Source organism: Sphingosinicella sp. (genome assembly GCF_041916975.1).
Classification (GTDB): domain Bacteria; phylum Pseudomonadota; class Alphaproteobacteria; order Sphingomonadales; family Sphingomonadaceae; genus Sphingosinicella.
On the sequence record NZ_JAYRYK010000001.1, the window covers coordinates 1,404,889 to 1,462,559 of the forward strand.

Genomic DNA, 57,671 nt, shown 5'->3' on the forward strand with positions numbered 1-57,671 from the left:
CGAGCGTTTCAGCCTCGGAAACCAGCGCGTCCTGCGGCACGACTTTCCACACAAGTCCCCACGCTTCGGCCTGACGCGCGGAGATCGGCTCATCGAGCATCGCAAGCGCCAGCGCGCGCCGCTCGCCAAGCAAACGCGGCAGGTGAAAGCTCACCCCGGAATCAGGCGCAAGCCCCAGCCGCGAGAACGCGCACATGAACGTCGCGTCTTCGGCCGCGAGGATGTAGTCGCAGGCCAGCGCCAGCCCGAACCCCGCGCCTGCAGCGACGCCATTCACTGCGCACACTGTCGGGAACGGGGCATCGGCCAGCGCCTGGATAAGCGGATTGAGCCCCTGCGCGATGGGTGCTGTGAGTTCCTCCGCCGAACGGCCATCGAACTCGAAGCCTTCCCCGAGATCCTGGCCGGCGCAGAACCCGGCACCCTCGGCACGCAGGAGCACGGCACGCACGGCGGGATCACTCGCGGCCTGTTCCAACGCTTCGCGCAGCGCGCCTTGCAACGCGGCATCAAGGGCATTGCGCTGCCGGGGTCGATTCAGCGTCAGGCGCAGATAGCCGTCGATCCGTTCGACCTGCAATGATGGCTCGGTCATCATGCGCAATCTCTCCGCAACGCGCTGAAACGCGCCGGTGACATGGCTTCAAGCGTCACGCCGAAGCACTCGACATCATCCGGCAACGCGCGCCCGAGCGCAACGGCCGCAGCACTGCGCGCGACTGCGGGAGCCGTTTGAATGCCATAGCCGCCCTGCCCGCCAAGCCAGAAGAAGCCCGCGCGAATGGTATCGAACCCCATAACGATCGTCTTGTCTGGCGCAAACGTGCGCAGCCCCGCCCAACTTCGACCCGTGCGCCTTACGGAGATGCCCGTCGCGCGCTCGAACCGATCCACGGCAATGGCGATGTCGATATCCTCCGGATAGGCGTCGCACGGCGGCGTCGGCGTCTCGTCGGCGGGCGAGAGGAGAATCTGGCCCGCGTCCGGCTTGAAATAGAATTCCTCGTCGATGTCGATCACGACCGCACCTTCGATTTCCGCAATGCCTTCGGGCCTGGGCAACATACACACGGTGCGGCGCTTGGGCGTAAGCGTAACCGGCGCGGCGCCTGCCATACGTCCGATCGTCTCCACCCACGCTCCGGCCGCGTTGACGACGACCTTGGCTTCATATGTCTGCTCGCCTGCTTTGACGCGCCACATCCCTCCATCGCGATGCAGCGTTTCAGCCCTGGCGTTCAGGACGAACCTGGCGCCGCGGCGGCGCGCGCCCTTGATGTAACCCGATAGCAGAGCCGCCGCGTCGATCTCGCGCGCGCTGGATTCCCACAGGCAAAGCGCGGCATAGTCTGGCGCAAGCAAAGGTGCCTGCGCGTGCGCGAACGCCCCGTCGCGCCGCTCCACAAGGCCGCTCGCGCGCACTTGATCGTAGAGCGTGTCGAGCGCTTCACGCTGATCTTCGCGCGCAACGTACAGCATACCGCGCGGGCTGAGCAGCGGCCCCTCGAACAGGTCTGCGGGCGGCGCTTCGAAAAACGCGCGGCTCGCCGAGGTGAGCCCGCGCATCACCGCGTTGCCATAGAGCTCCGTGAAGAACGCGGCAGAACGACCGGTGGCGTGGAAGCCGGGCTGGTCTTCCATTTCGAGCACGATCACGGACGCCTCCGCGGAAAGCTCGTAAGCCACGGACGCGCCCGCGATACCTGCGCCGATGATCAGGAAATCCTCGCGTTCAACCACGATGCCCCCGTATGCTTCAGAAGCCTGTGTAACGCTCAGCGTTTATCGCTCTGGCGCGTGAACACGGGATCGATGGCGAACCAGGGGATGTCGTCAAAGGCAACCCCGCGCAATGCGCCAATCGATCCGTCCGGCGCGAGTTCGATTTCGAAGCCCCAAACCGGTAGCGCAGGGTTGTCCCACATTACCGCATAACGCCCGCCGGAAAGATGGGTGAGCGCCCCCTCATAACCGGTACGATCGATCCGTACGCGCGCGCCGCCCGTTCCACTCGTGACGTGAAACGCGCCCAACCGATTGGCATACGCGCCCACGAGCGCCGAGGCGGGCGCGATCGCGGGCAGGCGTTCGCGCACCTCCGGCAGAGAGGGGCCTGCCGTCAGAGCTTTGCGCAGAGGTTCCATGCGCCCCAGAATATCCGCATCCGGCAGCCCGATCAGCGGCCGAACGGCTTTGAACATCATCGCAGCCGGCACCGCTATGTTGCCGCCATTGGTGAGGGCGACGAACCCGATATCGTCTTCGGGCGACCACGCCATCCACGATGTCATGCCGTCGATGCCGCCACCATGCAGGGTGTAGGTGGCGCCGTCATAGGTCATGCTTGCAAGGCCGAGCCCGTATCCGAGATTGGTGACGCGCCCGGGGTCTTCCAGTGCGCCGATCAGCCGGCGTATATCCATCATCTCGTCGTCGACGAACACATGGCGCAGTTGCTGCAGCCGCGCCGCTGTTTCCGGACGCAGAATGCGCACGCCGTCCAGCGCGCCGCCGTTCATCATCATGCGCACATAGCGCGCCATATCGCGCGCGGTAGAGTTCATCGATCCCGCGGCCGACGCACCCAGCACCGGATGGTACGGCACCGGCGTCGGCACACCGGCAACATACGCGTGGGGCGTGGCGACGTTGCCGCGCGTCGTTATATCCAGCGTTGAGCTCGAACGCGTCATCCGCAGCGGCTGCAGCAATTTCGTGCGCACCAGTTCTTCGTACGACAAACCCGTCGTCGCGGAAGCTGCGGCAGCGGCGACGGCGAACATCGTGTTGTTGTAGGCGAAACCGGCGCGGAACGTCCGTGCCGGGGGCATATGCGCAACCGAGGCGACAAGTTCGTCCACATTCGCTCCGAACATGTACCACACGCCCAATCCCGATTGCGTGGCGAGACCGCTTCGATGACCGAGCGCATCCTCGAACGTCACATTGTCGTTGGCGTAAGCATCCTGCATCCGAAAGCGCGGCAGAGAATTCACGATCGGGCTGCGCAGATCGATCGTGCCGCTGTCTTCGAGCGCACCGAGCGTCACCGATGTGAAGCTCTTGCCGTTGGAGCCGATAGCGAACACCGTATCGGCATCGACCGCGCCGCCCTTGCCCTCTTCGCGAACGCCATAGCCGCGCAAATGCAGCACGCGGTCGCGCCGAACGATGGCGATGGCCATGCCCGGCACGCGCCATGTCCGCATCGCCGCTTCGACATAGGCATCGAACGCGGCGAAGCTGGGGGTTTGCTGTGCCGCAGGCTCCCCGGCGTACGCGACCGGAGCGGCGAGCCCCAGAAGCAAAGGCAATCCGGCAAAGAGCCGTACCAACATCCGTCTATCTACCACAGTTTGCCTCCGCTACCGCTCGTATCGCGTGACTCTGTTTCCGCACGATCAGAATGAAAAGCCCAGTTCGACACCGAGCGTTCTGGGTGCGACCAACATCGTATAGTCGGTGCCGAGAAAATCGAACGACAGCTCCGAAGCGTCGTTATCGAAGATGTTCTTGCCCCAGAAGGTGAGCCGCCAGCGTCCCTCCGCGCCTTCGATACCGACCTGCGCATTCACGATCGTGCGCTTTTCGTGCAGATAGTTCGGATTGTTGAGCGAGGAAACGTAGGCACCGTCCCGATAAGAGATGTCGCCGCCCAGGAAGCCGGTCAGTTTAGCGCTGATCGGCTGCTCGTATCGGCCGGCAAGGCTCGCGGTCCAGCGCGGGGCGTTCTGCAAGCGGTTTCCGGAACAGGCCACCGGATCGCCCTCCCCGTCGACGCTGCACCCGAGATAGGTTCCATATTTCGCATCGGTATAGCCGATGCCGCCCATGATCGTGAGCTGATCCGTCGGCCGCGCGAACAGCTCGATTTCGAAGCCGTCGCTGTCCGCCGACGCCGCGTTGTTCACGATGAAGGTCGTGCCGACGAGGCTCTGCTCCTGCTTGTCGGCATAATCGATGTGGAATGCCGCGATGTTGAGACGCACGCGATCGTTCATCCACGATGTCTTGAGGCCGATTTCATAGCTGTCGACGAACTCGGCGTTGAACGATAGATCGGACGGCGTGGTGCCGATGATCGTGGCATTGAACCCACCGGCCTTGTACCCGCGCGAGTAGCTCGCATACGCGAGGATGTCTTCGGTGGGCTTGTAATTTATGTACGCGTTGCCGGACCATTCGCCTTCGTCGGTCGAATTCCTGAGCGCCGGGACTTCGATGGCGATGCCGAGTATCGGCAGCAGAAACGCACCGGGTGAAAGCGTCTGCGCAAAGTCGAGATCCTTGTTCTCCGCCGTGTAGCGCAGCCCGCCGCCGACCGCGAGACGTTCGCTCAGATCGACCTCAATATTGCCGAAAAGCGCCCATGAGTCCGAATTGACGTCCGCCGTGGTGAAGGCTGTTTCCGGCGAGCCAAGCACATCGGCGCCAAGGTTGGCCGTGGTGATCGAGTCCAGCTCCTCGTGGAAGTAGTAGGCGCCAACAACATAGGAAAACGAGGCACTGGCCGGTGATTGCAGGCGGATTTCCTGGCTGAACTGCTCCTGCTTTTCGGTGCGCCCGGTGAAGGAGATATCAGCCACGCTGAAATCCTGATCGAGCAGCCCCTTGGTTTCATGCCTGCGCAGCGCCGAGATCGACACCAGGTTCGTCCATCCAAGGTCGGCGTCCACCCGCACCATACCGCCAAGCGACTCACGGCTGCCGAACGATTCGAAATTTGTGCCGATGCGGCGCTTGGACACGGGATAAGGATCCGCCGCCGCGAGCGCGCCGCCGCGAATATCCATCATGGAATCGACGTTATCGTCCTCGTAATAATCCACGGCCGCGCGAATGCGCACGGTGTCGCTGGGCTCGAAAACAAAACTGGCGCGGGTGTTGATGGAGGATTGGCCGTTGTAGTCCGCACCCGTGGCAAAATCCTTCAGAAAGCCGTTGCGCTCCCTGACCTGGGCAGACAGGCTCGCCAGAAAGCCGTTCCCGCCGATCGGCCCGCTTATCCGGAAGCCGCCTTCGATCAGATCATATTCGCCGGCCGAAACCTGCGCCGAAGCCTGAAACGTATCGCTCGGCGCAAGCGTGGTGAGGCTGATCGCGCCGCCGATCGTATTGCGGCCGAACAGCGTGCCCTGTGGGCCGCGAAGCACTTCGACCCTTTGCAGATCGAAGATCGGGGTCACGAATGCGAACTGACGGCCGATATAGACCTCATCGATATACATGCCGATGCCGGTTTCAAATCCGGGATTGTTGGATGTGGTTGAAAGACCGCGGATAGCGAACGTATCGCCGCCCTGACCGCCGCCCGAATTCACGACGTTGGGCAGGATACCCGCGATGTCGTCGACATTGGCGAGCTTCATGTCCTTGATCTGCTGAGCGCCGATCACCGAGATCGCGATCGGAACGTCCTGCACGCTTTCCTCGCGTTTGCGCGCAGTGACGACGATCTCTTCCGAAACGGTCTGCGCCACTGCCGGCAGGGACATGGTCGCACCGGTGCAGCTTACAGCCAGAAGACAGAATTTGAGTGTACGTGACATAAGTTTTCCCCTCCCATTTTTCCCGCGAACCTCCGCGGCTATATCGCTGCGTACGCCGTGACGACGCAGGCCCCTCCCAATCCGAGATTGTGCTGAATCGCGCGCTTGGCGGCATCGACCTGACGCCGCTCCGCATTGCCGCGTAATTGCTCGACGAGTTCGAAACATTGCGCGAGGCCGGTCGCGCCGAGCGGGTGCCCCTTCGACAAAAGCCCGCCTGAAGGGTTCATTACCCAGGCGCCGCCATAGGTATTGTCTTCATCGCGCACGAGCTTTTCGGCTTCGCCTTCGCGGGCGAAACCGAGCGCTTCGTACATCACGAGTTCGTTGACGGTGAAGCAGTCGTGAAGCTCAACAACCTGCGCGTCGCGCGGGCCCCAGCCGGCCTGCTCATAAGCCTTCTGCGCGGCCGCCGCTGCCATCTTCGGGCCGATGAGCGCCAGCATACTATCCGTATCGAACACATCGTCGTGATCGGTCTCGAGCGCCTGCCCGACGATCTCGACACGGGGTGTAAGCCCATGCCTGCGCGCGAACGCCTCCGTACACAGCACCGCCGCCGCGCCGCCACAGGTGGGCGGGCACGCCTGCAGCCGCGTGATCGGCGGACTGAGCGGCGGCGCGGCCATCACCTCTTCCAAGGTGATCGGCGTGCGAAACAGCGCCTTGGGATTGTTTGCCGCGTGCCGCCGCGCCTTCACCGCGATCTGCGCGAACGTTTCTGCCGACGCGCCATAGCGCTGCTGATATTCCTTGCCCGCATAGCCGTAGAATTCGGGCAGATACGCGCCATCCGTCTGGCCACCGGCGGCGGCGAGCTTTTCAAGATGCCGACCGAGCGGCACCGGACGATCGCCATAGGCCATCAGGATCGGCCCCGCCGCCATCTGATCGAACCCCACCGCCAGCGCGCATTCCGCCTGACCCGAGAGGATCGCCTGCCGGGCCAGAAAAAGCGCTGTGGATCCCGTGGCGCAGGAATTGGTGACGTTGAAGATCGGCACGCCGATGAGGCCAAGCAGATAGATCGCGCGCTGACCCGCCACGGAGTCGCCGAACACATAGCCGGCATAGACGTGCTCAATATCCCGGTAGCCGATCCCCGCATCCGTGATCGCGGCAAGCGCGGCATCCCTGCCGAGTTCGGTGTAATCGGGACTCCTTCCGGGCTTGTAAAAGTCCGTCATGCCCACGCCTGCGACCAGCACTCTCGTCATAACGGATCTCCTTCTTCGCCCCTCTCAGAGGCCTTGTGTTTCGCCAGCCGCCCCGCTCGACCAGGGGCGCAGTGGAATATCGATGAAGCTTGCGTCGGCGCCGCCGACATCGAGGCTCCAGATCGGATCGCCCGAGGTCGGATAGCGCGCGAATGTGTCCCGATCCGCGCCCGCCAGCAGCAGCACCAGCCGATCCCCGGCTGCGATGCGCGCTGCTACCGGGAATGCATCGAAGACGACGTGCGCCATTTCTCCGGGCACCATCGGCTGGACATCCGTGCGTCGGAACGAGCGCTCCAGCGCGCCGCCCTCTTCACGCACGCGCCGATGCAGCACGCGGAGCATCCCTTCCGTGAGATAGATCAAGCGGCCGCCTGGGCGCTGAACGGCGAGATAGGCGAACACCGCCCCGTCTTCATGCGTTGAGCTCAGCGTCAAGGCGATGCGCGGTGCACCTGCGAGCTCAAAATCCTGCGTGAATGGGGCGGAGGTGAAACGTGCCAGCGATGCATCTTTGTGGGGCCAGCCCGCGTAATCGGGAATGACACCGGTGTTGGCGGTCCAGCGATTGGCCGCCCCCGTCGTCGCATTGAAATCGACTTTGTATGAAGCCGTGGTCTCCGATGCGTCGGGTTCGTCGCGCAGATCGCTCTCACCGAGATAGAAGCGACGTGGTTCGACACCGGCGGGCGGCCACACCGGGGTTTGCCGCCACGCATCGGACCCTAGGATCGCGTATCGGATCGAGCGTGTCGCCGAGCCGGCAAGCGCACGGTCTGCGAAATCCGCGAGAAGCTCGAATTGCCGCTGCACCGAGGGAACCGGCTGCTGCGGTTGCGGCTTGAACGGATCGGCGCCAGCGTAAGCACCATGCGATGCCGCGGTGATGCGCACCTCCACCGGCACGCCTTTCGAAAGCGCGAAACGCTCCAGCGCCGATTGTGCGGTGCCGGCATCGAGCCAGCTGCCCCACACCTGCGCCGGAACACCGGCAGCGCGCACAGCGTCTGCGCGCGCGACTGTCCCCATGCCGGCGATGGAGAAATTCCGTCCGGGCAGCGGATCGTCCGCGTAGGTGACACCGAGCAGATCGATATCGAGCCGCGCATTGGCAAGGTGGTCGCGCAGCGCCGTGCGCGCTTGCACGAAACGGTCATCGCCATCGACCGGTCCGATGTGGATCATACCGGCACAGGCGGCCGCGTCGGCGATGCAGGCCACGCTGCGATCTCTGCCCGCAACGGCCGAACCCCAAAGATCGCGCATCATCGCGTTGGCGACTCCGCCCGGGAAGAACAGGTGGCGATAAGGATCGCTTTCGGCGGAGCGCACGATCGCGGCGCGGATCGCAGGCTCGCCCAGCGTCGTGCCGAGATCGGCGGTATCGGCGCTGTACGAGAGCCCCATCAGCACGACCGCGCCGTTGCTCCAGCTTTGCGAAGCGGCCCAGCGGCTGATCGCGCCGACATCCGCGATCTCGGTATCGCTGAGTTCCGCCTCGCGCACGCCGCTCGACACGCCGCTGCCTGCGGAATCGAACACAACGAGCGCATAGCCGCGCTGCGTCCATTCGTTGGCGAAGTGCGCTTTCACTTCGCCGCGGCGGCCATAGCGGCTGCTCACCACCAGCGTCGGCACGCGTTCGTTCGCCGCGTGCCGGGGAAGATAGAGATCGACCGCAAGGCGGTCGCCGCCGGAGCCTTTGACGTAGAGCGATTGCGCGCGCGCAGGGAGGTCCGCCGAGGGATGATCGGCATGTCGCACAACCGGCCCGGCGACCTGCGCGCACGCAGATATGGCCGCGAGGGCAAGCGCGCTCGCCATCATGAGGGAAAGGGAGCGGACGCCGCGCATCTTCAGTTCACCAGGCGTTCGGCGCTCGCCCAATAGCGGGCGCGGAGTGCTTTCTTGTCGGGCTTGCCGAGCGGCGTCAGCGGCAACTCGGCGACGAATTCCACGCGCTTGGGCGCACACAGCGTCCCCTTGGCGTCGCGCACGCACGCGATCAGAGCGGCGGCATCGGCAAAGTCCGCGCGTCGCGGCACGACGACAGCCATCACCGCCTCGCCCCACTTCTCGTCCGGCGTCGCCACCACGGCGGCAATCGAGACTTCGGGATGGCGGTTCAGCACTTCCTCGATTTCGCGCGGAATCACATTGAAGCCGCCCGAGATGATCAGGTCCTTTTTTCGGTCCTCGATGAAGAGGAAGCCGTTCTCGTCCATCCGCCCCATATCGCCGGTGCGCAGCCAGCCGCCGCCCATCGCTTCGTCGGTCGCGTCGGGTCGATTCCAGTAGCCTTCCATCACCAGCGGACCGCGCACGCAGATCTCGCCGATTTCGCCCGGCGGCACCGGATCGAGATTGTCGTCCATCAGCGCCACCGACGTCGCGGCGCTCGGAAACCCGCACGACTTCAGCATGTGCGGGCGCGTGAGATCGTGATCGGCCTTGCCGAGCACGCTGATAATGTTCGGGCATTCGATCTGGCCGTACACCTGCACGAAAATTTGACCGAAAGCCTCGATGGCCTTGGCGAGCTTCGCCGGCGACATCGGCGAGGCGCCGTAAACCAGCGTCTGCAGCGGGCCCGCTCCGCGCTCCCAGATCTCCGGCCGATCGAGGAGCACATAGATCATCGTCGGTACAAGGAAGGTCGACGTGATGCGATGCGTGTGCAGTTCGTCCACGAACCGCACAGGATCGAACTTGGCGCGTAGCACGAGTTCACCGCCGCGCAGCAGCGTGGGAAGAATGAACAGGAACGACGCATGACTGATCGGCGTCACTGCGAGAAAGCGCATCTCCTGCGGCAATTCGCATTCGCTCGTCTGCAGCAGCAGATTGGTCACGAGCGAACGGTTCTTGTGCACGACGCCTTTCGGCCGCCCGGTGGTGCCGCCGGTATAAACGACGAACGCGGGCGTATCGCCGCCCGCCACCGCCTGCAGCGGCGCGGGTTCAGCCGTTTCCGCCGCGGCTTCGATGCTCGGCGCATAGTCCTGCCCGCCGAACGACATCGTGCGCACGCCGGGGCACTGCGCCGCCACCTCGCGGCCGTGCTGCGCGAAGTGGCGATCGTCGACCAGGAAAAGATCGATATTCGCGTCCTGAAGCGCGAACGCATGATCCTCCACATTCGCCTTGGGATGGAGCGGCGTGTAGCGCATACCGAGCATCAGCCCGGCCGCGAGCGCGACGACCGCTTCAACGCGATTGGCGGAGAGCAGAGAAAACGCGCTGCCCGGCTTCATCCCCGCGGCAAGATAGGCACCGGCGTAGCGACGCATGTGCTCGCCCATCTCGCGATAGGTCATGGCGCCGTGATCGTCGCTGAGCGCCACCCGATCGCCGAAGCGGCGCACAGCGCGCACGAACAGTTCGCCTAGCGTGTTGGAGGTGTGGATATCGTCGTTCATGAGGCTGTCCCGTCGAGGCTGCGCTCGAATGCGCCCAGGGCATCGTCGATGATGTCGACGAGCCGATCGATATCCGCGCGCGTCGAGATCAGCGGCGGGCACACCATGAACCACTCGCCGAACTGCCCCCCGCCCGTGCGCCGATGCAGCATGGCGAGCCCGCGCTCCATCATCAGATGCTCGATCCGCGCGGGCGCATTCAGTTCAAACGGATAAGATTGTCTGGTGTCCTGATCGGCGACGATTTCGATCGCGAGCTGCAACCCGCGCCCGCGAATATCGCCGAGGGATCGCCGCCGCTTCTGCACGGCCCTCAGCTGATCTTCGAGATAGACGCCTGCCGCCGCACTCTTCGTCACGAGATCGCTTTGCACCAATTCGTCCAGAACCGCGCAACCGATCGCGCAGCCCATCGGGTTGGCGACATAGGTGTGGCCGTGCGCGAAGCCGCCCATGGCGCGCAGTTCGTCCACCAGCGCCGAAGAGGTCACCAGCGCGCTGATCGGCGCATAACCGGACCCCAATCCCTTGCCCATGGTGAGTATGTCGGGCGCGGCGCCCGGGAAATAGTGCGAGGCGAGGAATTTGCCGCAGCGCCCCGCACCACTCATGATTTCGTCGTGGATCAGCAGCACGCCGTGGCGATCGCAGATTTCGCGGATGCGCCGATAATAGCGATCCGGCGAAACCAGCGCGCCGGTGGATGTGCCCCCGACGAGTTCGACGATGAAGGCCAGCACCGTCTCCGGCCCTTCGCGCCTGATCGCCTCTTCGAGCGCTTCGGCGCAATAATCGACGTAGGAATCCGCGTCGAAGCCTTCCGGCGTGCGATAGATGATCGGCGCCGGGATTTTCGGCATCGGCACCATCATCGGCCCGAACAATTTCTCCATCACCGGATCGCCGGTGACGCCGAGCGCCCCGAGCGTTGCACCGTGATAGGATGGCATCCGGCTGATGACCTTATGACGGCTTGCCTCTCCGCGCGCGATGGCGAGCTGCCGCGCGAACTTCAGCGCTGCTTCCGTTGCCTCCGAGCCGCCATTGAGGAAATAAGCGGAATCGAATTTGCCTCCGCAGAGTTCGGCCAGCCGGCGCACCAGTTCCTCATCGGGCCGGCTTTCCCAGATGCGGGCGTATGCGAACGTGATATTTTCCATCTGCGCGCGCATGGCGGTGAGCACCCGCGGATGGCTGTGGCCGAGCGCGGTCACCACGGCGCCGGACGAACCATCGAGATAGGCCTTCCCGTCCTTGTCGAAGATGTAGACGCCTTCCCCACGCACCGCGATGGGGAATGAAGGCGTGCCCGGCGGCGAGATAAATCCTTGTGCCGACAGGCGCATCAGTTCGGTTCCTTGAATGAGGAAAGATCGGCCTGGAGCTGGCGCCCGGCACGGTCTGCCAGAAAGCGCTCGATACCGATGTAGGCCATGCCAACGGCGAACCCCGTGGCGGAGTTGAGAATCAGCGGCAGCGCCATCGCGGGCTGCGCGAGCAGCGAAGTGACGATGAAGATCGCCAGGCCTTCCTGCCGGATGGCATGTTCGCACACGATGGCGGTGCGTTCGGCGCGCGCCACGGAAAAGAGGCGCGCGAACAGGAATCCGGTGGCGACCATGATCAGATTGAGCGCCAGCACGGCGGGCCAAACGAGCGCGACAGCCTCCACGAAGGTCTCGCGCTGCTGCCACATCAGCAGCAGAAAGATCGCGATAATGACGACCGCCGCGATATGGCGCAGCGGCGCCTCGATCGCATCGCGCACGCGGGGCAGATGCGCCCGCACAAGCATACCAAGCGCCACTGGCAGCAGCGAGATACGCGCCACCGAGACGATCGCCTCCAGCGGTGAAATGGAAACGTGTTCGGCGCCGCCCATGAAGATGGCGTAACCAAGGGCCAGCCACAGCGGCGCGAGTACGCCATAGGCGACCGATCCTGCCGCGGTCATCGAAATCGAGAGCGCCAGATCGCCGCGCCCCCAGAAGGTCAACAGGTTAGAGAGCGTGCCGCCGGGGCAGGTCGCGATAAGATAGATGCCGACCGCGAGCACAGGCGCCGCCCCGCTCAGGTGCGCAACGCCAACGCCGATCGCAGGCACGATCACGAGCAGACACGGCAGTGCTACGAGCAGCGCCTTGGGCTGACGCACGATACGTACGAAGTCGTCCAGCCTGAGCGCCAGCCCGAGCGAGAACATCATGGCCGCCAGAGCGATCGGCAGAACGAGGTCGTAGACTATCACCACGGGCGTAGGCCCCTCACGGTGACCACCAAGGGCCTGCCACTCCACCTCGCCCGTCTCTGGAAACGCAAGGAAAGCGGCGGAAAGTGTCGCTTGATGCTGTTCATCGCCCCCAATGCCCCTCTTGCATTTTTTATACTCATACCTCATCCTCACATTTAAGCAAATGGTATAAAGCGGGTGGGACGCTGACGTGTCGTGGGGCCAAGCACCCTGCCGTTGACCGCGCGGACGCGGCCCAAGCTGCACCCACGCGAAGCAAGGGGAGAGCTGCGATGTTTGTGCGGAATTGCTGGTATGTCGCGGCGTGGTCGCATCTGCTTCCAGTGGGGACCGTGATCGGTCGGCAGATTCTGGACGAGCCGATCGCGCTCTACCGCACCGAGTCGGGTGCCCTCGTTGCGATGGAGGATCGCTGTCCTCACCGGCTGGCGCCGCTATCGCTGGGATGCGTGCAGGGGGAGCACTTGCAATGCCGATACCATGGGCTCACCTTCGACACCGCCGGCCGCTGCATCGGCGTGCCCGGTGCAGAGAAAATTCCGCCGGGCGCCAACGCACGCACATTTCCCGCTGTCGAATGCGATGGCTGGATCTGGGTCTGGGTCGGCGCGCCCAATCTCGCCGACGAAGCATTGATCCCGCGCGGCTTCGATCTCGCTGACCAGCGCTTCACCGTGCGCTATGGCGAGATCGGCTATGCGGCCGACTACCAGCTCGTGAACGACAATCTATGCGACCTCTCGCACCTCGATTTCCTGCACAAGACAACGCTCGGCGGCGCAACGTCCGGCGGCTGGTCAGACCAGCCGCCGCGGGTGACCTCGCTTGAGCGCGGCATTCGCATCGAACGCTGGCTGCGGGACCGGCCCGTCAGCCCCGGCGGCACGGATCTCACGGACATCTGGAGCTGCTACGATTTCAGCGCGCCCGGCATTCTCGTCATGCGCACGACCTTCTACCCGCGCGGTGCGGCGGAGCGGTGCGGCTTGGCCCCACCGTCAGACGACCTTGCGCCGCTGCTGCGCCGCGTCGATCAACAGGCCGTCACACCCACCGGCGAGAAATCGTGCACCTACCTGTTCGCCGCAGGCTTCGAAGGCATGACGCCGTCGCCCGTGGCAATGGAGCGCATGTACAAGATCGTCATGGATGCGTTCGCGGAAGACCGCACGATGATCGAAGCCCAGCAACGCATCTGGGATCTGACGCCTGCCCCACACAGGAACGCGTTCCTGCCAAGCGACAAGGCCCCTCACCTGTTCCACAAGATGCTGGCGAGGCTAGTCAATCAGGAGCTGAATGCTTCAAAATAGATTTTGGGGCAACCGGCGATCGACGTTCGGCGCAGGTAGAAGAAACTGTTCAAAGAAATATGCCAGCTCTCGGTGATGACCGATCGGGAGAATCTCGGAAACATACTGGTCCGGACGCACCAACACGATGCAGCCCTGGCCACGATCGATTCCTCGCATTTCGAATACATCGAACCCACTCTTCAAGTCCGCGCAAAAGACCTTTTCGTAATCGCACAGACCATAGCGCCCCTTGTTCGGCCGCAACAGAGACGGCATCCGTTGGAACGCCAGCTCGCGAAAACCCTGTTGGAGCACCGCGCGGACATCGATCACTGAATCGATGTCTTCGCCTGATCGGGTAAATCGCCGCACCGGGGATACGTCGGATGTCGCGAGAAATTCACACAATTGGTGAACCGCTCTACCAGACTCGCCGCTATCCGCCTGTCCCCCGAAGATGAATATCCGCCACCGTCCATCTGCCTCAATGGAATGACCAAGTTGCATGGGCATGGCATCGGCGAGCCGGATGACCGGAGCGGAATGGAAGCGTTTTCCAATCGGGAATCCCGGCGCCAAATGCTGATGCTGACCCGTTCCCGTGAGGGCGGAGGGTTCGTATCGCACCGTCAGACCAGCCGTGAATTCACCGTTGGCGATGAATTCGCGTTGAACGCGCGGCATGGCGCTGTTCGTATCTTCATCCGACCGATTGCCGACCACGCGGGACCATTTGTGGTCAAAATCGACCAGGCTCTTGGCCGCGGCGCGGCGCTCGGCCGTGTAGCTGTGCAAAAGACTGGGGGCCGCTCTACCCGTCAGGACCGCTAACAGCTTCCAGCCGAGGTTGAATGCATCACCCATCGACACATTCATCCCCTGCCCCGCCTTGGGGCTATGAGTGTGACACGCATCCCCCGCCAGCATGACCCGCGGCGCGCGGGTCTTGGTCTCGTCGACCGGCACGTCGTCGAACCGATCCGTCAGCCGGTGGCCGATTTCATAGATCGACCACCAGACGACCTCTTTCACGTCGAGGCTGTGTGGCGAAAGAATCCGCTTTGCCTTGGCGATGATGTCGTCGACGGTCATGCCCCGGTCAGCGACACGCTCGCCTTCGGTCAGACGGTCGAGTTCGACGTAGAGACGCACCAGATAGCCGCCCTCGCGCGGGAGCATGAGGATGGACCCCTCCCCCGCGGACTGGATGATCGCCTTCATGCGGAAATCCGGAAAGTCCGTGACGGCCAGAATGTCCATCACGCCCCAGGCCTGATGCGCGGCGTCACCATGCAGCGCGCCGCCGATGGCCTGACGAACGCTGGAACGCGCACCGTCGCAGCCGACGACGTAGCGGGCCCGAACCGTCTGCGCTTCGCCTTCCCGCCCCGGCGAAGTCCGTTCCAGCGTCACCGTGACGGGATAATCATCCGCCGCGGTATCCACTGTCAGGCCGGCAACTTTAAGACCGTAATCAGGTTCGAGCCGGCTGGGCGCGTTCCTCATGACATCCAGGAACATGTCATGCACGCGTGCCTGATTGATCAGAACGTGGGGCATTTCGCTCAGCCCGTCCGCCACATCCTGCACGCGCCCTACACGCCGAATATATGCCGGGGTGTCGGCATCCGGCCCCCAGAAGGTCGTCTCGTTGATCCAGACGGACTCGCGCTTGATCTTCTCGGCGAAGCCGAACGCCTGAAACATTTCCATTGAGCGGACATTGATTCCGTCCGCCTGCCCCTTTTCCATCGGCCCCGATTTCGGCTCCACGATCATCGTCCGGATCGACGGCTCGCGCGCAAGTTGCGCGGCAAGGCACAAACCGGCGGGGCCGCAGCCCGCGATGAGAACGTCCACCATTTCCGGCAAAGGCATGCCCCGATCGCGCACCGTTGCGGCAGCGTGAATGTCGGGGTCCCCAGGGCGAAAGCCGTTGAGATGATACTGCATCACCACGTTTCCTGACATGTGCGAGAAGCAACGATCCGGTATTTGATATGTACACATATTATTTCTTGTCAACCGGAATGATAAGTGAACTTTCTAATTTGCTGGTGCTGCGCTATCCCGCTGAATGCGCGAGGCGGTGAATGGAAGGCGGGCGGTGCAAGTTACAGAAATGGCAGGCCACCTGATCCGCAGGTTGCATCAACACTCGACCCAGGTTTTCGCCGCCCGGACGAAAGACGCGGGGTTCGAGATCACACCGGTCCAGTTCGCGGCTCTCGATGCGATCAACGACAGCCCGGGGATCGATCAGGCCGGCGTCGCGGAACGGATCGCCTATGACCGCGCGACCATAGGCGAGGTGATCAATCGGCTGGTGGCAAAAGGCCTGGTTGAGCGCGCGATCAACGATACCGACCGGCGCGCGCGCGTCCTGCGCCTGACGGCCGATGGGGTCGAAACATTCGAGGCCTTGCTGCCGGTGGTCAGTGACCTTCAAGCCGCAATCCTGGCGAACCTTCCGGCGAGGGACCGAGCGGCTTTCCTGTCCCTTGCCAGAAGCGCGGTCGGCAATCTTTGAGATTCGCCGAACCGCGCGCGTTGTGCTGGCCCCGGAAAATGCCTTGAAAGGTGCGTCTTTCGATTGCCATGCGGGAAAGGTGCAGTATTACGTTTTGGACTGAGGGAGTTGCACGTGAACGCGAAAGAAAAAAAGCGGGACCGACCACGCGGGGAGCATCGCACGTCTGCTGCCAATCGGCAAAAGATACTCGAAGCGACGCTCCAGGTCGCGCAGGAATACGGCTATCAAGGCACGACAATCCCGCGTGTCTCGCGTCAAGCGCAGTTGCCGAGTGGAAGCGTTTACTGGCATTTCGAGAGCAAGGACATTCTCTTCGCCTCGCTGATGGAACAAAGTCAGGAGTGGCTGGCCGGGTTTCATCGCAAGCGTCGCCCGCTGCCCGGAGAAACCACCCGGCAGCATCTCGAGCGGATCTATTGCAACGCTCCGGACAGCGAAGCCTTGATCACGCAAGACTTCTGGCGGCTGGGTGTCATCCTGAGCGTCGACCAGTCCGTCCGCGAACAGGTATCCCGACAGCGTTTTCTTGATCTGCGTAAAGCAGTGTTGGAAGAATACACCTACTGGTATCGGCAGACGCTGCCCACCGAATTGCAGGAGCGCTGTCCCGACCGTGCCTACAAACTCGGCAAATTCACGCTGATTTGCACGGACGGCAACCTGATCATGAATGCTTCTGGCGACAGCCTGCCCGGCTATCTGCGGATGGCGGGCATCAGCCTCATCAGTCTGGCCGAAGCTCCGCCTGACGCATTGTAATCGGAAGCTTCAACGCGCGATCAATTTTCAAACAGGGTCGCGATGCTTTTCGCGGCTTCCCGCAGGTCCGGTAAATATTTCGCACAAGCGTCCTCCAGCGTGATCGCGGAGGTTGGGAAAGACGTGCACAGCGCGCCAACCGCGGTGGAATAGACGATCACCGGCAGCGCGATGGTCGTGGTCCGTTCCGGTTCGCCGCCGGAACGCAGTGCATAACCCTTTTTAGCCGCGATCGCGATCCGGTCACGCGCGGCGGATAGCATTTCGTCAAATCCATCATCGCGCATCTGGTGCGATTGCAGGCGCGTAAGGATGGCGTCCCGCTCCTCCTCCCCGCAGTGCGCCAGATACACGCAGCCGGATGCGGTCGACAGGATCGGCAGGCGCAGCCCCGTGCGGCCCCTGTCGAACACGAACGGGTTATGGTGCCGGGTGGTCGCCTGAATCACCATCATGTCAGCTTCGGGCGTGGCAAAGGTGTGAGGCCAGCGGATACGCTTCTGAAGCATCTGCAGGACCGGCATGGCTTGTTCGGCCATGCGGTGTTCGGGCCTGTACCCGGCGCTCAGCGCCAGAATCTGCGAGGTGAGGCGGACCGAGCTGTGTCCATCGACCCGCTCCACATAGCCGAAACTGCACAGGTTATCGACAATCCGGTGCACGGCGGGCCGCGAGATACCGGTCGCCCGGTGAAGATCGACAACCGTGCAAATCCCGAGATCGTTGATCGATTCGATCACCGTCAGTAACCGCCCGTCAATTGCCATTTTTCAGTCCTCCCCGCTGCGCCCCTGTTCAAGTCCTTTTTCCTTTTGTCGTCCTCAAACCGGAGTATGCATCATGACCGCCCGCTCAGCTATCCGGATTGTCTTCCAGGAAGCGGTGGACCATCGAGCTAAATTCCTTGGCGTGTTCCAGCTGCAGCCAGTGGCCGCAGCGGTTGACGATCAGCGCGCGGGAATTGCGGATCATGCCGGCGAGGCGGATCGCATGCGTAAAATGCGTGACGCGGTCGTCACGGCCATGCATCAGCAGGGTCGGCGCCGTGATGGACGGAATAAGCTCCTGGTTGAGCCGCACCATCGGCCCCTTCCCGTGCCCGCCGATCCAATTGTCCACATGGGCCTTCTGTGCCAGCGTATTGTTCAGGCGTTCCTGGATCAGTTCGTCCGTCACGTTCGACGTATCGAAGGTCATGATGTTGGTCAGCGCGCGGATGGTTTCCATGCTGGGTTCGAAATAAGCGCGTTCCAGCACTTTCACGCCTTCCGTCAATCCGGCCGGCTCAAACATTCCCGGAACGCCGGACGGCGAACCCATGGTGATCAGGTGCGAGACAAGGTCAGGCCGTTCGTAGGACAGACGAATCACGGAGGCCCCGCCCATCGAATTGCCCACCACTGCCGCGCGGGCGATCCCCAGCGTATCGAGCAGTTCGGCGAGCGCGCCGGAGTTGTCGCGATCTTCATAGGTGACCGGCTGTGAGCGCCCCCAGCCCGGCAGGTCCACGGCCAGAACCCGGAAGAACTGCGACAAATAGGGAATGTTGGGGTTATAGTTGCTCCAGCCCGAAGCGCCCGGTCCGCCGCCGTGAACCAGCACCAGTGGGTGCCCCGAGCCCGCCTCGTTGTAATGGATGTCCCAGTGCTCAGTACGAACGCGCTTGCTCGTGCTTTCGTAGCTCAATCCGACCATGATTCCGTCTTCCCTCCCCGCGTCCGAAAATCGGACAACTCAATGGTTTTTCGCACGAACTACCGGTTTGCACTGGCCTCCGCACCAAAATGGGGCTCCAAAAAAGGCCGGCGCGTGGTGACAAACACCTCCCGAACGTGCAAAGACGATAACAGATTCCAGAATGACGGTTCAACAAAAATTCGAAGCCGTTTGACGACGGCCGCAACTGGGGAGATGGAGCAGAGCATGACGCAACCGGCAAATCTGCCACAGGCATCGGTCATGCGCCGGCGCGCCATGTGGTCGAGCTACCTCGGCTCGGCGGTCGAGTATTATGATTTCCTGCTCTACGGCATCGCGGCGACGCTGGTCTTCCCGAAGGTCTTTTTCGCCCTTGATCCCAAAGTCGCCACGCTTGCATCGTTCGCCACGCTTGCGGTCGGCTATGTCGCGCGTCCGCTCGGCGCCATCTTCTTCGGCCATTACGGCGACCGGGTCGGCCGGAAGAAGATGCTGATGATCACGCTCTACATGATGGGCGTATCGAGCTTTCTGATGGGGCTGCTTCCCTCCTACGCGATGATCGGCGTGGCCGCGCCGCTGGCCTTGATTGCGCTTCGGTTGGTCCAGGGGTTCGCTGTCGGCGGCGAATGGGCGGGAGCGACGTTGCTGTCCATGGAGCACGCGGGCAAGAAATCCCGCGGCTTTGCCGCTTCGATCGTCGGCTCGGGCGCGCCGTCCGGCGCAGTCATGGCGACGCTCGCGTTGATGCCGTTCGCAGCGATGGAAGAAAGCCAGTTCCTGAGCTGGGGCTGGCGTATCCCGTTCCTGCTAAGTGCGGTGCTCGTGGCGCTGGCCGCTTATCTCAGGCATTCGGTGGCGGAAACGCCCGACTTTCTTGCCATGCAGGAAGCACAAAAGGCTCAGCCCCCGCAGAAGCGGGAAATTCCCTTGCTGGTTGTGCTGCGCTGTTATCCCTGGCCGCTGTTGAACGGTGTGCTCGGCAGCCTCGCATGCCTCGCCATGACCACGCTGACGGCCACGTTCATGATCAACTTCGCGATTATTGTGGGGGGGCACGCCCAATCGAAGGCGCTGGCCATGTTGACGATCGTGAATGTCATCCACATCTTCGCCATTCCCGCTTTCGCGATCCTGTCCGACAGGATCGGTCGCAAGCCGGTGATGATTGCCGGAGCGCTCGCCGGGATGACGTTGATCTTCCCGATCTTCCACCTGATCACTTCGGGCAGCACCTGGGGGCTCCTGCTGGGCCTGATGCTTGCCAACCCTGTCATTCACGCAATGATGGGCGGGCCGATAAGTGCCTGGCTGGGCGAGAAGTTCGCGGCCGACATTCGCTACAGCGGGATGGCGGTGACATTCCAGGTGGGCTCGACAATCAGTGCCGGGTTCGCCCCGCTCGTTGCCACCTGGCTGCTGATGCGCAGCGGCGGAACCGATCCCACCTATGTGGGCGTATTCTTCGTTACGCTCTGCGTGATTTCGATCATGGCGATCCTCTTCGCGCCGGAGAGCTTCCGCAAGACGCTTGACGTGACCACCAACGCACCCGGCGGTGGCGACAACGAACCTGCCGGGCAACAGAACCAGGCGAGCACGGCTACCTGAACAGACGGGCGAGCCTGTCCAGTCTACGGACGCATGAACCGCAGGCGTTTCGCCGGACAGTTCGATTGCACAAACAGTCTCCAATGCGAACGGGTGTCACCTGATTCGTGAAGGACAAATTCGAGGGGCGAGATGCACAGACTGGCGAGCAAGGTCGCGATCGTTTTCGGCGCGGGGCCGAACATCGGCGGCACGATTGCCCATTTTCTTGCCCGCGAAGGGGCCAGCGTGGTGGTCTCCGACATCCACATGGAAGCGGCTGAGGAAACCGTCGCGTTCATCCGCGGCAAGGGCTTCGTTGCCCACCCGGTGCAGGGAAATGCCACAGTCGAAGCCGACGTCCGGCGGATTGTCGCAGTCGCGCTGGAAACCTATGGCCGCGTCGATGTCGCCGTCAACATGGCTGGTCGGGTACATTGGTCGCACCTTCTCGATATGGACATGGACGACTGGAACGAAGCCGTCCTCAGCTTTCCCACCGCCGGTCTGCTGACCACGCGCTACACTGCGCAGGCAATGATCGATGCCGGGCATGGCGGATCGATCATTCACCTGCTGTCCACCGCTGCGCATTTCGGCGAAGCGGGCGGCACCGCCTATACTTCATCCAAAGCCGCCCTGCTCAGCTTCGCTCGGTCGGCGGCGATGGATCTCGCCCACCACGGCATCCGCGTGAACACTGTCACCCCTTGCGCGATGGAACATCAGCTGTGGACCCTGATGCGGGGCGAAGTGAGCGATCCCGACTGGCAGCGGCCGGACAACATGGCGTTCTACTCGCGCGACGATTACCTGAAGATGCTGCCGCTACAGCGCTTCCCGCGCGCGTCGGATCTGGCCTGGGCCACGGTGTTCCTCGCCTCGGATGAAGCCGAGATCATTACGGGAATCGACATACCGGTCGATGCAGGCCTGCGGCACAAATATCCGACATGGACGCCCGGCGCGCACACCGGAGTGAACATCAGGGACTTTGCGGAGAAAACCTACGTCACGCGCTACGGCGAACCTCAGGAGAAGCTTGTTCCAGGCTCTTTCCCCGAAGGCGTACGGCGTGATCCGAGCACTCAGGAGAAATGACGATGAGCGATGCCACCACCCCGCTTCCGATGAAGGAACGTCTGCGGCAACTGCATCTGACCGGCGCGGAAACGTCGATGGGCAAGCTCCTGCGCAAGTTCTGGCAGCCGGTCGCAATTTCCGAGGCGCTGATAGCAGGCAAGGCGAAAACGGTAAAAGTGATGGGCGAGACCCTGACCCTCTATCGCGGTGAAAGCGGCAAAGCCCATCTCGTCGGCGGCCATTGCCCCCACCGCCTGACCTTGCTCGCCAACGGCTGGGTCGACGGTGATGAAATCCGCTGCATCTATCATGGCTGGCAGTTCGACGGCACAGGCCAGTGCACGCACCGCCCGGCAGAACCGGACACACGGCAACCGAACATCCGGGTCGCCAGCTATCCGACGCACGAATATGCCGGGCTGATCTTCGCATACATGGGCGAAGGCGAAGCGCCGGAATTCGAACTGCCGCGCAAATCCGTCTTCGAGCGTCCCGGAGCGCTGCAGTTTGCCCGCCTCGAAACCTGGCCCTGCAACTGGCTGCAGCAGGTGGAAAACTCCCTCGATGCGGTTCATGTCAGCTTCGTGCATCACTGGGGCACCGTCGGCTCGTTCGGCAAGGTCGTCGCCTCGACCGTACCGGAGCTGTCCTACGAGGAAACCGACGCCGGCATCCGCCAGACCGCCGTGCGTTCTGCCGGATCGAAGCGCGTGTCCGACTGGACATTCCCCAACAACAATCACGTGTCGCACCCGACGCTCGAACCCGATGATCCGTGGGTCGACGTAGGCGTGTGGATGACGCCGGTGGACGACGAGAACACCATGCGGTTCCTGATCTATTCGATCCCGTCGACCGACCCGGCTACCGATGCGCGCATCCGCGAATATTTCGAGACATATTCGGAATACAACCCCGCCGATCACCATGATGAGCTGTTCTCCCAGAACAAGATACCGGACGACAAGCTGGTCCAGCTGACCTCCGCGCAGGACTATGTCGCGGCTGTCGGTCAGGGCGCGATCGTCGACCGTTCACAGGAAAAGCTCGGCCGTTCGGACATGGGCATCGTCACGCTGCGGCGAGTCTACTGGCGCGAGATGGAAGCCATCGAACAGGGCAAGCCCGGCAAGCCGTGGAAGCGCCTGCACCACGACGCCCATATGCCCAAGCAGGTGAACGAAACCGTTTCCTGACGGACTCTTCGCCACGGCGCGGATCAGACGCAGCTGGAGATATCAGTAACCATGTACGAAACCATGCCTGATCAGAATCTGCCGGAAGAGCTGATCCAGTTCCGCGACAATATCCGGCGCTTCGTGGACCGCGAACTGCGCCCGTTGGAAAAGCAGGTTACGATCGAAGGCAAGCTTCCCAGGGACGTGGAAGCGGCGGTCGCTGCCAAGGCACAGGCAGCCGGTTTCTGGCTGATGGACGTTCCGTCGGACTTGGGCGGCGCGGAACTGGGTCTGCTGGCGCTGGCTATCTTCTGGGAGGAAATCGCGCGGACGACTGCTGTTTCCGCGCGCGACCACGCGATCTTCGGGCCCACAATCGGACCGATCCTGCTGTCGTTGCAGGGCGACATGCGCGAACGATATCTGATGCCGGTCGTGCGCGGCGAACTGAAGGCCTGCTTCGCGCAGACCGAGCCTGATGCGGGGTCCGATCCCGGCTCGATGCGCACCCGCGCGATCCGCACCGATCGGGGCTGGAAGATCACTGGCAACAAACGCTACATCACGAAGGCCGCAACGGCCGACTTCGCGCAGGTCATGGCCGTGACCGACCCGGAAAAGGGCGCACGCGGCGGGATTTCCTGCTTCATCGTCGACATGGACACGCCCGGCGTGACGATCGGCCCCGCCGAAATGACGATGATGGGCGACACGCCCTATGAAATCATTTTCGAGGATGCGGAAATCCCCGCCGGGAATCTGATCGGTGGGGAGGGCATGGGCTTCACCCTCGCCCAGAACTACATCAACCATGGACGCATCCGGCACGGCGCCCATTCCTGCGGCGCGATGGCGCGCTGCCTTGAAATGACAGCGGCCTATGTCAAACAGCGCAAGACCTTCGGGGCCATGCTTGCGGACCGACAAGGCGTGCAATGGATGCTGGCCGACGGCTACATGGCGCTCCACGCCACACGATTGATGGTTCACGACGCGGCGGCAAAGCTGGACCTCGGCCGCGATGCCCGGGTTGAGACCTTCATGGCAAAGATCACCGGGGTTGAGAACGGCTTCAAGGTCATCGACGACTGCCTGCAACTGCACGGCGGCATGGGCCTGACCCGCGAAACGCCGCTCGAACGCTATTGGCGCGATCTCCGCAGCTTCCGCATCACCGAAGGGCCGACCGAAGTTCTGAAGACCACGATGGCGCGTTCGATCCTCAAGAATGCAGGTCAATAATGGACGATGTCCTGAAGGATGTTCTGGTCGTCGAACTCGGAACCATGGTGACCGCACCGCTCGCGGGCATGATGCTGTCCGATATGGGTGCGCGGGTCATCAAGGTCGAGCTGCCGGAGACCGGCGATCCCTTTCGCGCTCACGGCGGCGGGCGCTACAGCCCTCCATTCGTCGCCTACAATCGCGGCAAGGAGAGCATCCAGCTGGACTTGCGCTCGCCTGAAGGACTGGCCAACCTCTCCCGCCTGCTCAACCGCGCCGACATCGTTCTGGAGAATTTCCGTCCGGGCGTGATGGAAAAGCTGGGCCTCGACAACGACCGGTTGCGAGCACTGAATCCGCGCCTCATCCGCGCCTCGATCACGGGTTTCGGAAACGATGGCCCGTACAGGGACCGCCCCTCCTACGACAGTGTGCCGCTCGCGTTATCCGGCTTGTCGTCACTGATGCTGGACCCGCAGGATCCACGGATGTCGGGGCCGACCATCTCAGACAACATCACCGGAATGTATGCCGCGCAGGGAATTCTGGCCGCGCTGCTCCGCCGCACCCGCACAGGCACCGGCGGGCATGTTGAAGTCAACATGCTCGAAGCGGCAATTTCGTTCATGCCCGACGCATTCGCGCAGTTCAGCAGGGCCGGGATCGTATCAGGCCCTGAGACGCGCGTGCGCATTTCCCAGGCCTATTCACTGCGCACGCAGGATGGATTGCTGGTGACTGTCCACGTCTCGTCGGTCCAGAAATTCTGGGAAGGCTTGCTGAACGTCATTGGACGGCCTGACCTCGCGCAGAACGAACGCTTTGCGACGCCTGCCGCGCGCACGCAGAACTATTCGGCGCTCCGCCAGATCCTGATGGATATTTTCGCAACACGCAGCCGCGAAGCCTGGGTGGCAGCGCTGGCGGCGGAGGGCGTTCCCGGCGCCCCTGTCAACCGGGTAGACGAAGTGGCGGACGATCCGCAGGTCCGGCATCTCGGCACCTTCGCCCGCACGATTCATCCGACCATGGGCGAGGTCATCGGGATAAAGAGCCCAATCCGGCTCGACGGTACACGGCGCGACAATCCGCCACCACCGCCCGAACTCAACGCCGATGCCGCAGCGGTCGCGGCGGAGTTCGGCTTCGGTTCGTAGCGGCGGAGCCGATCAGATCGTGAACTGTTCGAAGGTCGCCGGGTGGAACATATCCTCCGGTGTGACCAGCCTGGATGACAGCCCCTGCCGATGATGCTGGGCGAAGAAGTGCTCTAGCACGTGACGGTTCTTTTCGATTCCGTACGTCCAGAAATCTTCCCCCATCAAGGCCATGTCGGCGTGCAGACGTTCATCAACGAACGGCATCGTGATCTTGCAGGCTGACGTTTCCCGCAGCCGCTCGAGACAAAGGTCTTTAGCCTCCGAGAATGCCTTCATTACCGCGCCGGGCAGCCACGGATGAGCATCGGCTATGCTGCGGCGCACCCCCACGATATGCATGATCGGGAAGATTTGCCGCCGCTTGTAATAGGAAATCGCCTCCAGCATCGGATCGTCGAACAGCCAGCCGACGTTCGCCCTATCTCCGGAAATATCAGGAGCGCGCGGGGCGATGTAACCGTCGATCTCGCCATCCGCGAGCAGGGCCGAGATCGTCTTGCCTTCCGGCGCGTCGATCAGGCGGATCGATGGCGGCAGGTCGAGCTTGATCTTTTCCGGCCGATCCGCATCGGAAATCCCGCCCCGTACCCAGGTGATATCCTCCGGCGAGACACCATAGTCCTGCTCGAGGAACGCGCGTATCCACACCATCGCGGTCAACTGGTACTCCGGCAAACCGACCTTCTTACCCTTCAAATCCTCCGGCCGCTTGATCCGGTCCTTGCGCACATAGAATGCGGAATGGCGGAACATCCGCGACAGGAAGGCCGGCACGCCGACATAGGGTAATGTTCCATTCGCGGTCTTTACGGTCGACGATGACAGCGACAGTTCGCAGATATCGAATTCGGCGTGGCGAAAGGCGCGGAAGAATATCTCTTCCGGCGACAATTGCATGAAGACCGGATCGACGCCGTCGATCTGCACATCTCCGTCGAACAGGGGACGGCAGCGATCATAGTTCCCCACCGCCACCGAAAGCTGCAACTTGCTCACCGCACATTCCTTGCGTCGTCATAAGCAGAATGGATAGCGACCGTCATGTCGGCGATACCGGCGATGCCGCAGGTGATGGTGTCGCCGGGCGTAACCGGCCCGACGCCTTCACAGGTGCCGGTCATGATGATGTCGCCCGGATAGAGCGTATAGAACCGCGAGGCATAAGCGATCTGCTCTGCGATGGGCATGATCATCCGCGACGTGTTCGATGCCTGACGCAGATCGCCATTGACGTGAAGCGAGAAATCGAGCGCCTGGGGATCGGCCACTTCGTCCGCCGTGACCAGCCAGGGACCAAGTACCGCATAGCTGTCACCCGACTTGCGCAGGCTGCGGTCTTCCGGCCCGCGCACCACCATGTCGAGCGCAATGGCATAGCCTGCGATGACCGGCAGCGCTTCCTCTGCCCCGATATTGCTGACCTTCCGCCCGATCACCACGCCCAGTTCCATCTCGTGATCATTGCGACGGTCGGGAAAGCGCAGCGTAATGCCCTCCCCCGGGCCGACGAGCGCACTGACCGCCTTCAGGAAAAAGCCCTGCTGTTCGATGCTGCCGCGGAACCGATCCGAAAAGGTCGCGACATCGGATTCCGCTTCGACGACGTGCTCGTGATAGTTCACTGGAACGCCGATGATCTTGGACGGGCGCTGCACCGGCGAAAGGAAGCGGGCATCGGCAACCGCCTTGGCCGATGCTCCTGGCAAGGCTGCGAGAATTGCGGGCCTCAACAGTTCGAGATGGCTGATCAGAGGATCGCCTCGCCCTCCCATCCACGGCTTCTGGGCGGCAGGCAGAACGGACAGTGCCGCACTGACGTCGTAGACCTTGTCGTCCTGGACAAGACCCAGCTTACCATCATCATACACTGCAATTCTCATCGCGCGCGCCGTTTCATTTCTCAGACTGTTTCTTCATCGAGGATGCCCAGACGGCGCATCACGTCGCGGTCGGACAGGATGAACAGGTGGGCTTCAGCACTGGTCGCCACGTGGCTGGCGACATTGCCCTGCGGGATGGTGAAGAAGTCCCTTTCCTGCCACGCGATCACCTTATCGCCGATCGTCGAACGACCAGAGCCGGCGACCACGACACAGGCGGCGCTGGCGTTGCTGCGAGAACGCGCGGTCTCCCTGCCCTGCTCCAGCGCCATCATGGTGCAATCGAGCAGCGCCTGTGCCTGGCCGCCCGTCGTCGGATTGGAATAGCGGATGGTACGCGACCCGTCGGCTGCGCACGGCGTACTCGCCAGTGCCTTTTTTGCCTCAAGATAGGGATAGCGGAACACCGGCGAGTGGTTTGCTTCCGGCAGCGCGCTCGCGGGCAGGAAACCCACCGCCGAAAGTGCGCCATCCGGCACGACGGCCGGCATATCTGTCACTGGCGGCGGCTGGAACCGGCCCGTACCCAGATAGCTGTGCAGCGGCACGTCCAACGCATCGAGCCAAAGCACCGGCGCATCGCCTTCATGGCGATGCTCGTGCCAGCACCATGCGGGCGTCAGAATCAGATCGCCGTATTCCATCGGGCACGGCTTGCCATTGACCAGCGTGGTCGCGCCGCTGCCTTCCAGAACGAAGCGGAGTGCCCCCATCGAATGCCGGTGAGGCCGCGCCGTTTCGCCCGGCAGCAAACACTGCACGCAGGCCAGCATCGTGCCGACCGTGTATTCGTCCTCCGGCGATTTCGAATACGGCGTCAGGTATTGCAGCACCCGCCGCTCGACCACGTCGGGCGACGTCGCACTGAAGGCCTTCTCCAGAAGAGGACGGGTCTTCGACCATTCCCACAGGTGCGCCTCCTGCGGAGGCGCCGGCGGCCTGTGGGCAGTCGGGCTCAGCCAAAGCGGCGCGAGATTATGGGCGCGCCACTGTTCAAGAACCTGCCCATCGATTTCATTCGACGCCATACGGCATCCTCCCGCAAGGTTCAGACGATCACACCCCGCGGCACGGGCTTGCCAAACATATAGGCAGCCTGCGCGGCATAGACCGGCTCGTCCACGTTGCAGGCGTGACACATCGCAACCGACATATCGCGATAGAAGCGCTGGATCGGACTCGATATGCGGGCTACGTTTCCGCCGACATTGGCGAACACCTTGTGCGCCGCCTCTGCCGCGCGGCGCACCGCACGGACCTGGTTGCGGCGAGCCTCATGCTGCATCGCGTTCGGAACCGTACCGCCCGACAGGGCAATGTCGTAGGCTTGTTTCAGCCCGTCGAGCAGGTGCAGGCGCGAAGCCGCGATATCCGCCAGAGCAGAGCCGAGCGCCGCCATCTGGAAGGGGTTATCGATCGACTTTATTCCACCGCGGTTGACCCGGCCTTCCGCATACTCCTGATAACGACGAACCACGCCTTCGGCGATCCCGATGGTTGATGCAGAAATCACACCCGGGAAGAGATAGTCGAACGGCACCTCATAGAGAGCTGAATGAGGTTGATTGGCGCGATGGTAGTCCCGGTTGTTGAGTTTCTGGACGTTGATAGCGCGGTAATCGGGCACGAAGACGTCTTTCGCTTCGATGTCCTTTGAACCCGTCCCGCGCAGGCCCATCGTGTCCCAGCTGTCTTCGTGGATCACATAGCTGCTGCGCGGCATGATGAAATGATGCGGTTCGGTGAACGCGCCCGAACCCGCCTCGGTCTCCGCGAGACCGCCCACGACAGCCCATTCGCAATAATCGGTGCCGGAGGAAAACGGCCAGCGTCCGGTCAATTGCCAGCCGCCTTCCACACGGCGCGCCTGACCCAGCATGGCATAAGGCGAGGCGGTCCATGTATCGACATCCTTGCCCCAGACCTCCTCCTGCAAACGCGGATCCGTCTGCGCGAATTCGAACGAGTGCAGCCCGACGACGCCGCCTACCCAGCCGGCCGACGGCGCATTTGCCGCAAGGTCCATGATCAGCCGCGCGAATTCTACCGGATCACCTTCCAGCCCGCCGTATCTGCGCGGCTGGAAGATACGGATGATCCCGCTGTCTCGCAGGATTTCGTGGGTCTTGGGCGTCAGCTTGCCAAGATCGTCGCACGCCACGGACTCCTCGACGAGGACCGGCATCGCCGCCTCGATCCGGCCCCGCACGTCTGCAATGGTGATGATTCCAGTCTCTTCCGCTACGGCGGCTTTCGAACCCTGCATTTTCCCGTCCTCTTGATTCAATGCCGATATCCGGCTGTTTTCAGGTCTTCGGATTCACTGGGATTTTCCCGGAACCGGCGGCTTCAATTTCCGACAATCATTGCAGGCGGCAGGTCGGGGCGCAGTTCCTTGTGTCCCCAGAGCGATGTGCGAGAGTAGGTTTTCGGTTCCCACAGATCGTCTATGGCGATGCCGCCGTACCCGTATTCGATCCGCAGGACCGAAGGTGAATAGAGATAGGCCGACACCATCCTGTCGTTGGTATGGCAGCCGATCGACTTGCTGACCGGTACATCTGTCTCGACGCAGCGATCCACCGCGATCCCCACATCGTGCAGGGAATTGACTTCCAGCATCAGGTGATGCGCCCCGCGCATGCCGGGCGCCGGACTGCCGATGGCCAGCGAATGGTGGCGCCCGTTGCAGTGATAGAACAGCAATTCCCGCGTGCCGTCCATGATGCAGTCCGACGCGTTGAATCCCATGACTTCGCGATAGAACAGGTCCGCCGCGCGCAGATCCGGCACCAGCAGAACGATGTGCCCCATACCCTGATCGCCGGTACGAAAGCCGCTCATCGGCCTTCCCGGAACGAACGTGCCCGGAGACACGTACTGGCCCCAGCTGAGTTCGTGGCGGAAGCCCATCGGGTCGGTGAACCAGTAATAGCCCCTGACCCGCCGCGCCGCCGCTTCATCCGCATCGGCCCTGTGCAGCTTCGCCCCCCCAGCCTCGATCACCGCTTTCAACTCCAGCGCTTCGCGTTCATCGGAGAGGCTCCAGCCGATGTAGGCGATATCGTTATGGATGCCGGGGTGAACCCAAAGGCGGCAATCCGCGTCGTCCATGCGGAACCGGGCCGCACCGTCCGCGCCGTCGTCGATCGCATGAAGTCCAAGGATATCGGACCCGAAGGTCCGCCATTCGGTCACGGCGGGAGTGTTCAGCCCAAGATAAGCCATCGACCGAATCATCTTTGTTTCCTCCCTGAATAAAGACTACTCTAGATTTTGAATTCTAGAAAATGAAAAATTGAATTCGGCACATCTGTCTTTGCCGTGCAGCGTTCAGCCGCGTCGGCAGGGGATTGCGCGAAACAGGATGTTGAAGCTGGCGGTTCAGCCCGCTGCCGGAATCGGGCCGGTCACGCCCTCAAGCGCCGGATCGCCGGGGAACGCATCGTTCAGAATCTTTTGACAGACTTTGGTCGTGGTCGACGGGTCCGCCTTGATGATCGCGCGGATATCATCGAACTCGACCCCGGCGGCCGTTTGCCGTTCGGCCGGGGCCTTGCCGAGGCCGGCATTATAATAATAGTCCCAGTACATCGCGCAGCGGTTTTCCGGTGGCAGGTCGCCTTCCTTGCAGCCGGCGAGCAGCAACGCCAGGGCGGCCGATGACAAAACGATCTTCATTGCCTACCGCCTTTCTCTTCCAGGCGATTTCGCTCCGCGCCATAGATGGAACGCCAGCCCGGCCCAGGCGATGACCAGCGAGAAGATGTCGTAGTATCGCAGCGGCCGGTAAACCGCATAACCCAGCCCGGTTGAACCGATGAACACAGCGAGGCTGAGCGCCACGCATGCGACGATTACGGCGACTTCGGGTTTGCGCATTACAGTCCCCCTTCCTCGCGGATCTTCTCCGCGTAGTTTTCCTTGTAGGCACGGCTGGAATTCCACAGCCACAACGGTTCCAACCGCGGCTTGAGCGCTGCCCCCAGGTAACCGCTGTACGCCAGCAGCAGCACGCCGTTCAGGAACAGTTCCTGCGGTCCGGTGAACAACTGGCGCGGCGTGGCGACAATGAAGGTATTCAACCAGAAAATATTGATCGTGGCCGGCATTTCCAGAATCAGCGCAAGCAGGACAAAACGGTTCGTCAGCAACATGATGCCGAATATGAATTCCATGTACTTGACCGCCTGATACAGGCCGAGCGCCGCATTGGCTGCGGCCCACTCCCCGCCGATCCCCGGAATTTCGGGAACATAGCCGGTCAAGATATAGCGCCCTCCGGAAAACAGCAGATGCGCACCGAAGAAAAAGCGGATCCACGTTATGATGTAAAACATCGTCTTGTTCTGGGCCACGTTCATTCTCCCCTAAAACCGTCGCCGGGTGCCGAGCGCAGTGAGAGCATCGGCAGGTAGTAACGCACGTAAGCCAGTGCGATGATGACGTTCATGTAGAGGCATGAAACGCCCATATAGGTCGGGTCGAACAGCCGGTCCGTGCGCAGATTGAGAAACACGGCGTTATAGAACACCACCGCCGAGACCGGCAGCAGCAGCAGGGTTGCGGCGGGCACAAACACGCCGAGGATCAGGCAGAGGCCGCCAATGATTTCGACTGTCTTCACAAAATCGAACAGACCTACTTCAACCATCGTGACCAGCAATTGGTTGGAGGCCGGCAAAGTGCCAAATGGCTGCGGAAATGCGGGCGGCAGGCCAAATTCCTGCGCCCAGTAACTGTACCCGCTGTTGAGCATCCATGCGCCAAGGAACAGGCGCATGAGCGTGATCGCCGCCCAAAAGAGCGTCCCGGCGGTGAGCGAGATCTGCACCCGGTCGCCCGATGCGGTCTGGCAAGAAATGCGGCCGTCTTCCTGATCCACTTTGACCCTCCAGCCTACTGCGCGAACGTTGTCAGATAACGGTCCCGGCGGATGATCCTGCCGTCCTTGATCTGGAACACATCGATCGCGTCCACGGCCGGTTCGCCGTGCACGGGCATCATGCGGTGCACCACGGCAACGGTCATGCCCTGCGCGATGATTTCGCGCACTTCATGGGCCACCGGGGCGCGGTCCTGCGGGGCCGCCACGTTGTCGACCGCGTCCTTCGCAAAATAGCTTCCGTGCGCCGCTGCGCCCTGCCCCCTGGCATAGGTTTCATCCATGAAGTCGCGGACGATCTGCTGCGGCAGCTTGCCGACCCCGGGCGCGGTCCAGTCCCAGCGCGGGTTGTAGTGCATGGTGTAGTAGACGGCGACGGTGAACAGGAGGCCGATCCCGATCGACAACAGCTTCAGGCTGCTCCGGCTCGCTGTTATCATTTCCCGTCCTCCCCATTCTCGGTCATCATTGCCCATGCTCCGTGCGGGCATGAACCATGTGATCCTTTATTATGGCACTGCGTAGCATCAATACGAACCGGCGATAAATGGCCGTGCCCGCTCATGTCCGAAAGTCGGACGCCGCAGCCATTCCGCTTTGCCGAGACCGGTTCATTGTCCACCCTCAAGCGCAATCAAGATGGGGAGGGAGCCGTGCGCTCGACAACGTTCCAGTGGCAGTTTGTCACGTTCTTCCGGATACTCTTCGCCAGCCACCTGCTCTACTCGGGCGGAGCCTATATCTTTTTCGGCTGGGTGCCCTCCGCTTTCCATAACCCCGCCTCCCCAGTCGGCCATTTCATGGTCGAACTGGACAAGGTCGGCCTGTATCCGCTGGTCAAATACATCGAATTCGCCCTCGGCCTCCTCGTGTTCTCCAACCGCTTTACGCCACTCGCCGCCGTGATGGAGCTGCCCATCACGATCATGATCGCCTACCTCAACATCGTCGTGGAAGGTTCGTTGGCCGCCCGGCACTATTACACGGGTATCCAGGAACTGGTGATCAACGGCATGGTCCTGCTCGGCTACGGTGCCTATTACCGATCGATGCTGAACATGCACAACCAGCCGCGCTGGCTCTGGGAGGCGCCGGAGAGCGCGCCCTCGCCCTCAGCCGCCGCGGCGCCCGGCAACGGTGCGCTACCGATCTGGCTTTTCTTCCTGGGTTTCATGGCGATCGTGATGGCCGCATCGTGGTTCATGGGCGCGCCCGACCGCCGCCTGCCGCCGCGTGACTGGCTACCGCCGCTGCTATCGTTCGCTGTAATGCTCGGACTGCAACGCTTTAACCGAGAAGGCCGCTCGTGAAGGGATCGTCGAAGCAAACAATCGTCAGCCGGCGTGAACTGGCTCTCCGCAGCCTCAGCGCAGCTGCTACGGCTGCCCTTGTCCCGGCCTCGTCGGATGCAAAACCCCGGCATGGCGAAAGCGCGCCGAGGCTTGAGGATCGTATCGCGATCGAGGATTTGTTCAGCCGCTACCTGTGGTCTTACGACTGCACCGACGAAGAAGAGTTCCTGGCACTGTTCACAGACGATGCCTTGGTCGTGGGAAAAAGCACGCGGTACCAGGACAAGCCTGAGATTCTCGACTGGTTCCGCTACCTGATCGCCATGCGCGAGCGTGAGGGCGACGATATCTGGATGCACGAAGCGGGGCAGTTCCGCTTCATCAGATCCGGCGAGAACTATCTGGTCTATGCCTATGCCACCCATTTCAACGGCAATTCGGCCAAGGCGACGCGCGGCGTGCGCAGCCTCGGCTATTTCGCATGCGAATGCGTGAAAGGGCACGGCGGCTGGCAATTCCGTCGTTTCAGCATCTCCCCATGGGACCGAACGAAACTGCCGTGGAAAAAGCCGCTTCCTTGGGAAGACGCACCACCATCCTGAACGGCGGACTCAGGCCATGGCAGCAGTCAACTGCGCGACATCGCCAAGGCCTTCCACCCCGTCCACTAACCCGCGCAGCCGTCCTCGCCGTGTGGGATCAATGCCCCCATAGTCCAGGCAATCGTCGAACTTCTTCGTAACTTCGGTGGAACTCATCGGTACGTGCGGATCGCCCTTTGCGGCAGCGACATGGCGGCGCACCATCCTGCCGTCGTCGGTCGTTACCTCGACCACCGCCTGGCCCGGCCCGCCAGCGGGATTGGCTAAGTTACGGTCCTCAACGGTTTCAACGCGGTCGGCCATCGCCCGCACATCCGGACGCGTCAGGGCCTCCGGCGTGAAGTGCGCAATGCCGACCTTGCCATCAGTGAGTGCCGCCGCAACGACCCAGGGAATGCTGAACTGCGCCTCAACCGTCGTCGCCGGCTGCCGTTTGCGTGCGATCGGAGCACTCAGGAAGCTCCATTCGGCGGGGCCATTCCGGATCACGATGCGTTTGATTCCTGCTGTGCGCGGCCCCAGCGCGGCAGCGATCTGCAACGCCGCATCGGCAGACGTGTGCGAGCCCCGGCAAGATGGCCAAGGCTTGAACGACATCGCCGCGCCGGGGAAATCGGCCCCGAGTCCATCCAGCAACAGCGCACGGGAATAGTTACCCTTGTGATACTGGCTGAACCAGCCCTTCGCGCCTTCAAGAACCCCGCGCGGACCGGTCACGCCTCGAGCAGCAAGCCGCGCCGCCATGAGCCCGGCAGCGGATGCAAAGCCCGGCCCCATGCGCTTGGTCAGCGCTCCATCGATGTGCGACTGCGCATTGCCCGCCGCCTGATGGCAGGCAATCCCCGCGGCGTGGATCAGTTGGTCCCGGTTCAGCCGCATCAGCCTCCCCGCCACCAGTGCGGATGAAAGATAGCCGATCAATGTCGTGTTGTGCCAGCCGATCGCAAAACCGTCGACGCCGGGTTGACCCGCGATTGAAACGCGGCATGCCACGTCATTCGCCAAGGTCGCCGCGGCCAGCAGTTCCTTGCCGCTAACATTTCCGATCATGTCAGCCACCGCCAACGCGGCGGGGAAAATAATCGCGGAGGGGTGCAGAAACCCCGGACCGAACGTGTCGTCATATTCCAGCGCGTGCACCATCACGGCGTTGATGCGCGCGGCATCATGACTGGGCAGGCGCAGTCCACTGCCCCACGCAATGCTTTCACCCTTGCCGCCGATCGTTTCCGCCAGCTCCAGCAACTCCCGTACGCCGCTTTCCTTGCGGCCCGCCAGCGCGGCGCCGACCGTATCGAGCAACTGCGCGCGGGTCGTATCCAGTGCATGGCCTGGAAGCTCATCGAAACGCGTCTGCAGCATATGCTCGGCGAGCGGAACGATGGCGTCATCCTGTGCCGTGTCGCCAGGCGGTCCTCTGTCCGTGGCCGCGTGTGCCACCCCGGTTGCCAGGGCACCGCTCGACAGGAGCGAACCCATGAACATACGGCGATCCAGCATAGTGCTCTCCGGCAGGTACGAAAAAGGGCGAGACTTCGTAAAAAAGTCCCGCCCGTCTCGTATTCGGGTTTGATTGATCAGAACTTGTAGCTCAGCTCCACACCCAGTTCGCGCGGTCGCCCGACATCGAGCATCGTGAACCCGAACACCCGGTCATGCGCCACGCCCGTAAGGCCTGGCGTCGGCTTGGAAGAAGGCCCGCTCGGGTCAAACCCGCCGGTCAGATAATATTTGTTGGTCAGGTTGTTGCCGAAGACGGCAATCGACCAGCCCGCCTCCGCTTCGAATGCGACGCGGCCATTCAACAGCCCGTAGGACGGCAACTTCACGAAGTTCGTCGGGCTGGGATAGCTGAGCTGCTTGCCCTTCCAGCCCCAGTTGAGATCGAACGCCACATCGCCTGTTTCACCGACCGGCACCTTGTAGCTTGCGCCCAGGGTATAGGACCACTTCGGGCTGCGATAGAACGGCACTGCGGGGGTGACCGCGACCGCGCCGCTCGCGCCGCGAATATCCTCGTCATAACCGGCATCGACGTAGCCAAGGCTCGCCTTCAGCACCAAGTCTTCGATCGGGCTGGCGAGGAGTTCACCCTCGAAGCCCTTCACGGTCGAGTCCCCGTTCACGGTATAGACCAGCGGCGGCGGACCGGGGTCGGCCAGCTGAATCTGCTGATCCTTGTACTTGGTCAGGAACGCGGTGAGGTTCAGGCGGACACGCCGATCGAACAGATCGGAGCGCATACCCACTTCATACGTCCAGAGGTTTTCCGGCTTGTACTCATTGAGGCCGCAGTCCGGCAGCGGCGAGCGATAGCAACGGGTCTGGATCCCGTCGTTGAAACCGCCGCCCTTGTAGCCCTTCGCCGCGGAGACATAGGTCATGATTTCGGGCGACCACCGGTAATCCAGGCTGACGCGCGGCGAAACACTCGACCACTTGCCCTTCACCGTCTGTGCGGACGGCGTCGAGACAGAGCCAGGCGGGCAACTCGCGGGCGTGCCCACGGCCGCCACTTCGGCGCCGCCGGCGAGGCAGACCTGCCCGCGCCCTTCGCGGAACGAGGTGAACGTCTTCTTGTCTTCACCCCAGCGCGCGCCGGCGGTCACGCTGAGCGCATCCGTCACGCTCAGCGTGCCTTGCGTGAAAAGCGCAACGCTTTCGGTCTTGATGTGCTTGCTCTCGAAACTGCCTTTTCCGACATCCCCCATGAAGGCGCTGTTCGCGCCCGCTGAGGGATCGAACCGTCGGCGGACATTGATCGAATCGTCCCAATAATAGAACGCACCTGCAACCCAGGTGAGCCGGTTGTCGAAGAACGAACCGTTCAGCTGCAGTTCCTGCGTGAAATACTCGATGTCGGTCGTGTCGTTCAGCTGAACCAGCGGTATCGGCGTACGATCCCAATCCTGATTCTGAATCTGCGAAATGTCGCGATAACCGGTGAGCGATTTCACCGTCAGATCATCGGTGAGTTCATACGCGATCGTGCCGGTCAGGCCGTAGCTCTTGAACTTGTTCACATCAGGCACCAGCCCGCCATAGATCTCGCGGTTGCCCTGTACCTGGCCATAGTAGAAGCCGAAATCCGATGCGGCATTCGTGTAGCCCGAAGGCGAAACCGACAGCGGCGCGATAGCGCGCAGCGAATTGTACGCGGCAGGGTTGGGCGGCGGATCGCCCGGAATGCTGACACCGTAGAGCGCGGCGGGATAAAGGTCGGTGGGCGAGAAATCGACCGACAGCGAAGGCTGGCCGTTATCGCTGGTCCGGATCAGGTCAGCCGAAACGCCAATGTCCAGGCGGTTCGTCGGCTTCCAGCTGACCTGGCCGCGCATGGTGGTGGAATCGCCGCCGCCGACATATGTGTCGTCGATGATGCGGTGGATGTAGCCGTCGCGGCTTTTCTTCGCGAACGAGAAGCGCGACGCCAGCGTTTCCGAAAGCGGTATGTTCAGCATACCGGAAATGTCGAAACGGTCGCGCTGGCCGGCAACAACCTTGATCGAGCCTTCCAATACGTCCTTCGGCTGCTTGGTCACATAGCGGATCGCGCCGCCTGCGGTGTTGCGGCCGAACAATGTGCCCTGTGGACCGCGAAGCACTTCGACCCGCTCCACATCCAGAAGATCGAGCAACGCGCCGTTCGGACGCGCGAACAGAATGTCGTCGACATAGATGCCGACCGCACCTTCCTGCGTGATGAACCCTTGCGGGGCGCCACCGATCCCGCGGATCGCAACGTTGATGATCGCATTCCCCTGCGCGGCGGTGCCGCCGATCGTGACGTTGGGAATGAAGGTGTCGAATCCGCTCAGACTGTCCGTGCCCTGGCGCTCGAGTTCGGCGCCGCCAACGGCCACGATCGACAGCGGCGTGTCCTGCAGTTTCGTTTCGGATCGCTGAGCGGTAACGACGATCTCGGCGATGGTCGCACCATCCTGTTCATCATTTTGTCCGGCGTGCGCGGCGGAACTGGCGATCGCAAGAGCAACCGCCCCGCTGCTGACCCCAATTCGAGCAAGACGTTTCACTGCAAGCTTCATCATCAACCTCCCCACGTATATTTTATATCATCCTGGAACTATTTATATATTTGATTTTATTATTTAATTTTCCCGCGATCCAGTATCATTGCCACTGAAAGACCCTGAGGCCGGTGTCTCACAATTTAATTGAATGGAAAATCTAGAAACTGCTGTATGCATATGTTCGGGATGTTCGCGCGTCAACGCATCAGCTGGCCAAATGACGGCGCTTTTCACGAACTGTCCGTAGTCTGGACATCGCCAGATCCGAAGCTGCGCGGCGGCGTATATCGAGAGCGTGCTGACGGGCCTCAGCGCGGCGATAGCTTCCGATGCGGTCGTCAGATCGCAATGCGCTCCGTCAGAGCTTGCCCGGAATGAGCGCGCCGGGGGCGGAAAGGCGCGTTGGAACCTGTCCAGGCGGACGCCCGCTCCGCGCCTCGGTCATCTCGGCAGATAATATCCGTTCGTGGCGTCGTCCCGCCGCGCGGCGCCGGTTGCAACGAGCGTTTCGAGCACCTGCTCGACGCGCTCGCGGCGTTTCGGCGTGTTGCGTCCGCTGAACGCCGCCGCCAGCGCAGGGACGGCGATCGGCGCGGCCGCCTTCGCCAGCAGGTCGCGCACCGATCGGATCTGGTCGAGCCCGTCGGCGGGCCATTTCATCTCCTGCGCGACCGCAACTTCGCCCATGTCCGCCTCGATCTGCGTGCCGCCCTTCACCTTGGCGGCAAGGCGCGGTTTCTGGAAATCGGGGCGCAGCCAGTGGACGGTGCCCTGCGCTTCCTCGGCCGCACGCGCCTGGTTGAGCGCGACCAGACGCACGAGCAGTTCCTCCTCCGCCGCTTCCTGATCCGCACTCTTGTGCGGGCTCGGCGTCGTGCCGCCGGGCTTGCCGATCAGCCGGGCGCCGAGGTCGCTCCAGCCATAGGCGGCGAAGACCTCGCGGTCGATCTCGTCATGCAGTTCCTTCAGGATCGCGATCTGCCCGGCGTCATAAACGTCGCGCTCCGCCGGGGTCAGCGGATCGCCGATCCCCGCATCCAGTTCGCGTATCCGCTCCAGCGCATTGTAGAGCCCGGTCATGGTCAGGAAGTCATGCGCGGCGAGGCGTTCCTTGCGGAAGACGTCGAGGCGTTCGCCGAGTTCGGTGAGGCGGGGAGACGCATGAGTAGGAAAGGGAAACTGGTCGAAGCACTTCGTCTTGTTATAGCGAGGACGATCTTCCAGCGTTCCGCCAATTCCGAGCGCCCAATGCACATGCAGTCGGGATGATAAAACGGCCAAGTGCTCCGCTTGGCCGGTCCCAATAGCGATTAGCATGTTGTCCGGGCGAATATCAGTTGCGAGAAACTGAAAAAATTGGTGTTTCGAAGTTTCAACCGTGGCTACGAAGCGAGGGATTCCCTTTAAAAATGTACGAAGCTCCGTATGGCGGCGTCCAAAGATCCACCAATTCTCACGCCTGAAGGCTTCCCGGTTTTGGTCGCGCTCGGGCTTTACCCTGTCGACCACCCATTGATACACCGCTGGGAACCGATCTCGTACCTGCTCGGCGGTGAGCCCATACAAGTCGATTACCATTACCCCGCGCGGCCGCTGCGCCAAATCGCGCCCATGCCGGTAATGCAGAATGTGCGCCTCAAGTCCGGGGACAGTGCCTAGCCCCAGCGCCGACGCTTCTCTCGGCGTCACGATGAAGCCTGCGCCATGCAGTTTGACGCCCGGACTCGCCAACAGTTCGTTGGCCAGCAAAGGCCCAGCCTTCGACAGGTCCGCCCCAATCCGCAGCTGCGACGTGACCTTCCCCTCGGCCCTCTCCAATTCCACCTTGGGCGTATCGGTATTCAATTCCGCCTCGCGCACCACCTGCGCCAGCACGCCCTCATGGCTCCCAGCCTGCGCGACGGTCATCGCGATCCGCACCGCCGCCTTGTCCGCCGATTTCATCCACGGGTGGTCGGGCACCGCGTAAACCAGGCTCAGCGACTCCTTCGCGTTCATCCACCGCTCCACCACGCGGCGGCTGAACGTCTGCGTGATCGAATTGGTGGTGATGAAGCCGAACCGGCGCAGCGGATTCGCCGCGCTCTTCCCGGCGGGCTTCGCCGTCAGGTGCCGCGCCGCTTCATCCCAGAAATGCATCACGAAATCGGCGCCGCCGGGCACATCGGGCCGCACCTTCCAGCAGGCCTCGGCATAGCCGTCGCCCAGCTCCGCGCGCATGTCCTTGCCGCCGATGAAAGGCGGGTTGCCGACGATGAATTCGGCATTGGGCCAGTCTGCCCGGCGCGGCTTCACGTAGCGATACGTTTCCCTGCGCGCGGTCTCGTCCGGCACCGCCTCGCCGGTGATCGGATGCAGCTTCTTCGTGATCCCATCCCAGACCGTGATCAGATCACCCTGCGCGTCGCGCGCCAGTTCCTTGCTGTCGTAGGCGATCAGCGCGTCCTGATGGCGGATCGTTCCATAGGCATTCAGGATCGGCTCGGGAATGTCCTTCGCATCGACCGTCTTCAGCTGCCATTTCAGAAAGCCGATCCACAGCACCAGATCGGCGATGGGCACCGCGCGCGGGTTCAGTTCAAGCCCGAAGAACTGTCGCGGGCTGACCGTCTCGCCATCCAGCAGCAGTTTCGATTCATTTTCCCCGAGCGCATCGAGCGCGTCCAGCACCTCGCCCTCGAGCCGCTTCATGAGTTCGAGGCTGACATACAGGAAATTGCCGGTGCCGCAGGCCGGGTCAAGCACGCGGATCGTGCAGAGCCTATGGTGGAAATCACGCACGGCCTGCAATGCCTGCTGATGGTGGCCCTGTCGCCGCAGGTCTTCGACGCGGGCCTTCGCTTCCTCCCAATCGGCGCGCAGCGGCTCCATGATCGTCGGGATCACCAACCGCTCGACATACGGGCGCGGCGTATAATGCGCGCCAAGCTGCGAACGCTCGGCCGGATCGAGCGCGCTTTCCAGCAGGGTGCCGAAGATTGCGGGTTCGACGTCGCCCCACCGCCGCTTCGCGGCGTTGTGCAATTCGATGATGTCGTCCTGGTCCAGCTTCAGGGCGCGCGAGCTTTTGAACAGCGATCCGTTGAATCGCTTGATCGAAGCATTGAGGTGCGGTGCATAACCGCCGCTGTCCATCACGCGCCAAAGGCTCTCCAGCGCCGGCGCGAAATGCTCGGGCGTGTCGATCATCTGGTGGAGCAGCTTCTCGAAGCCGCGATCGGGGATCAATCGCTGCGCCTCGGTCTCCGGCCCGACGTCCTCGGCGAACATCGTGAACAGGCAGCGCATCAGGAATTCGGCGATATCGACCGGCGCGTACCGCGTCTCCAGCCGCTTGGCGATTTTTGCCAGCCGCAGGGCGATGTCGCGCGTCACCTCCGCCGATTTACGCGTGGGGTTCAGCGATTGCGGATCGGTCCAGATCGCCGCCAGCCGCTGCTGCACCTCGTCGTGCAGCAGGTCGTCCATCGACAGGCGATAGCTGTGCCGATCCGGGAAGTGATCGTAGTTCTTCCCGAGCCCGGAAAAGTCAGCATAGACCTCGATGACGTTGCCGACATCGACGATCAGCAGGAAGGGCGGGTAGCCGTGATCCACCGGGAGCGCGCGGGCATAATCCTCAGCCTGCCGCCGCGCGGCGATCATCACCTTGTCCCAGCTCTTGGTGCCGCGCTTGGCGTGCCCAAGCTTCTGCGCCGTTTCCAGCCCCGCGAGCGCGAGCTGCTCCGTCTCCAGCGCCTGTTGCCGCTTGGCCGACTGCTTCGCTTCAAGAATGAAGCACCCGCGCTTGTAGCAGTCGATGCGGCCTGTCGAACTCGTGCCGTTCGGGTGGCGGAAGGTGACATTCCGCTCGAACACATAATCGTTGAACCGCGTCTCCTCGCGCGCGAACTCGGGCTGCGGAAGGCCCAGCGCACCCGTCAGCCGTTCGACGAAAAGCTGATAATTCGACATTTCCGAGCCGCCGGACGGCTTCACGTCCCTGACCAGCTTTTCCAGGCGCTCGATGATGACTTCCCCTAACCCCATGCGGAGACGTTAATCAGCGATCGGGAGGCTGACCAGCCCCGGCCGAAGCCAGGCTGGCGATCTTCTGCGGATTGCTGGTGCCAGGAAAGGACTCGATAGTAAAGTATAGCACTTTGAAATATTGGGCGAAATTCCAAGAAAAATTTCCGTGGCCCGATTGGATGGCCCAACTCATGCCTGTTTTTGAGACGTCTGCAATGGTTTGAGAACTTGTGGAGCCTCAAGAAGGCCGGTATCCGTACATTGCCAGCTATGGATGCCAGCCTTCTCGAGGGTGCTTTCATAGTAACAGCCTGACGCTCCGTATCTGATTCGCAATGCTTCGGGTGCGGAACCGTATGTGTTCGACCCTTCCCGGCACTATTTTACCGTCCGTGTGTTTCTGTCCCAGGGAAGCTCACGATTCGGCCATTCCGCCCTCGCCATACTCAGAAACAAAAAAGAGGTTTCTGTGACGTATATGACGCTGTCGGGGCGCACGTCAGGTTCAGCGACAAGGCGCTCCGTTTATGAGGGGACGGGGTCGTTGTTGGGGTCTGGCGCCCATTTGGACGGATCGAGGTGCAGATGCCGGGTTATATGGGGCTAGACCGACGACAATTGCGGGTTAGAGCTGAACTCGGGGGCATTCACAACGGGCGGAAAACGACGCGGGTACGGTTGACACCGGCCCTGGCTGTTTCATTCTGCTTGCGAAGTACTTGCGCGTATCTGCGGCTCCCGCGCAGCTTCTAACCCCAGAACAGGCGGAACGACACATAGCCTGAACCTGTGTCCACCAAATCAGGGGGGCATCAAGCCACTTGCGTGCGCAGCCACGCACCATCCTGAGTACAGCGTCAAGTATGCAAACTCTATATCATGTCGATAGGCAACGCAGGCAGATCTGTGAATTCGCCTATCCGATAGGCCCGACAGCACGTTGGGTCGATTTCGCGTTACACTTGGCGCGCGCTTGCCGGGTTCGCGACAGCCATAACCAAAAGCCGCTTACGGAGAATAGCAGAAGCACAATGCCAGACGCCAAGGCGAACAGCCGCCCCAAAAGCCCCAACGCTTCCCCAGTATGAACGGTGTAGGCCCAGTCGAGGATCGTATTAGGCGTTGGAAGACGCGCGGGATGGTGACGCCCGACGATAGCCCCGGAATAACGGTCGACAAAAACCTGATCTACCGCGTTACCCCGCAACACACGCGTGTCGTCGAACAATATCGTTAGCAACTGCCTATGATTTCCGGTCAGGCGCAATTCAACCAAAGCCGCATTCCCAACCCGCGCCCTTGCTAAAGCCACTGCCCGATCGAGCGATAGAAGCGGTTCGCCTTGGCGTGCCGCTACTTTTGGCGCGGGCTTGGCGACAGCACCGATCATGTCACCGATCGACGTCTTGAAAACAAGCATGATCCCGGTTGCCGCGGAAACCAGCAGCAGCACGGCCAGTAACCCTCCGACTGTTCGATGAAGGCTACGGACTAGGCGGTCTGGGGTACCGCGAGCCAATCGAAACCCCTGGCGCAGGCGTCGAGTGCCGGGCCACCAGGCGAGAAGTCCAAATCCGATAAGCCAGATGAGTAGGATGGCCTCCACGCCAATGATAATGGTTCCAACTTTTCCACTGAACAATTCATGATGAAAGGCGAACAGTAACTCCATCGGCCATGCCGTGATATCACCGTTGCGCAGTACCGTTCCCTGATAAGGATCCAGCGCGACATAAAAAGATCCACCGGCTGGGTCTTTGAGCCGCGCCATAGAGGCACGGTTCGACGACCGACCGAAGGTCAGCCGGTCCACACGCGCGCCGACGCGCATCTCTTCCGCTAGATCGGCGAGAAACTGTGCAGGCACTCGGCTACCTGTTGTTTCCAGGACAATCTCTGGGTGTAGCACACCCTCAATCTCATCACGGAAAACAAGCAGTGCACCAGTCATGCCCTGAATGAACAGCAGTAGCGCCGTCACCAAGCCGATCCAACGGTGCAACCGTAACATGGTGAAGCGTGTACTAGCTTGCATCGAAGATGCCTGACGTCGGTCGGTGGGCGGTGTGGGCGGCGGTAATGCGCCGCCCACAAGTGACGCTAATATTCAAACGTGTAGGCAATCCGGAAGGCACGCCCCGGCGCTGGAACGAAACGCTGCGCACGGCTGATATGGCGCGTGAACTGGTTCGCTGTGGGAAAGTAGAACTTGTCGAGCAGGTTAGTGATAGCAACCGAAAATTTCCCGCCCCCGATCGGATGGCTGGCAAGCAGATCCATCGTCACGAAAGGCTTGACCCGCGCGAAGTTGCTCGCGCTGCCCTCCCAGATCTGCCGCTGCGCGACCGGAATGGTACCACCGGCGGTTGTGCAGCAGGTATCCAGCGCATCAGCCTGGTCGCGGGGGAATACGTCGCGCCTACCCGAATAAACGGCTTGCAGGCGGACCGGGAAATCCGGCGTGATCTCATATTCCAGATAGCCCGATACCTTGACGGGCGGGATGCGATCATTTGGCAGCGGCACCCACTCGAGCTCGGGATCACTGTCGATATTCTGTTGGCGCTTGCCGCGCACGAGGGTGAACGTACCACCCCAGCTCAGCCGGTCGTCGAACAGCTTGCCGTCGACTGTCCCCTCAAGACCCCAGACGCGCTCAGGAGCACGCACCACGACGCTTAGTAAAGGGTTGGCCGGATCAGGCGCAAAGCCTTGGCCTAGTCTGGACGTACTGCGGAACGCGGCAAACGAATAGTTCAGGAAGTCCAGTTGACCGCGAACGCCGATCTCATAGCTCTTCACCACCACCGGCTCGGGACGCAATGCCACCAGCGGGTCTACGACTCGGGTACCGCGGATCGCCAGACCAATATCGGGTAGCGAAAAGCCCTCAGAATAGCTGGTGAAGACAGTAAGTGCGCGATCCAATTGGAACGAGGCGCCGGCATTCACCACCACAGATTCAAAGCTCAGCTTGCCACCCTGCGCATTGAACTCCGGGCTTGAATCGAGCACGGTGAAATCCGCAACACTGATATCAAACTTGTCATAGCGTACACCGCCATTCAGTGTCAGCGGCTGGATCGGTCGCAGCTCGATCTGGCCATAGCCAGCATAGTTCTTCTGGTCGATTTCCGGCACGAACACACGCGCGGGATCGGTGTTGACCGTCTGAACCGATTTGTCGCGAATATATTCTGCGCCCCACAACAGCGAGCCATCGATGCCAAGATCATCAAGCCGATTATTGAAATCAAGGCGTGCGCCGGCCTTACGGGATTCGATCAGCGATTGCGTACCGCCGGCCCGCCTCGCATTGAATCCGAACAGCGAGCTGTTCTTGATGTGATAGGCCTGCGCACGCGCCGTGCCACCGAAGAAATTGCTGAAGATGTAGGAGATCTGCCCGATGCGGTTTCTGCTATACTGATCCACCACGCGCGGATCGACCTGACCGAGTGCAGGACGCGTCTTTATGTCGTCTTGCGGCACGCCCAGGATCAGCCCGCCCCAGGCCGTGTTCTGCGTCTGCTCGTAGAACATATAGCTGGCCTCGACCCGGTGGTCGCCGTTCGTGTATCCACCCTTGGCGTACATCGTGTAGATATCGGAATCCGTAATGCCGCCATTGCCGGTGGGATCGGACGCGATCCGGTCTCCCTGCGCGTCGAAGAAGGATCCCACAAATTCGGCTGACCCGGTCAATAGCAGATCAAATCCGCCACCGGACAGTTCGATATCCTGCTGGATAAACGGGGATAGGCTATCCGCCAGATTGTCGAACGAGCCACTCACCGAGATCATCGTGCGACCGGAAAAGCCCTTTTCGTTGCTCGCGCGCTTGGTGATGTAGTTGACCGCGCCGCCGTTGCCGCCATTGCCATAAAGCGCAGACGCGCCACGGATCACCTCAACACCTCCGATTGCGCTCGTCGCGACTGAGCGCAGCGAGCGGCCACCATCGCGCAGCGGGTTGGAGATTGGCATGCCATCCACGTAATAGGATAGGCCGCGTCCACGCATCGTTTGTCCGAAATCGGACGAAGAGAAAGATTGCGTAGCAAAACCTGGAACCTTCGTTGCCAGCATTGCGGCAACGTCCGTGGAGATGGCAAGCTGAGTCGCGAGCTCCTCGCTTCCGATGACTGTAACCGATCCCGGGAAGGTATCTATTGAAGGTGAAAGGCGGGAATTGACACCGGTAATGATGATCTCGGTCGTGCCCTCAACATCCACCTGTTGTCTTGCTCCAGATGCAGCAGGAGCCTCCTGCGCCCAGGCGTGGTTAACGAGTTGAACCGGCCCGCAGCACGCGACAGCCGCCATCAACATATGCTTCTGTTTAATATTCACCGAAATCCCCCTTCTCTTTTCAGATTTGTCTTTACTCGCCATCGCACCGTTATTTCCGATGCATCCAAGCCTGACTCACGGCGTGAGCACGCCGCAGCAATCAACACGCGCCCGTCAAAATGGTGAGTTGGCCCGATGCAATCGCGCGGTCGGCTCCATTTCCAACCGGTAGTCGTGATAAGGATTGCCGTTCGCCGGAAGTAGCGAGACCTCCATCAGGCCGATCTCCGGCTGCATGACCAGCGTAATGACCGTTGCCGTGAGATTGTGCAACGCTGATGGACGCGGCGGCCTGCAAAGCGACCAAGGCGTTTCCCAATTGTCCGCAAGTATCTTCTTGAGCTGCGCGACCGAGATTGATCCAATCAACGGCTCGATCAACGAACGCAGGCGGCGGTCGCGATAGAGGCTGTCCGGCATCGATATGACGCCGCATTCCGTCAATTTGGAGAGAGCCACCGGGCTTCTCCAGTGGTTGGCGTGAACCAGAACGCCGTCTTTCGGTTCGACTAGAAACGACTCGTCCGGCGCACATTCAAGGTCAAAGGCCAGACCACCGCTGGCGGTGGAAACAAGCATGTTGTTGGAAGTCGACTTGGGTATTGCATATGCGGATTTCAGGGATTGTGCGAAATGCCCATGTTCCAGAACATGGCGCCGCAGCAGGGCGAGCGGAAATCCCAGCGTCCGGTAATCACGGTCACTTTCAAGGTAATTGGCGGTAATCGCTGTCCCGACCGAGTTGAATCCGAACCTGCCAAGTGCTCCCGCTTCCGTGAACATCAGAATATCGGGTCCGTCATCGCTACGGATACGCACAACGATTGATGATTCCGCGCTTTCCGCTTTCCAATCCCAGTTGTGCGCGTGGATCAGGCGGTGCTCTGCACTCGCCTCCGGCTGGATGACAATCCCGGTGCAACCATCCGGTTCATCCTCACTCAGCAATTTCGCGCGTTGTGCGGGGTTGGTGGCAAGTTTCAGGATTTCGGTGCGTGCATTCAGTAGTAGAATGTGGTGGAATGGCACGTCCGCACCGCGCGCCACCCCGCGCATTTCCTCCACATGATGCGGAGCGAACTCTTCGATCCTCGGAACGAACGCCACCGCCACGCGCTCGATCTCAGCATCGGACAGGGATAGCGCATTCACCTGCTTGGCGTAGTGGGCGATGCCTATTCGAATTTCGGGTGCGGCCTGCGTGCCATAGGAAACCCCACGCTCATATGGCTTTCCCGCAATTTCGATCAGACGGCACCGGTCAGGCATTGCTTCTTCCCTTCGGACGAACTCTATATCATGGTTTTTGTGCATTCAAAGAGCAAAAGTTTGATTTTCGCACATGATGGGAGAGTGGCTTTTTTTGGCTATTTTTCGTGCATTAATTGATTATGGCGGAACCTTCTCTCATGCAGAAACAGAATTCTATTGAGCTTTATATTCAAAAAATCCATAAATTGATTCGATTGTGAAGAGGTCATTGGAGAGCGGAAAATGGGTGGGCGGCGACAAAGGCATTCGGCTGGAAGGGCGCTGGCAAGACATACGCTTTTCTGTTCGATAGCCGCTCTCTGTCTTGGCGCGGCACCCGCCAGCAGCGGCCCGCAGCAACCTCGGCCTCTCGCAGCAACCCTGATCGTTTACAATGCGCGCGTCTGGACCGGCGATGATGCTCAGCCCAATGCAGAGGCGATTGCGATCACTGGATCAAAAATCGCGTTAGTCGGCACTGAGCGCGAAGTTCTGGCGCTTCGTGGTCCTGCCACAAAACTGATCGACGCAAACCGCAAGTCCGTTCTGCCCGGCTTTATCGATGCGCACACGCATTTTGAAAATGCGTCGCTATGGAACTTCAACGCCGCCCTCAATTCGCTGGATCGCGACGCCGATATTGCCGCATCGCTTCGCGAAAAGGCCGCGCTCCTACCGAAGAATATCTGGATCACAGGTGGAGAATGGGGCCTTAACGCCGCTGCCGCCGCCAAAATGGCAGGTGCGGCGTATACGCCCACGTCGCTCGACCTCGCCGCGATTGATGCGGCCACGCCCGACAATCCCGTATTATTGAAGCGATATGACGGTGCTCACTTCATCAATTCAAAAGGGCTCGCATTTCTCGGCATCAACAACCTGACGCCAGATTTCCCAGGTGGCTTCGGGAGGGATGCGCGTGGGGCGCTCAATGGAATGCTCTTTGGCGCTGCGGGACAGCGCGTTGCGACAATGCTGCCGCCAAATAGCCGGGCAAGAACGCTGATCGGCGCCCGGGTGGCGCTCGCACAACTCAACAGCGTCGGCATCACGAGCATCCACGACATCGCGCGCGTGCCCGCCATCTCCGAGACCAAGCTGTTTCACTCCGCTGTAGAACGCAGCTATAGTGACGTCACGCTTTTTCAGGATATGCAAAGGCGCGGCGAGCTAACCGTACGCGTGTATCCCATTCTTTCTGCCGAAAGTTATGATCAACTCGCGACGCACGGCATTACACCGGGAAGCGGCGACGACATGATCCGTTACGGCGCGGTGAAGCTCTTCATCGACGGATCGCTGATGCACGCGCCCTTTCGTAACAATCCTCCGGAAAGAGCGGCCTTCGCTGGCGATTACACCTTTCGGGTGGAGAGCCCTCAGCGCCTCCAGCATCTCGTGGTCGGTGCGGATGCGCTGGGCTTCGACGTTGCGGCCCATGCGCTTGGCGATCGCGCGCATTACGAGCTCATGAACTGGTTTGAAGTGGCCATACGCCGTAACGGCCCACGCGATCGCCGTCTGCGCTGGATCCACGCCTGGTATCCAGCGATGAGCGAAATCAAACGCGCCGGACGACTGGGCATGATTGCCGACGTCACGCCCCAACAGTTTTTTAACGATATCGGCGACCTTCAGGAGAAGCTGGGGCCGGAGCGGGCCAAGACCGCCTATGCGTGGCGCACGATGATCGACAACGGCTTTCGTATCAACATCGCAAGCGATTGGCCCGGCGGGTTCAACGACAAAGTGCCGACACCCTTCAATCCGCTTGAGAATATCTATTACGCCATTGAGCGCACGCCCAAGGGTGAGCAGGCCGGACCAAGAAACGATGTGGCGCAGGGAATGACGCTTGAAGAAGCCCTGCGCGCCTACACCGTGAATCCAGCCTATGCCGCGCGTGAAGAGCACACCAAGGGCTCGCTCACCGCAGGCAAGCTGGCTGATATTGTTATCCTTTCTGAAGACATTTTCAGACGGCCGATTTCAGGACTGCTCACCACGAGTGTCCGTTGCACCATATTGGGCGGGGAAACCATCTATCGGATCGCGTCGCAGGGAAAACCCTCAGCATGTTAACGCACCGGGATTTGGTTCAACACCATCTGCCCAGCCACCAACCGCCGCCGCACCTCAACAGTTTCCAGGTGCGGAAACGAGAAAGACCATCATGACGCCTTTTGATCCCATCGCCCGCGATAGCAATCGTACTGACGCGTTCTGGATGCCGTTCACGCCGCAGCGGCAATATCGGCAGCGACCGATCAGCATCGCTTCTGCAAGCGGCATGAGCTATTTCACCGAAGATGGATGTGAGTTGTTAGACACCATGGCTGGTCTATGGTGCGTCAATGCGGGCCATGCTCAGCCGAAAATCGTCGAGGCCATTCGCGACATGGCAGGTCGCCTCGATTATGTTTCGTCTTTCAAGATGAGCCACCCGGGCGCCGAGGCCACGGCGCAGGCATTGACCAACCTCGCGCCCGCATCGATCGACCATGCCTTCTTCACGGGTTCAGGTTCCGAAGCGGTCGAAACCGCACTGAAGATCGCGCGCGGATATCATCAGGCGCGGGGCGACGGACGACGCACGAAACTGATCGGGCGCCAGAAATCTTATCACGGGGTCAATTTCGGCGGTCTTTCGGTTTCCGGCATCGCACCGCACAAGCGTGCATTCGGGCCGCTGCTTGGCGACGTCGCACACCTACCGCTGCCTTATGACGAACGCATGCGCTTTTCGATAGGGCAGCCGGAATGCGGAGCAGAGTATGCCGACTGGCTGGAACGCCTGATCGCGATCCACGACGCCAGCACGATTGCCGCCGTGATCGTTGAGCCAATCACGGGATCGGGAGGCATCTATCTGCCGCCGGTGGGCTATCTCGAAAAATTGCGCGAAATCTGTGACCGCAGCGGCATTCTCTTGATATTCGATGAGGTGATCACTGGCTTTGGCAGATTGGGCGAATACTTTGCATCGCAATATTTTGGTGTAACGCCCGACATCATCACATGTGCCAAGGGCCTGACTAATGGTGCCGTGCCGATGGGTGCAGTGCTCGTACGCGATACCGTGTTCGATGCCTTCATGCACGGACCTGCCGAAACGATTGAGCTCTTTCACGGCTACACTTACTCCGCGCACCCCCTTGCCTGCGCCGCTGCCCTGGCGACGTTCGCGGTGCACCAGGAGTTGCGGATCAACGACCATGTGCGTGAGATCGCGCCCATCTGGAGAAATGCGGTACATGCGCTCAAAGACGCGCCGCATGTCGCAGACATAAGGACCGCCGGCATTCTGAGCGCAATCGAACTTACACCTCGCCCAGACGCACCGGGTGCCCGGGCGGCCGATTGCCTCGACCTTTGTCTTGCCGCCGGGCTGTTGGTGCGCACATCAGGGGACACCTTCTTACTTTCGCCACCCCTTATCATTGCAGAACCGGCGATTGGGCGTATCATCGATACGCTTTCAGCGGCCCTGTCAGAGGTCGCGTAGTGGTGCGAACGCAGCACTTCTTTATCGACGGCGCCTGGGTCGCCCCTTTGGTGGGCGGAGAAACTTTGCCGGTTGTCGACCCATCGACAGAAGAGGTCTTCGCGACGATTGCCATCGGTACGGCGGCCGATGTCGACCGCGCCGTAATCGCCGCCCGTCGCGCTTTTCCGGCCTTTGCCTCAACCCCAACTTCTGCGCGGGTCGCACTGTTGGAGCGAATCGGCGATGTCCTCGAACGGCGACTGGAGGAGGTCGCTTGTGCGATCAGCCGGGAAATGGGGGCGCCGATCACGCTGGCGCGTCAAAACCATGTGCCATCCAGCATAAACCATTTCCGCCGCGCCGCCCAAGTGCTGGCGGAATACTGGTTCGACACCACACTCAACACCACCCGCGTGACACGCGAACCGATCGGCGTATGCGGCCTTATCACGCCATGGAACTGGCCCCTCAATCAAATCGCTTGCAAGATCGCGCCCGCCCTCGCCAGTGGATGTACCATCATCCTGAAGCCGAGTGAGTTCGCGCCAATCTCCGCACTTATCCTTGCCGAGATTCTTGATGAGGCGGGTGTACCACCTGGCGTCTTCAACCTTGTCAATGGCGATGGGGCGGGCGTCGGCGATGCCATTGCACGCCATACCGAGATCGACATGGTTTCTTTTACTGGCTCGACGCGGGCTGGAATTATGGTGGCCAAGGCCGCCGCTGACACGGTCAAGCGCGTGACTCAGGAACTCGGTGGCAAGTCACCCAGCATCCTGCTCGACGACGCCGATATCGCCCAGGCAGTGGCGCATAGCGCAACCGCTTGTTTCCGCAATTCTGGGCAGTCCTGCAATGCCCCGACCCGTCTCCTCGTCCCACGCAACCGCCAGCACGAAGCTGCAGCCGTTGCCGCGAAAATTGCAGCCGACTTCGTCGCTGGCCCAACGAAGAGCGAAGCGACCCTACTCGGTCCGGTAGCCAATGCGGCGCAGTTCGCCCGGGTCAATGCGCTGATTGAAGCAGGAATTCAGGAAGGCGCGAATCTGGTGGCTGGCGGACTGGGACTTCCCGATGGGTTAACCCAAGGCTATTTCGTGCGCCCCACCGTTTTCGACAATGTCTCACCTGGCATGATCATCGCGCGAGAGGAAATCTTCGGACCAGTGCTTTCCATCATTCCCTACAACGATGAGGATGCCGCAATCTCTATCGCCAATGATACCGTGTACGGACTTTCCGCTTACGTTACATCGAGCGATATCGATCGCGCACGTGCCGTCGCGCGCCGTATCCGCGCCGGTATGGTCCATATCAACGGCGCACGGGCCGACAACGCTGCCGCGTTTGGCGGATACAAACAGTCAGGCAATGGGCGCGAATGGGGTGTTTTCGGCTTTGAGGAGTTTCTCGAGATCAAATCCATGTTCGGATACGAGGCAGCCTAATAACCCCCTAAAGCTCAAATCTGCCCGGCGATAACAAAAGACAAAGCTCGCCCGGGTTTTCGGCGCCCCCATAAGCGCCATATGCATTGAGGTGCTATAAAGTACCTTGAAAGCCTGCCCCGCTGGCGGGCATAAGCCGTAGATGAGCCAAACATCAAGTAAAGCCGATATGCAAGAGTTGAGCAAATTGCAGCGCCAGATCGTACGCCAGATTGCGCGGCATGTGCGTGACAACAATCTGCCTCCCGGCACTCAGCTGACTGAAATCGGACTTGCCGAACTGTTTGGCGTTTCGCGTTCTCCCGTGCGGGCGGCGCTCGATTTTCTTGCGCTCAACGGCGCGATGGACAGCGCTGCGCGCCGTGGCTTCACGATTTCGAACCACCCGGAAGCGTTCGATGCATTCGATGTGGACGAAGAATCCGAAGTCGATACGCTGTATCTCAGGATCGCCAGCGACTTCATGTCCGATCGGCTGGGAGATCATTTCTCCGAGGCGGATCTGATGCGCCGTTATCATGTCAGCCGCAGTTTCCTCCTCCGGGTGCTGCAACGTATGGCACGCGACTTCGTGATCGAGCGCAGTCAGGGTCATGGCTGGCGGTTTGCCCAATTGGTAAAGTCGGCCGAGGCGCACGATGCCAGCTACCGCTTTAGAATGCTCGTCGAACCTGCCGCGATACTTGAGCCGGGGTACGAACTCGATCGTCGTTGGGCTGAGCGCTCACGCGCCGCACATGAAGCGATCTTAAACATGGACCCAAGCAAGATTTCCCCCATCCGCTTCTTCGAAATGAACTCCGATTTTCACGAATTGATCGCTGCCGGTTCCCATAACAGCTTCTTTTTGCAGGCCGTCCAGCAGCAGAACCGATTGCGTCGATTCATAGATTATGACTGGGGTTATGGCGCCGAACGGATGCGGCAGAACTGCCAGGAACATCTGGAAATGCTTGCGGCGCTGGAAAAGCGCGACCTTGAATGGGCGTCGATGCTCATGCGCCGCCATTTAGACCTCGCTGCTCAAACAAAGTTGGTGTTGAGCTCGGAGCCCGAGTGAATCGGATCGTTGCGGCGTAGGGCCGCCTGACTGTTGCCTGCATACGCACACAACGCCGCTCACACTTATTTTCATCGGCGGGCAGGGGCTATCCGGGCGCACGGCGAGCCGCTGAGTTGGCACACACGTAGAAAACCTGCCCCGCATCCCGGCCCGGCTTAGGATGCGGTTGGTGGTCGCGCGTCAGTCGATTTGTAAGCTAGGCTTTCTCATTATTCTGTGTTGCATTTTGTATATTTAAAGTACACAGTGCGGCTGCATCGTAACGAACCGGGCAGGGGCGAAGACGTAGTCCGCTTTCGCTTATTTCTCGTGATCGATTCGGGTTATGCAGTATGAAAACGCCAACGCAAGCGCCTGAAATTTGAGAATCAAAATGATTTGTGACGCAGCGTAATGCAAAATGCTGAAGTGTCCGAACCGCCGATTCATCCGACGGAATCAAGAAAGGTTGAGATGCGAGGTCTCGTGTTCGGCGCGGCATTGGCGCTTGCCGGTTGCTCGGACGCCTCAGTCATCGCCCCCGCCGACGCGATCAATGTGGGCGTCAGTGCAGACATTCGCGGGACTGATCCGGGGGTAAGGCGCGACGCCAATACCGACAACGTAATGGCCCATGTCGTCGAAGGGTTGGTCGCATATACGGAGCGCGGTGATGTTGCTCCCCTGCTCGCCCAAAACATCGCCATCTCGGATGACGAAAAGACATATACATTCAAGCTGCGCGCGGGGATCCGCTTTCACAACAGCGCTCCGCTGACGGCCGATGATGTTGTATGGAGTTGGAAACGTTATCTCGACCCGAAGACCGGCTGGGTTTGCCTGCCCGATTTCGACGGCACAAACGGTGCGCGCATCCTGTCGGTGAAGGCGCTCAGTACAGACACCGTGGCATTCACGCTCGACCGGCGGCAGCCAATGTTTCTCACTCAAATGGCCTCCCTGCTTTGCGGGGGCAGCCCGGTCCTGCATCACAGCTCCGTCAACCGCGACGGCTCGTGGCGCGCACCGGTATCGACAGGTCCTTACTTCATTTCAACCTGGCGTCGCGGCGAGTTTATCGAGATGCGGGCATTCAAGGGGTACAAACCGCTGCCGGGGCCGCGCGATGGGTTCGTCGGCGCAAAGATCGCTTATGCGCCGCGTATCCGCTGGGTGGTCATTCGTGACGGCGCGTCGCGCCTCGCTGCCCTCGCAAAGGGACAAATCGATGTTGTTCCAGAAATAACCGTTGCCGAATTTCGCCAAATCAAGCGCATTCGCAATGTCCGGATCATTAGCGCACCCTCAGCATTGGTGAACTGCATCCTGCTGCAGACGAAAGACCCTCTGCTTTCAGACGTGCGGATCCGTCGCGCCCTGGCGCTTGCGATCGACCTGCCGACGGTTTCCGCACTCGTCACGGGAGGGCGCGGGGCCGCAAACGCATCTATGTTGCCGACCACCTCGCCATATCACAATGGCATTCATAGCAAGTTGCCACAGGCCGACATTGCCGAAGCAAAGCGGCTTCTGCGCGAGGCTGGCTATAACGGCGAGCCGATCATCATGACGACCAATCGAGGTTTCGTCGACATGTTCGATCAGGCGCTCCTGGTTCAGGCAATGGCCCGCAAGGTAGGCATTAATATCCAGCTCCGCGTGACAGAGTGGGCGACACAGCTCGACATGTTCCAGAATGGCAATTTTCAGCTCATGTCCTTTAGCTACTCGGTGCGGTCGGATCCCTATCTCCGCTACGAAGCAATATTGGGCGATCGCGATAAGAGCAGCCGAAAGATTTGGGGAAATCTGGAAGCGCGCGCCTTGCTTGCCATGGTGGGACAGGAGCAGGATCCAGCGAAACGGCAGTCCATGCTGAACCAGATGCACAAGCTGATGCGTGCCGATATCCCGCTCATCGTGTTGTTCAACCCTGCGGATAACAATGTGGTTCGATCGAACATTGTCGGTTTTCGGTCATGGCCGATCGGTCGGACCCGTTTGTGGGGGGTGCGCAAGGTACAGCTTTACCGTGCCCAAAAGTGACGTTTGGTACCGTCTGTTTTTTGAAATCGAATGACAGCGAAATGATGCATCCAGACGATGCGCGAGTTAAGGAAAAGCGTGATATGATCCGCAATGCCGGAATGCTTGTTGCCTTGAGCGCGACACTCGCACTTTCCGCTACCCTGATACCAAGTGCATCAGCAGCGGAAGCGACTGCGCCAGCCAGCGCTCGGCCCAATCCGCGAGAGGAAGGCGCCAGGTCGCTCGTCCTGACGTATCACGTGTCACCTGCCGACCGGCTCGCATTTCGCCGAGCCTATGAAAAGGGTGCCCTCCCTCTTTTGAAGAAATTAGCTCGGGCGGGGAAGCTGCACGATTATCAGGTCGTGTGGAGCCGGTACGTCGATGCTCCCGGCTGGACGATGATGACATTCCTAACATTTGCCGAACCGTCCGGCCTCGCCAACTGGCGGCAGGTTGAGGAGTCGATGCCGGGTGGGCTTCCTGACGATGCGTTGTCCCTTGTCAAGTCCATCGAAACCGCACCCGCCGATCTTATGCGAGAAAGCCCATCAACCGACAAAAATCTACCGGGCTCTGTCTTTCTAGTCGTGCCCTACGATTATCTGATCGGCACCGATGACTATGTCAGTTACGTCGATGGCTATGTGCTGAAGCAATTTGATGGTTGGATGGCCGAAAAAGCGCTGACCGGATATCGCTTCTACGTCGCCCGCTACGGCGCCGTTCGCCCTTGGTCAGCAATGATTCTGCTGGAATATCGCGGTGAGGAGGGCCTGGCATCGCGAGATGCAACGATGGCAAAGGTCCGCGCCCGTCTGAAGGCAGACCCTGAATGGGCGGCGCTGGCAGCGAACAAGCAAAATATCCGCACAGAGCGGACGCCCCTGATCGCCGACCCGGTAAACTGAAAGCGAAGGCTGATCGCATGCAGGAACGCACGCACCAATGATCCGCTATGTGGCACGGCGAGTTACACTCGCTATTCCGACATTGCTGCTGGCCAGTGCCATCATCTTCTTCATGGTGAGGCTGGTGCCCGGCGATCCCGCACAATTGATGCTGGGCGAAGTGGACAACCCGGCGGAACTGGCCCGCCTGCGGTCACAGATGATGCTGGACCGGCCAATATGGGAACAGTTTCTCGGCTGGCTTGGCCGGGTCGTGAGCGGTGATCTGGGGAGCTCGATCGTTCAGCAGCGACCCGTCGGCGATATACTCATGCCGGCATTCGGCGTGACGGCATCGCTGGTGATCCCGGCCGTCACGCTGGCGGTTCTTCTAGCGATTCCGGCCGGTTCGTTCGCTGCACGGAAGAAGGACAGCGCACTCGACACCGGGATCATGGCGCTGGCAACGACGTTCCTGTCGATCCCCAGCTTTTGGCTCGGCCTAATCTTCCTGCTGGCATTCGGCGTAAAGCTCGATCTGTTTCCTGTGGTCGGCTACGTATCGCTCGTAGAAGATCCAGCCGAAGGATTGACTTATCTCATCATGCCCGTGCTGGCGCTCGCGCTGATCGAAACCGGCGTTCTGGTGAGAATGGTTCGGTCGAGCACGCTGGATGTATTGTCGCTGGAATATGTCACCCATGCGCGGGCCAAAGGCCTTTCGGAAGCGACGGTGATGCGCCGCCATGTATTACGCAACGCAATCGCGCCCACTTGGACGATGATCGGTCTTACACTGGGAGCGCTGCTCGGCGGCGCTGTAGTTACGGAAACAGTGTTCACCCTACCCGGATTAGGGCGCCTGATGGTTGATAGTATCTTCGCCCGTGATTATCCATTGGTTCAGGGCTGCATGCTGCTGATTACGAGTGTGTATGTCGTTGTTAATCTGTTGATCGAAATCAGCCATTCCCTTTTCGATCCAGGAGCACGCCATGAAGGATGATGGCTGGCGTAATCTGCTACGTAAGAACAATTTCATCATTGGCGGATCGCTGCTCGGCATCGTCATGCTCGCGGCACTGGCTGGAGCGATCGCCACGCCATATGATCCGATCGATATCGACGCGGCGAACCTCTTGGCCGCGCCATCGCTGGCTCATTGGCTTGGCACGGACGAATGGGGCCGGGATGTCGTGAGCCGCCTTCTAAAAGGGGCGGGGACAAGCGTTTCAATCGGTCTGATGACGGCGGTCGCCGCGACCCTATCCGGCGCATTGCTGGGTGCCACTTCAGCTTATCTTGGCGGATGGCTCGATCGCATCGTGATCGCGGCAATGGATGCGCTGCTGGCCTTCCCATCGCTTATTATGGCGCTGGCCGTCGTCGCGGTCTTCAGCAACAGCCAGTATGCTGTCGTGTTGGCGCTCAGCGTAGCTTATGCTCCATCTGTAGTCCGGGTTGTCCGCTCGGCGGTCCTGGCAATGAAACGCAAGGATTTTGTGGACGCCT

46 protein-coding genes (2 of these 46 only partly in view) are annotated in these 57,671 nt (G+C 61.2%); 18 read left to right on the top strand and 28 right to left on the bottom strand.

Going from position 1 to position 57,671, the window contains the following annotated elements; genetic code table 11:
- The 9 genes from ACE3TJ_RS06635 to ACE3TJ_RS06675 all read right to left on the bottom strand — a co-directional run.
- Positions 1-595 carry the 5' portion of an enoyl-CoA hydratase-related protein gene (locus ACE3TJ_RS06635; protein WP_374595082.1) on the bottom strand. Its footprint begins 197 nt before the window's first position, so the window shows 595 of its 792 coding nt (coding positions 1-595); it begins with the start codon at positions 593-595; its stop codon lies off the left edge, out of view.
- Complete coding sequence (locus tag ACE3TJ_RS06640) at positions 595-1,740, bottom strand: NAD(P)/FAD-dependent oxidoreductase (RefSeq protein ID WP_374595084.1); 1,146 nt, start codon at positions 1,738-1,740, stop codon at positions 595-597. Before ACE3TJ_RS06640 ends, ACE3TJ_RS06635 begins: the two co-directional genes overlap by 1 nt.
- A 35-nt stretch (positions 1,741-1,775) precedes the next feature.
- Entirely contained in the window at positions 1,776-3,338 is a 1,563-nt protein-coding gene (locus tag ACE3TJ_RS06645; protein ID WP_374595086.1) for a serine hydrolase domain-containing protein, read from the bottom strand.
- Between the two features lie 63 nt (positions 3,339-3,401).
- Positions 3,402-5,549: a TonB-dependent receptor gene (locus tag ACE3TJ_RS06650; RefSeq protein WP_374595088.1), complete on the bottom strand. Its 2,148-nt coding sequence runs from the start codon at positions 5,547-5,549 to the stop codon at positions 3,402-3,404.
- 38 nt (positions 5,550-5,587) lie between these two features.
- Positions 5,588-6,766, bottom strand: a complete 1,179-nt coding sequence (locus tag ACE3TJ_RS06655; RefSeq protein WP_374595090.1) for a beta-ketoacyl synthase N-terminal-like domain-containing protein — start codon at positions 6,764-6,766, stop codon at positions 5,588-5,590.
- 24 nt (positions 6,767-6,790) lie between these two features.
- Positions 6,791-8,620, bottom strand: coding sequence for a CocE/NonD family hydrolase (locus ACE3TJ_RS06660; RefSeq protein WP_374595092.1), 1,830 nt, complete (start codon positions 8,618-8,620; stop codon positions 6,791-6,793).
- Between the two features lie 2 nt (positions 8,621-8,622).
- Complete coding sequence (locus ACE3TJ_RS06665) at positions 8,623-10,185, bottom strand: AMP-binding protein (RefSeq protein ID WP_374595094.1); 1,563 nt, start codon at positions 10,183-10,185, stop codon at positions 8,623-8,625.
- Positions 10,182-11,531 carry an aspartate aminotransferase family protein gene (locus ACE3TJ_RS06670; RefSeq protein WP_374595096.1) on the bottom strand — a complete coding sequence of 450 codons (1,350 nt, stop codon included), beginning with the start codon at positions 11,529-11,531 and terminating at the stop codon, positions 10,182-10,184. The genes ACE3TJ_RS06665 and ACE3TJ_RS06670 overlap by 4 nt, the downstream gene beginning before the upstream one ends.
- The gene (locus tag ACE3TJ_RS06675) at positions 11,531-12,436 is read right to left on the bottom strand and encodes a bile acid:sodium symporter family protein (protein ID WP_374595098.1); all 906 of its coding nucleotides are present in this window, start codon (positions 12,434-12,436) and stop codon (positions 11,531-11,533) included. The genes ACE3TJ_RS06670 and ACE3TJ_RS06675 overlap by 1 nt, the downstream gene beginning before the upstream one ends.
- 272 nt (positions 12,437-12,708) lie before the next feature.
- Here ACE3TJ_RS06675 and ACE3TJ_RS06680 point away from each other — a divergent pair, with 272 nt between their 5' ends.
- Positions 12,709-13,749 (top strand): Rieske 2Fe-2S domain-containing protein, encoded by a 1,041-nt coding sequence (locus ACE3TJ_RS06680; protein WP_374595100.1) that lies wholly within the window; start codon positions 12,709-12,711, stop codon positions 13,747-13,749.
- Here the strand turns inward: ACE3TJ_RS06680 and ACE3TJ_RS06685 are convergent.
- Entirely contained in the window at positions 13,741-15,684 is a 1,944-nt protein-coding gene (locus tag ACE3TJ_RS06685) for an FAD-binding monooxygenase (RefSeq protein WP_374595102.1), read from the bottom strand. The genes ACE3TJ_RS06680 and ACE3TJ_RS06685 overlap by 9 nt on opposite strands.
- A 169-nt stretch (positions 15,685-15,853) precedes the next feature.
- Between ACE3TJ_RS06685 and ACE3TJ_RS06690 the strand changes: the two genes are divergently transcribed.
- Positions 15,854-16,261 (top strand): MarR family winged helix-turn-helix transcriptional regulator, encoded by a 408-nt coding sequence (locus tag ACE3TJ_RS06690; protein WP_374595104.1) that lies wholly within the window; start codon positions 15,854-15,856, stop codon positions 16,259-16,261.
- A gap of 114 nt (positions 16,262-16,375) precedes the next feature.
- On the top strand, positions 16,376-17,023 hold the full coding sequence (locus ACE3TJ_RS06695; RefSeq protein ID WP_374595106.1) for a TetR/AcrR family transcriptional regulator: 648 nt from the start codon (positions 16,376-16,378) through the stop codon (positions 17,021-17,023).
- A gap of 20 nt (positions 17,024-17,043) precedes the next feature.
- Here the strand turns inward: ACE3TJ_RS06695 and ACE3TJ_RS06700 are convergent, their stop codons facing one another.
- Positions 17,044-17,790 carry an IclR family transcriptional regulator C-terminal domain-containing protein gene (locus ACE3TJ_RS06700; RefSeq protein ID WP_374595108.1) on the bottom strand — a complete coding sequence of 249 codons (747 nt, stop codon included), beginning with the start codon at positions 17,788-17,790 and terminating at the stop codon, positions 17,044-17,046.
- Positions 17,791-17,875: 85 nt separating this feature from the next.
- Positions 17,876-18,718 (bottom strand): alpha/beta fold hydrolase, encoded by an 843-nt coding sequence (locus ACE3TJ_RS06705; RefSeq protein ID WP_374595110.1) that lies wholly within the window; start codon positions 18,716-18,718, stop codon positions 17,876-17,878.
- A gap of 228 nt (positions 18,719-18,946) precedes the next feature.
- Between ACE3TJ_RS06705 and ACE3TJ_RS06710 the strand changes: the two genes are divergently transcribed.
- The 5 genes from ACE3TJ_RS06710 to ACE3TJ_RS06730 all read left to right on the top strand — a co-directional run bounded on the left by ACE3TJ_RS06710 (position 18,947) and on the right by ACE3TJ_RS06730 (position 24,953).
- Entirely contained in the window at positions 18,947-20,332 is a 1,386-nt protein-coding gene (locus ACE3TJ_RS06710) for an MFS transporter (protein WP_374595112.1), read from the top strand.
- A gap of 132 nt (positions 20,333-20,464) precedes the next feature.
- Entirely contained in the window at positions 20,465-21,412 is a 948-nt protein-coding gene (locus tag ACE3TJ_RS06715; protein ID WP_374595114.1) for an SDR family NAD(P)-dependent oxidoreductase, read from the top strand.
- A gap of 2 nt (positions 21,413-21,414) precedes the next feature.
- Complete coding sequence (locus tag ACE3TJ_RS06720) at positions 21,415-22,590, top strand: Rieske 2Fe-2S domain-containing protein (protein ID WP_374595116.1); 1,176 nt, start codon at positions 21,415-21,417, stop codon at positions 22,588-22,590.
- Positions 22,591-22,641: 51 nt separating this feature from the next.
- Positions 22,642-23,814, top strand: coding sequence for an acyl-CoA dehydrogenase family protein (locus ACE3TJ_RS06725; RefSeq protein ID WP_374595118.1), 1,173 nt, complete (start codon positions 22,642-22,644; stop codon positions 23,812-23,814).
- On the top strand, positions 23,814-24,953 hold the full coding sequence (locus ACE3TJ_RS06730; RefSeq protein ID WP_374595120.1) for a CaiB/BaiF CoA transferase family protein: 1,140 nt from the start codon (positions 23,814-23,816) through the stop codon (positions 24,951-24,953). Before ACE3TJ_RS06725 ends, ACE3TJ_RS06730 begins: the two co-directional genes overlap by 1 nt.
- Before the next feature lie 12 nt (positions 24,954-24,965).
- Here the strand turns inward: ACE3TJ_RS06730 and ACE3TJ_RS06735 are convergent, their stop codons facing one another.
- The 10 genes from ACE3TJ_RS06735 to ACE3TJ_RS06780 form a co-directional block, all read right to left on the bottom strand.
- Positions 24,966-25,952 (bottom strand): ABC transporter substrate-binding protein, encoded by a 987-nt coding sequence (locus tag ACE3TJ_RS06735; RefSeq protein ID WP_374595122.1) that lies wholly within the window; start codon positions 25,950-25,952, stop codon positions 24,966-24,968.
- The gene (locus ACE3TJ_RS06740) at positions 25,949-26,824 is read right to left on the bottom strand and encodes a fumarylacetoacetate hydrolase family protein (protein ID WP_374595124.1); all 876 of its coding nucleotides are present in this window, start codon (positions 26,822-26,824) and stop codon (positions 25,949-25,951) included. The genes ACE3TJ_RS06735 and ACE3TJ_RS06740 overlap by 4 nt, the downstream gene beginning before the upstream one ends.
- A gap of 32 nt (positions 26,825-26,856) precedes the next feature.
- Positions 26,857-27,864, bottom strand: a complete 1,008-nt coding sequence (locus ACE3TJ_RS06745) for a cupin domain-containing protein (RefSeq protein ID WP_374595126.1) — start codon at positions 27,862-27,864, stop codon at positions 26,857-26,859.
- A gap of 20 nt (positions 27,865-27,884) precedes the next feature.
- A complete protein-coding gene (locus tag ACE3TJ_RS06750) occupies positions 27,885-29,102 on the bottom strand; it encodes a hydroxylase (protein WP_374595128.1) in 1,218 nt (405 codons plus the stop codon).
- Positions 29,103-29,185: 83 nt separating this feature from the next.
- Positions 29,186-30,076 carry a VOC family protein gene (locus tag ACE3TJ_RS06755; RefSeq protein ID WP_374595130.1) on the bottom strand — a complete coding sequence of 297 codons (891 nt, stop codon included), beginning with the start codon at positions 30,074-30,076 and terminating at the stop codon, positions 29,186-29,188.
- A 144-nt stretch (positions 30,077-30,220) separates the two neighbouring features.
- The gene (locus ACE3TJ_RS06760; RefSeq protein ID WP_374595132.1) at positions 30,221-30,517 is read right to left on the bottom strand and encodes a hypothetical protein; all 297 of its coding nucleotides are present in this window, start codon (positions 30,515-30,517) and stop codon (positions 30,221-30,223) included.
- Between the two features lie 3 nt (positions 30,518-30,520).
- On the bottom strand, positions 30,521-30,718 hold the full coding sequence (locus tag ACE3TJ_RS06765; RefSeq protein ID WP_374595134.1) for a hypothetical protein: 198 nt from the start codon (positions 30,716-30,718) through the stop codon (positions 30,521-30,523).
- Positions 30,718-31,194, bottom strand: coding sequence for a hypothetical protein (locus ACE3TJ_RS06770; protein WP_374595136.1), 477 nt, complete (start codon positions 31,192-31,194; stop codon positions 30,718-30,720). The genes ACE3TJ_RS06765 and ACE3TJ_RS06770 overlap by 1 nt, the downstream gene beginning before the upstream one ends.
- A 2-nt stretch (positions 31,195-31,196) precedes the next feature.
- Positions 31,197-31,721, bottom strand: a complete 525-nt coding sequence (locus ACE3TJ_RS06775) for a hypothetical protein (protein WP_374595138.1) — start codon at positions 31,719-31,721, stop codon at positions 31,197-31,199.
- A 14-nt stretch (positions 31,722-31,735) separates the two neighbouring features.
- Positions 31,736-32,161 carry a hypothetical protein gene (locus tag ACE3TJ_RS06780; protein ID WP_374595140.1) on the bottom strand — a complete coding sequence of 142 codons (426 nt, stop codon included), beginning with the start codon at positions 32,159-32,161 and terminating at the stop codon, positions 31,736-31,738.
- 213 nt (positions 32,162-32,374) lie between these two features.
- On the opposite strand from ACE3TJ_RS06780, the gene ACE3TJ_RS06785 reads away from it, so the two are divergent.
- Together ACE3TJ_RS06785 and ACE3TJ_RS06790 are read left to right on the top strand one after the other, a co-directional pair.
- On the top strand, positions 32,375-33,031 hold the full coding sequence (locus ACE3TJ_RS06785; protein ID WP_374595142.1) for a hypothetical protein: 657 nt from the start codon (positions 32,375-32,377) through the stop codon (positions 33,029-33,031).
- Positions 33,028-33,615: a nuclear transport factor 2 family protein gene (locus tag ACE3TJ_RS06790; protein ID WP_374595144.1), complete on the top strand. Its 588-nt coding sequence runs from the start codon at positions 33,028-33,030 to the stop codon at positions 33,613-33,615. Before ACE3TJ_RS06785 ends, ACE3TJ_RS06790 begins: the two co-directional genes overlap by 4 nt.
- Positions 33,616-33,624: 9 nt before the next feature.
- On the opposite strand, the gene ACE3TJ_RS06795 is transcribed toward ACE3TJ_RS06790, so the two are convergent.
- The 6 genes from ACE3TJ_RS06795 to ACE3TJ_RS06820 form a co-directional block, all read right to left on the bottom strand.
- Positions 33,625-35,115: an MmgE/PrpD family protein gene (locus ACE3TJ_RS06795; RefSeq protein WP_374595146.1), complete on the bottom strand. Its 1,491-nt coding sequence runs from the start codon at positions 35,113-35,115 to the stop codon at positions 33,625-33,627.
- A 77-nt stretch (positions 35,116-35,192) separates the two neighbouring features.
- Positions 35,193-37,664, bottom strand: coding sequence for a TonB-dependent receptor (locus tag ACE3TJ_RS06800; RefSeq protein WP_374595148.1), 2,472 nt, complete (start codon positions 37,662-37,664; stop codon positions 35,193-35,195).
- Positions 37,665-38,087: 423 nt separating this feature from the next.
- Positions 38,088-41,675, bottom strand: a complete 3,588-nt coding sequence (locus ACE3TJ_RS06805) for a class I SAM-dependent DNA methyltransferase (protein ID WP_374595149.1) — start codon at positions 41,673-41,675, stop codon at positions 38,088-38,090.
- Between the two features lie 898 nt (positions 41,676-42,573).
- The gene (locus ACE3TJ_RS06810) at positions 42,574-43,692 is read right to left on the bottom strand and encodes a PepSY-associated TM helix domain-containing protein (protein WP_374595151.1); all 1,119 of its coding nucleotides are present in this window, start codon (positions 43,690-43,692) and stop codon (positions 42,574-42,576) included.
- Positions 43,693-43,757: 65 nt separating this feature from the next.
- On the bottom strand, positions 43,758-46,052 hold the full coding sequence (locus ACE3TJ_RS06815) for a TonB-dependent receptor (protein ID WP_374595153.1): 2,295 nt from the start codon (positions 46,050-46,052) through the stop codon (positions 43,758-43,760).
- 72 nt (positions 46,053-46,124) lie between these two features.
- On the bottom strand, positions 46,125-47,279 hold the full coding sequence (locus ACE3TJ_RS06820; protein ID WP_374595155.1) for a C45 family autoproteolytic acyltransferase/hydolase: 1,155 nt from the start codon (positions 47,277-47,279) through the stop codon (positions 46,125-46,127).
- Positions 47,280-47,504: 225 nt separating this feature from the next.
- Between ACE3TJ_RS06820 and ACE3TJ_RS06825 the strand changes: the two genes are divergently transcribed.
- From ACE3TJ_RS06825 to ACE3TJ_RS06860, 8 genes are all read left to right on the top strand, one after another.
- Positions 47,505-49,343, top strand: coding sequence for an amidohydrolase (locus ACE3TJ_RS06825; RefSeq protein WP_374595157.1), 1,839 nt, complete (start codon positions 47,505-47,507; stop codon positions 49,341-49,343).
- A gap of 91 nt (positions 49,344-49,434) precedes the next feature.
- Positions 49,435-50,766: an aminotransferase class III-fold pyridoxal phosphate-dependent enzyme gene (locus ACE3TJ_RS06830; RefSeq protein WP_374595159.1), complete on the top strand. Its 1,332-nt coding sequence runs from the start codon at positions 49,435-49,437 to the stop codon at positions 50,764-50,766.
- On the top strand, positions 50,766-52,199 hold the full coding sequence (locus ACE3TJ_RS06835) for an aldehyde dehydrogenase family protein (RefSeq protein ID WP_374595161.1): 1,434 nt from the start codon (positions 50,766-50,768) through the stop codon (positions 52,197-52,199). Before ACE3TJ_RS06830 ends, ACE3TJ_RS06835 begins: the two co-directional genes overlap by 1 nt.
- A 142-nt stretch (positions 52,200-52,341) precedes the next feature.
- Positions 52,342-53,259, top strand: a complete 918-nt coding sequence (locus ACE3TJ_RS06840; RefSeq protein WP_374595163.1) for an FCD domain-containing protein — start codon at positions 52,342-52,344, stop codon at positions 53,257-53,259.
- Positions 53,260-53,655: 396 nt separating this feature from the next.
- On the top strand, positions 53,656-55,287 hold the full coding sequence (locus tag ACE3TJ_RS06845; RefSeq protein WP_374595165.1) for an ABC transporter substrate-binding protein: 1,632 nt from the start codon (positions 53,656-53,658) through the stop codon (positions 55,285-55,287).
- An 83-nt stretch (positions 55,288-55,370) separates the two neighbouring features.
- Positions 55,371-56,180 carry a hypothetical protein gene (locus tag ACE3TJ_RS06850; RefSeq protein WP_374595167.1) on the top strand — a complete coding sequence of 270 codons (810 nt, stop codon included), beginning with the start codon at positions 55,371-55,373 and terminating at the stop codon, positions 56,178-56,180.
- Positions 56,181-56,217: 37 nt separating this feature from the next.
- Positions 56,218-57,165: an ABC transporter permease gene (locus ACE3TJ_RS06855; protein ID WP_374595169.1), complete on the top strand. Its 948-nt coding sequence runs from the start codon at positions 56,218-56,220 to the stop codon at positions 57,163-57,165.
- Positions 57,155-57,671, top strand: partial view of an ABC transporter permease gene (locus ACE3TJ_RS06860; RefSeq protein WP_374595171.1) — the 5' portion only. Its footprint extends 320 nt past the window's final position; the window shows 517 of its 837 coding nt (coding positions 1-517); the start codon lies at positions 57,155-57,157; its stop codon lies off the right edge, out of view. The genes ACE3TJ_RS06855 and ACE3TJ_RS06860 overlap by 11 nt, the downstream gene beginning before the upstream one ends.

Coding starts and splice junctions, on each gene's coding strand:
- ACE3TJ_RS06645 (WP_374595086.1), bottom strand. CDS start 3,338: ATGTTGGTACGGCTCTTTGCCGGATTGCCTTTGCTTCTGGGGCTCGCC.
- ACE3TJ_RS06650 (WP_374595088.1), bottom strand. CDS start 5,549: ATGTCACGTACACTCAAATTCTGTCTTCTGGCTGTAAGCTGCACCGGT.
- ACE3TJ_RS06655 (WP_374595090.1), bottom strand. CDS start 6,766: ATGACGAGAGTGCTGGTCGCAGGCGTGGGCATGACGGACTTTTACAAG.
- ACE3TJ_RS06660 (WP_374595092.1), bottom strand. CDS start 8,620: ATGCGCGGCGTCCGCTCCCTTTCCCTCATGATGGCGAGCGCGCTTGCC.
- ACE3TJ_RS06665 (WP_374595094.1), bottom strand. CDS start 10,185: ATGAACGACGATATCCACACCTCCAACACGCTAGGCGAACTGTTCGTG.
- ACE3TJ_RS06670 (WP_374595096.1), bottom strand. CDS start 11,531: ATGCGCCTGTCGGCACAAGGATTTATCTCGCCGCCGGGCACGCCTTCA.
- ACE3TJ_RS06680 (WP_374595100.1), top strand. CDS start 12,709: ATGTTTGTGCGGAATTGCTGGTATGTCGCGGCGTGGTCGCATCTGCTT.
- ACE3TJ_RS06685 (WP_374595102.1), bottom strand. CDS start 15,684: ATGCAGTATCATCTCAACGGCTTTCGCCCTGGGGACCCCGACATTCAC.
- ACE3TJ_RS06690 (WP_374595104.1), top strand. CDS start 15,854: ATGGCAGGCCACCTGATCCGCAGGTTGCATCAACACTCGACCCAGGTT.
- ACE3TJ_RS06700 (WP_374595108.1), bottom strand. CDS start 17,790: ATGGCAATTGACGGGCGGTTACTGACGGTGATCGAATCGATCAACGAT.
- ACE3TJ_RS06705 (WP_374595110.1), bottom strand. CDS start 18,718: ATGGTCGGATTGAGCTACGAAAGCACGAGCAAGCGCGTTCGTACTGAG.
- ACE3TJ_RS06710 (WP_374595112.1), top strand. CDS start 18,947: ATGACGCAACCGGCAAATCTGCCACAGGCATCGGTCATGCGCCGGCGC.
- ACE3TJ_RS06715 (WP_374595114.1), top strand. CDS start 20,465: ATGCACAGACTGGCGAGCAAGGTCGCGATCGTTTTCGGCGCGGGGCCG.
- ACE3TJ_RS06720 (WP_374595116.1), top strand. CDS start 21,415: ATGAGCGATGCCACCACCCCGCTTCCGATGAAGGAACGTCTGCGGCAA.
- ACE3TJ_RS06725 (WP_374595118.1), top strand. CDS start 22,642: ATGTACGAAACCATGCCTGATCAGAATCTGCCGGAAGAGCTGATCCAG.
- ACE3TJ_RS06730 (WP_374595120.1), top strand. CDS start 23,814: ATGGACGATGTCCTGAAGGATGTTCTGGTCGTCGAACTCGGAACCATG.
- ACE3TJ_RS06745 (WP_374595126.1), bottom strand. CDS start 27,864: ATGGCGTCGAATGAAATCGATGGGCAGGTTCTTGAACAGTGGCGCGCC.
- ACE3TJ_RS06750 (WP_374595128.1), bottom strand. CDS start 29,102: ATGCAGGGTTCGAAAGCCGCCGTAGCGGAAGAGACTGGAATCATCACC.
- ACE3TJ_RS06755 (WP_374595130.1), bottom strand. CDS start 30,076: ATGATTCGGTCGATGGCTTATCTTGGGCTGAACACTCCCGCCGTGACC.
- ACE3TJ_RS06760 (WP_374595132.1), bottom strand. CDS start 30,517: ATGAAGATCGTTTTGTCATCGGCCGCCCTGGCGTTGCTGCTCGCCGGC.
- ACE3TJ_RS06765 (WP_374595134.1), bottom strand. CDS start 30,718: ATGCGCAAACCCGAAGTCGCCGTAATCGTCGCATGCGTGGCGCTCAGC.
- ACE3TJ_RS06780 (WP_374595140.1), bottom strand. CDS start 32,161: ATGATAACAGCGAGCCGGAGCAGCCTGAAGCTGTTGTCGATCGGGATC.
- ACE3TJ_RS06795 (WP_374595146.1), bottom strand. CDS start 35,115: ATGCTGGATCGCCGTATGTTCATGGGTTCGCTCCTGTCGAGCGGTGCC.
- ACE3TJ_RS06800 (WP_374595148.1), bottom strand. CDS start 37,664: ATGATGAAGCTTGCAGTGAAACGTCTTGCTCGAATTGGGGTCAGCAGC.
- ACE3TJ_RS06805 (WP_374595149.1), bottom strand. CDS start 41,675: ATGGGGTTAGGGGAAGTCATCATCGAGCGCCTGGAAAAGCTGGTCAGG.
- ACE3TJ_RS06810 (WP_374595151.1), bottom strand. CDS start 43,692: ATGCAAGCTAGTACACGCTTCACCATGTTACGGTTGCACCGTTGGATC.
- ACE3TJ_RS06815 (WP_374595153.1), bottom strand. CDS start 46,052: ATGGCGAGTAAAGACAAATCTGAAAAGAGAAGGGGGATTTCGGTGAAT.
- ACE3TJ_RS06820 (WP_374595155.1), bottom strand. CDS start 47,279: ATGCCTGACCGGTGCCGTCTGATCGAAATTGCGGGAAAGCCATATGAG.
- ACE3TJ_RS06825 (WP_374595157.1), top strand. CDS start 47,505: ATGGGTGGGCGGCGACAAAGGCATTCGGCTGGAAGGGCGCTGGCAAGA.
- ACE3TJ_RS06830 (WP_374595159.1), top strand. CDS start 49,435: ATGACGCCTTTTGATCCCATCGCCCGCGATAGCAATCGTACTGACGCG.
- ACE3TJ_RS06840 (WP_374595163.1), top strand. CDS start 52,342: ATGAGCCAAACATCAAGTAAAGCCGATATGCAAGAGTTGAGCAAATTG.
- ACE3TJ_RS06845 (WP_374595165.1), top strand. CDS start 53,656: ATGCAAAATGCTGAAGTGTCCGAACCGCCGATTCATCCGACGGAATCA.
- ACE3TJ_RS06850 (WP_374595167.1), top strand. CDS start 55,371: ATGATCCGCAATGCCGGAATGCTTGTTGCCTTGAGCGCGACACTCGCA.
- ACE3TJ_RS06855 (WP_374595169.1), top strand. CDS start 56,218: ATGATCCGCTATGTGGCACGGCGAGTTACACTCGCTATTCCGACATTG.